The organism is Acidobacteriota bacterium, assembly GCA_016208495.1.
GTDB lineage: Bacteria > Acidobacteriota > Blastocatellia > Chloracidobacteriales > Chloracidobacteriaceae > JACQXX01.
In genome coordinates, this window is record JACQXX010000104.1 from 1 (window position 1) to 57,671 (window position 57,671).

Below are 57,671 nucleotides of genomic sequence, written 5' to 3' on the forward strand. Positions count from 1 at the left end.
CCCGCCGCCGCCGAAAACTCCAAACACTTCCGGACGAAGTGATTGCTTTTCTCACACCTGGAGTCAATTCTCAATCCAAGGCTTTGGCTTTGTAACTTTATGCAAATTTTATTACTTACAGCTTATCCTGGCGCTTATGGGGTGCTTACCGGACCGCCACTCAAAATCTTTCCAGAACCTGGTTCAAACAACAGATATTGAACTTTGAGAAAATCAGAATCGCTTACATTCACATTCCTGAACTTGAGTTCAATCCAGATAACCCAGGTTTGATCATCGGCAGAAAAAGCCAGTTCTTTGGCTTCCCAGCGTGAGACATTGTCATTTTCAATGATTTTTACACCACGAATAGATCGCAACTTACTCTGGCAGGCACCGCGCACAAGCTCTTCAAGTTCAAAAGGTTGCGAATCGTCGTGATATGAAGTCACGACGAAAAAGGTCGGTGCCGACCGCACAGCAGTATTCTTTGTTACCGGTAAGGAGCTGTTTTTTGGTTGGGAATCAGCCGGAGTCGTTGGTATTCGCTGACGCCCGGATTGTCCCCAGGCAGGTGAACTCAGAGCCAAAATGATCAGCAAAATGGGCATCCATCGCGCCCAGGACAGCCGATCATGCTGATGAGAGTGACTGGAAATCTCAGCACAGGACATAGCATGGCCTCCTTTGAGAGGAAGTTTTGAAGGCTAGGAACGGGAAAAGTCAGGATTGATTGAGGTTATTGAATTGTTTTGGGGATGAGGAATCCGCCAGCGCCTGTGATGCACAATGCCCGTCAGGGGTGGATTCTATTAAAAAATAAAGAGTTCAGGCTATCGCAAGACACATCTCCGTTGACAGGAAGACGGCTTCCGCCATACCCTACACGCTTTTTCAGAACCACACCGACATATAGCATGTTGCAAGCCCGGAACCCGGAACCCGGAACCCGGAACCCGGAACCCGGAACCCGGAACCCGGAACCCGGAACCCGGAACCCGGAACCCGGAACCCGGAACCCGGAACCCGAATCCTCAATTCACCTCAGGACACATCAAGACATTATGCACTGGCACAATCTGTTTATTCCAACTTTGCGCGAAGCTCCAGCCGACGCTGAGGCTGTGAGTCATAAGCTTCTGGTACGCGCCGGGTTTATCCGGCAATTGACGGCAGGCGCCTATTCAATTCTGCCGCTTGCGCAGCGCACAATTTTGAAAATCACTGATATTGTCCGCCACGAAATGAATGCCATCGGCGGTCAGGAATTTTATCTCCCGGCGCTCAATCCAGCTTCAATCTGGCGTGAATCAGGCCGGTGGGATGTGATGGGCGACAATATGTTTCGCCTCAAAGACCGTAAAGGCGCGGAACTGTGCCTGGGGATGACCCACGAAGAGGTCTTCACCTCGATTGCCCGTCACGAAGTGCGATCCTACAAAGAGCTTCCGCAAATCTGGTATCAGATCCAGACCAAATTCCGCGATGAACCCCGTCCAAAGTCTGGATTGCTGCGGGTGCGGCAGTTCACGATGAAAGATTCCTACTCCTTTGATATTGACCAGGCTGGGCTGGATCAATCGTTCGACCTGCACGACGCCGCTTATCGTCGGATTTACAGCCGGTGTGGGCTCAAATTTGCTGTTGTCGAAGCCAGCAGCGGTGCCATGGGCGGTAGCGCGTCGAGCGAATTTATGGTGGCTTCAGACGCAGGTGAAGACTGGATTGCCAGTTGCCCGGAATGTGGCTATGCCGCCAACGTCGAAAAAGCAACCTCTAACCTGCCCGTGATTGAAGATGGCGAAGGGTTAGCAGCACCTGAGAAATTCCCAACGCCCAATGTGCGCACAATTGACGATCTGGCCAATTTTGAAGGTGGCGCGGCGGCTGACCGGCAGATTAAGACCTATGTCTGCATCCTGGATGAAAAGAACCTGGCGCTCCTGTTATTGCGCGGGGATCACGAATTGAATGAAACCAAGGTGCTCGATGCAACGGGTGCCATCCAATTTCGCCCGGCGCATCCAGAGGAAATCTTTAACGCACTGGGCGCGCATCCGGGCAGTCTCGGGGGTGTTGGCGTTATTAAATACCCGATTTATGCCGATGAATCATTGCGTGGACGCCGTGCGATGACCACCGGTGCCAACGAAGATGATTTCCACTTGCGCGGTGTCGAAATCGAACGCGATATCAAAGTCACCAAATGGGCATCACTGCGAACCGTCAAAGCTGGTGAAGGCTGCCCGAAATGCGCCGGAACGCTCGATGTCAACAAATCCATCGAAGTCGGCCATATCTTTAAGCTTGGAACCAAGTACAGCGTCTCGATGGGCGCCAACGTGCTCAACCAGGAAGGTCACGAAGTTCCGATTGTGATGGGAAGCTACGGCATTGGCGTCGAACGGATTATGGCTGCCGCTGTCGAACTCTATCATGATAAGGACGGGATTTGCTGGCCGGTTTCAATTGCTCCTTTTGAAGTCGTAGTGACTCCGGTCAACTACGCCGACGAAGAAATCTCCCGCGTCGCCAACCAGGTGTATGACGGCTTGAAAGCACAGGGCATTGACGTGCTGCTTGATCGCCGTGACGAACGCCCCGGCGTCAAATTCAAAGATGCTGACTTGATTGGGATTCCCTATCGCGTGGTGGTCGGAGCGAAGAAGCTGAAAGACCAGAAGGTTGAATTCTTTACCCGCTCGACTCGCTCATCCGAAGACATCGCCGTGGCCGACATCATCAACCACGTGGCAGGTGCGGTACGTGCTGAGCATGAACGGCTGAAGAAAGCAGAATGAAGAATTGAGAAAGTGGTTAGTGGTTAGTGGTTAGTGGTTAGTTCTTGGAATGTATTGATTTCTAACCACTAACCACTAATCGGATGCGCCCAGCAGGACTCGAACCTGCGACCTACGGCTTCATACCACTATAGCTTTCGCTACCCCCGTTGGGTTTGTGGTCTGGACTGTATCTTCACCATTTCAGGTGCAACACGTGCAGTCTCTACGGAACCCCTGGAGTTTACTTTTTGAATTTCTGCAACCCCAAAAGCATTTACCCTGAGCAATTTAACCATTTTCAGGTTGAATGCCAGCCTTCAATGCTTCAAAAGAAGGTTTCCTCGGTATTACCAGCGATGAGTACTCATCGGGAAGGCTTCACCGATATAGTGCTGTGCATTGCTGCAATTTTGTTTCTTGCAGCAAGTCCAATTTTCGGTTAGAAGGCCGTTGCTCTATCCAACTGAGCTATGAGCGCGCAAAGAACAATTTGAACGGAGCGCGACTATAGCAAAACCTGAGCTGGCGTTTCCAGACGTTTTTTCTCCAGCGACGCTCCCCATCAACGCGAAATGTATCGTTATCATCATCTTACCATCGTTATTCCGATTCACAACGAAGCGGAACTCCTTCCCTCAGTGGTTGCTTCCTTCCCTGATTTTGTAGATCACGTGATTTTTGTGGATGACGCCAGCACCGATGACACCCCGGCGGTGCTCCGGCACATCGTTGATTCCCGATCAGGGCGGTTTACCGTTTTGAGACACCTGACCAACCAGGGTGTTGGCGCGGCAACCGTCACCGGCTATCGCCATGCGTTGACCAGTAAAGCTGATTTGATTGTGCTGATGGACGGGGACGGTCAGATGGATGGCCGGGACTTGCCGTTGATGCTTGATACTCTCATTGGCGGCCCATTTGATTTTGTCAAAGGGAATCGCTTTGCGCATTCAAGCATTCAGCGCATGCCCTGGACGCGCTATGTGGGAAATTCCATCCTGAGCTGGCTTACCAGACTCGCCCTGGGCTGTAAACATCCGATTGACGCTCAATGCGGCTTTACGGTATTTCGAGCAACTGGCCTGCGGCAACTCGATCTACATCATTTATTTCCAAGATATGGGTTCCCCAACGACCTGCTGTTTGAAGTCGCTGCCAAAGGGTTGTATTTCACCAGCGTCCCGGTGCGGACCGTTTATGGCAACGAAATTTCCGGAATCAATCCATTTGTGGTGCTGCCAACCATTTTCGGGCTGATTGCCCGTGGCTACTGGCGTCGGCTGGGACGGCAAAGCAACAAACCCCGCACCCAGTGGAGTGAAACGCGAGCGAGTCAGTAGTCAGTAGTCAGTAGTCAGTAGTCAGTAGTCAGTAGTCAGTAGTCAGTAGTCAGTAGTCAGTAGTCAGTAGTCAGTAGTCAGTAGTCAGTAGTCGAGTGTTGGGATTTTGAAGCGCCTGTCAAGTGTATTTGGTTCTATTTGAATCATTTAGAAACAATTCTTTTCAAGAATTTGACGAATTCAACGATCCGGGTTTTGTCTACTGACGACTGACGACTGACTCATCAACGACTGACGACTGACGACTGACTTACAAGCGAAATTGCAAATTCCCATCGAAACAGGTAAAACTACGGCTGTCGCCATTCCTGCAATTCCCTCATCCATAACAGGATTTTCCCTTACGTTGCACTCGTCAAATACCAATACCAGTCATTTTTTCCTGATGACCGTTCTCTGACGGCACCCGATTGACCTGTGACTTAACCCGGAACCCACTCTTTCACCGAGGATCTGAGTATGATTCAACCAGCAGCACGCACCCGAAATTACAACTACGCCATCCGCAATATCGTCGTCGAAGCCAAGAAAGTCGAAGCTTCAGGCCGTCCGGTCACCTATCTCAACATTGGTGATCCGGTGATCTATGGGTTCCAACCACCCCAATCACTGATGGACGCCATGGCCAAAGCCGTCCGTGACGGCAACAACGGCTATGCCCCGTCAAATGGAACAGTTGAAGCCCGCGAGGCCATTGCCGAAGATTCAGCGAAGTTTGGAATCCCGATTTCACCTGAAGATGTGATTGTGACGTCTGGGGCGTCTGAAGGCGCGGATTTGATTTTGAGTGCCTTGCTGGAAATGGGCGATGATGTGTTGACTCCCTGCCCAACCTATCCGCTGTATTCGGCGATTACTTCCAAGCTGGGTGCCAAAGAGAATTACTATCATCTGGACCCGAAAAACAACTGGTTGCCGAACCTGGATGAAATTCGCGGCCTGATTACTCCACGCACCCGTGCCATGGTGGTTATCAACCCCAATAATCCAACCGGAACGGTGTATTCCAAAGAACTCCTCCAGGGGCTGCTCGATATTGCCGCCGAACACAACCTGGTGGTACTGGCCGATGACGTCTATCATCGGATGACCTATGGCCCGGCGGGTGCCCGACTGGCGGAACTGGCCCAGGGCATGGAAGTTCCGGTCATCACGCTCGAAAGCCTTTCGAAATCACACCTGGTGCCAGGCTGGCGCGTCGGCTGGATGACCTTTACCAACAAACCGGCAATGGCGGACCTGATCCCAGCCATTCGGAAAATGGCGGATGCCCGCCTGTGCAGCCCGCTTCCAACGCAGTGTGTGATTCCAGCCGCGCTTTCCGACCTCTCACACCTCAAAGAGACAATGGAAGCCATGAAATTGCGGGCTGACATCACGGTTGAGTCTATCAATGCGATTCCTGGAATGAACTGCACCCGTCCAGAAGCAGCCTTTTATATTATGGCCCAAATGGAAAACCTGGCTGGTGCCACAGATGAAGAGTTTGTGCTGGCCTTGCTGCGCGAAACCGGAATCCTGTTTGTGTATGGGTCAGGGTTTGGCCTCAACCCGCAAGATGGCTATTTCCGCATCGTGTTTTTGCCTCAACCCGAAGTGCTGCGCGATGTCTATGCCCGGCTGGGTGAATTTGCCACCGCCTGGCCTCATCGTGCCCGGCAGGCAGCGCAGGGGTAGGAGTGAGTGAAGTAGTGAAGTAGTGAAGTAGTGAAGTAGCGAACTTACGAGCGAGTAGCGAACTTACGAGCGAGTAGCGAACTTACGAGCGAGTAGCGAGTAGCGAGTAGTGAGTAGTCAATCAACTTTTGGTTGAAAATATGCTTTGAGCCGGTCAAGTTTTTACACGAAGAAACAAAACCTTTCTGAACTATCTGAACTGATTCAATTCTTTCTGACTACTCGCCACTCGCTACTCACTACTCACTCGTAAGTTCGCTACTCGCTCTTAAAAAGGTCAGGCACGGGTACGGGTTTCCAGGAAAGGTCAACCTAAACCGCAGTCCTGGACGTATGGGAAAATCCCGTCGCACACAACAATGCCAAACATAACCCACGTTCACTTGTTTTTTGGAAGCAATGGTTGACCCACTGAAAACAACCATGGAACCAATTACAGGAACCAAGGCGAGTCTCCCCTCGCTTTCATAACTGACCTTTGGATAATGAGGAAGTTTCAACATGCGTGATTTTCTAAAGCAGGTATTTGCGAGTCTCACCGGGCTGGTGCTCTTTAGTCTGCTGGCTCTGGTGGTCGTGATTTTCTTGATCGGGAGTATCATCAGTAGCTCGGGCGGTAAACCCGAGCCGAAAGTGGATGACAAAGCGGTTCTGGTCTTCAATCTTTCAACCAACATTTCGGATGCCGCCCCTGATGCTGATCCTATCAAAGCATTTCAGGATGCGGCGTTTGGGAGCCGGACCAAAAGTATTTCGTTGAGTACGGTGCTCGACACTTTGGACAAGGCATCCAAAGACAAGCGCATTGTTGGACTGTACCTGTACGGCAACTTACAAGCCGAAGGATATGGCTCCGGGTTTGCCGCGCTCAAGGAAGTTCGGGAAGCCCTGGAACGCTTCCGGGCCGCCGGGAAAACCATTACCTTCTATGACATGGGAATTGGCGAGCAAGAGTATTATCTGGCCTCGGTCGCCAATACCATCGCGCTCAACCCGTTTGGCGCCGTCGAAATGAACGGGTTTGCCTCACAGCCGATGTTTCTGGCCGATGCCTTCAAAAAGTATGGAATTGGCGTTCAAGTGACCCGGGTTGGAAAATACAAATCAGCGGTCGAGCCTTATCTTTTAAATAAAATGAGCCCGGAAAATCGCGAGCAGCTTGAAAATCTGCTTGGCGATAACTGGAACGAATTCCTGACCGCCGTGGGCAAGAGCCGCAATATTCCAGTTGCCGATCTTCAGAAAATTGCGGATGAACAAGCGCTCCTGATCGGTGAACAGGCCAAACAACAAAAGCTGGTTGATAAGGTGGTGTATTTTGACGAAATCGTCACCGACCTCAAGAAACTTACCAACACGCCTGACAAAGACACAACCTTCCGCCAAATCAGCCTGCCTGCCTATTCAAAGGTTTCACGTGAATCACTGGGGATTGCCAAAGAATCAAAGAATCTGATTGCCGTGGTGTATGCCGAAGGTGAAATCGTTGATGGTACAGGCACTTCAGATCAGATTGGCGGTGACCGGCTGGCCAAACAACTGCGCGATTTGCGGCAGGATCCGGATGTCAAAGCCGTGGTGCTACGAGTCAACAGTCCCGGTGGAAGCGCCAGCGCCTCCGAAGTCATCCAGCGGGAAATCATCCTGACCAAAAAAGCCAAGCCGTTGATTGTGTCAATGGGCTCCTATGCAGCTTCCGGCGGGTACTGGATTTCGACCTATGCCGATCATATCTTTGCCGAACCCAATACCATTACCGGCTCAATTGGCGTGTTTGGGTTGTTGATTAACGTTGGCCAGCTTGCGAACGACCATGGCGTGGCCTGGGATACCGTCAAAACTGGGAAATATGCCGATCTGGGCACGATTTCACGACCGAAAACAGACGAAGAACTGGCGCTCATTCAAAAAACCGTTGACCAGATTTATGACCAGTTTCTGGCCAAAGTCTCTGAATCACGCAAATTGCCCCGCGAAAAAGTCGCTGAAATTGCCCAGGGCCGGGTCTGGTCAGGCATTGATGGCAAAGAGTTGGGCCTGGTGGATGAGCTTGGCGGCCTGCAGGACGCCATCAAGTTTGCCGCCAAGAAAGCCAACCTTGGCGACAACTGGAAAACGACTGAATATCCAAAACCAACTTCCACGGAAGAAAAAATTCGTGAGTTGCTGACTTCTGACGACCAGCCTGATCGGTTGGCGAAAACCACCGCGGTTGTGCGTGAATTTGGCCGATTACAGGAAGAATTGTCGGTTTTAAACTCAATGAATGACCCGGTGCATGTGTATGCACGATTGCCATTTTCAATTCGAATTGACTAAATATGGAGTGCGGCGGCTTGACGCCGCACTCCAAACTATTCCTCTTTGTGGAACCCCCGATGAATGAAGCTGAGCTTCTGACTGCTAAAATATTGATTGTTGATGATATACAGGCCAACGTGTTGCTGTTTGAAGCCATGTTGAAGTCGGAAGGCTACAGCAATGTCTACGGCACGACCGATTCCCGCAAAGCGGCTGATTTGTACCGCCTGTACAAACCTGACCTGGTGCTGCTGGATCTGGATATGCCCTATCTGAACGGGTTTGATGTTATGGATCAATTGAAAGAAATTGAATCCGAGTCATACCTGCCGGTCCTGGTATTGACTGGCCTCTCTGATCAGAGTGTTCGGATTCGGGCGCTTGAGTTTGGGGCTCGTGACTTTTTGTGCAAACCATTTGAACACGTCGAGGCATTAACCCGGATTCGCAACCTGGTCGAGGTGCGGCTGCTGCACAACGCCGTTCGGGAGCAAAACCGGATATTGGAGGAAAAGGTCCGCGAACGCACTCGCAAACTCCGCGAAACTCAGCTCGATATTATTCGTCGGCTCGGGCGGGCGGCTGAATACCGTGACAACGAAACCGGGTTTCATGTGATCCGCATGAGCCACTTCAGCGCCTGTCTGGCCCGAACCGTGGGATTTACCGATGCCGAATGCGAAATCCTGCTCTATGCCAGCCCAATGCATGATGTTGGAAAGATTGGAATTCCAGACCACATCTTGTTGAAAAATGCCCCACTCACCTCTGAGGAGTGGACCATTATGAAAACCCACACGGTCATTGGATCAGACCTGCTGGCTGGACACGATTCAGAGTTAATGCAACTGGCATCGGAACTCGCCTTATGTCATCACGAAAAATGGGATGGGAGCGGGTATCCGCGAGGGTTAAAAGGTGAGGAAATTCCACTGATTGCCCGCATTGTGGCTTTATGCGACGTGTTTGACGCCCTCACATCAGCCCGACCGTATAAAAAAGCCTGGTCGATTGAGGAAACCATGGCCTATATCGAAGGGGAAAGTGGAAAACACTTTGACCCCAATCTGGTTGGACTCTTTAAGCAGGTCTTGCCTGAAATCCTCGAAATCAGGGCACGCTATGCCGACCCGGTTGTTCCCAGGCTGACACACCACAGCCTGCACGAGCGCCCGACCAGAATTGAATAGGTGCAGGTGGGGGTTGGGGTACGGTGTGGTTTCTTATTCAAAAAACTGTAACGGTGATGCCAGTTATGGCTCTCACGATTTGCTCCCTTCACCACTTACACTGAGCAGTCCTTTATCCAAAAGGACATCAATCACAAAATAAATTACAAAATCACAGTACGGAACCTCGCCCTGCAGGTTGGCGATGGAAGATCCGTGTTTTATTCGCTCCCAAATGACCTGAGCTGCTTTTTCATGCATGGACTCAGTCCAGGTCAACGACGGAGTGCCTGGAATGTACTTCAAATGGGGATCTGGATGCTTCAACTTGAGCTGACGCAGTTCATCCTGCATGCGAACCGCTTCGAGCAACAGGTTAAATCCGGGTAAATGAATTGTTCCTTGAGGGGCGCCGGAATCAGGTGGGGCACCTTCCTGAAAGGTAAAGCTGCCGTGATATTCAGACTGAAAAAGCTGATAAAACGCCTCTTCCCCGTTGAGCACTCCACAGCGGGTATAGACCACCCTGCCATTCACCAGGTGAATGGTGGCGGCTGGCATTTCAATGTCATCCGATGAAGCCCACAGTCCTGAATGGGCAAAACCCACTTCAAGTGCGGTCACGCTCAAGACGCCGGTTTGACGGGATTGAATCAGCGTTTGAATGACCGTGGCCAGGTCGAAAAAGTTGAGATTTCCCTGTAACCGTTTATATGAATGGGTTTGCAGCTTTTTATAGGTGCTGTCGAGTTGGCGTGCCAGTGCCGTGCAGACAGCCAGAGCAAACTCTGGAACGGTTAAAATCAGAGTCCGGAAAACAGATTGGGTCAATTTCAACATCACGGCGCCTTCTGGAATCCGGGCGGCAGAGTGGTGGGTGGCCCCATCCAGTAAAATGGCCGAGGCACCCAAAACGTCCCCGCTTCCAAGATACGTCGCCAGATCCAGCTCGCCAGTTTCGTTGTTGTCACGCCAAACCTCGACCACACCCGATTTAATCACATACAGATATTCGCATGCCTGACCAACCCGAAACAGGTAGCTGCCTGCCGGGTAGATTTCAACCATACCGGCAGCCAGGATCATTGACAGGTGTTCGTGGCTTAAACCTCCGAAATAGCGTGAGTTTTGCAGAAAATCAATTTCTTCAGTTTCAGAAACAATGACCTGCACCCGCATCGCCGGGCCGCCAATTCCAAGTTCAATCAAATCATGGTTGGCCAGTTCGATTTGCCCATTCACGCGCTGGCCGTTGACAAAGGTGCCGTTCCGGCTGCCTAAATCATAGAGCACAAGGTGGTTTCCTTCGCGCCGGAACTCAGCGTGCTGACGGGAAGCGACCCGATCAGTGGCGGTGGCATCACCAATGCGAATGTCACTTTCCACACCACGACCAACATGGATGACTGGCAATGTATATTCTTCAACCTGACCTTCCCGACTCCCATTCAAATGGGTGAAGATGATTTTCATGCTGCCCCTCGCACAAATGATTGCCTGGTTCTTTCTTTTTGAAACTCCCCGCGCCAAAAACACTGAAGAGGCTGAAGAGGTGAGTGGAACGCCATTTCAGGGGAGGTGCTGGATGAACTGCTGTTCAAGTGTATCAAATCTAATCCAAAAACAGCCGAGATTTTTTTGCCGCTTATCACAGTACCAGGACAGAAATTATTTTACCCCTGATAAGAAAACCGCCTACTTTCTAATCACACCGGATTTCAATCAAACAACTCAGAATGAATTTTCACCACACTGTTGTAAAAAAATTTCCTGACTTTGAAAGAATTTCCCACCATATTTGAAAGAATAACTGCCTTTTCGTTGGTACAGACCATTAGGGTATCCAACCTCATCATTTCTATTTTTCTGATATAACCCCTTATGAAAGAATACTTTAGTCGAGCAGATCATTAAATATCCGTAGAACTGTCTCGATTTTTCTGGAACTGGCATATCAGTTGCACGTGTATATGACATATCTCTTCAACGCAACACCTCCAACTTCGAACTTGAAAGAATAATTATAAGGAAGGTTTTTATGGCTAACGCAATTGCATCACTGTTTTTACTGGCATTTATCGGCATTTGGGGCGTGATTGGTGTGGCATTTATCATTCGCGGCCTGTGGTTGAGTCTCGGGTTGGAATCGCCAACCTCGATTGACTGGTCACAGTTCAACATTGCGAAAAATCTCTTTGCGAATCCTCAGTATTTTGACGTCATCAGCGCGTTCAGCCGCGTCAGCGCCCGATTGATGAGTTTTTAATCTTGGGCTAAACGCTGGCAATAAAGTGGCAACTTGAAGTTCCGCACATAGTGACTAAAGGATGAAAAAACTTTTAGTTGACAGAAACCCCGGTTTCGACGTATAGTGCGCGACTTGCTCATAACTTAATAGAGTGAGTACGTATCAGGCCCTCAGGTCCTGCACGTTTGTAAGCTTGCGAACTCCGCCAGGGTCGGAAGACAGCAACGGTAGTAAGTCTTATGAAGTGTGTGGGGTAACTTGAGGGCCTGGCCCTTTTTCGGGGCACAATTTCCCTCCTTGTCATTCCTCCCGTTGCAAATTCAGTTTCAAAATATCCCCAGTTGCAGTATTTTGCGGTGTTCAACATAACTCCACCACTCATCCTCGACACATTCACGCTGAGGCGCAGAATTTATGTCCTATCAGGTCATTGCCCGCAAATGGCGGCCCCAGGCATTTGAAGAAGTTACCGGGCAGGAAGCCATCACCCGGACGCTCCGCAATGCCATCACTGGGAATCGGTTGCACCATGCTTTTTTATTTGCCGGCCCACGTGGCGTCGGCAAAACCACCACCGCCCGCCTGCTGGCCAAAGCCCTCAATTGCCAGTCTGGACCAACCGCCACCCCCTGTGGCCAGTGCCCATCCTGCCTGGAAGTCACCAACGGGAACTCGATTGACGTGCTTGAAATTGACGCCGCTTCCCACACCGGCGTTGACAATATTCGGGATGTCATTATCAGCACGGTGGCTAATCGGCCCGCCCGCGACCGATACAAGATCTTCATCATTGACGAAGTTCACATGCTGTCAATCAGTGCCTTCAATGCGCTCCTCAAGACGCTTGAAGAACCGCCATCGCACGTGATCTTCATCATGGCCACCACCGAACTGCACAAAGTGCCCGAAACGATTCTTTCACGGTGCCAGCAGTTTGAATTTCGAACCATCAGCACTGAAAAAATTGCCGAACGCCTTCGCCTGATTGGTCAGGCTGAACACATCACCATTTCCCAGGATGCCCTGTTGCGGATTGCTTCAGCGGGTCGCGGCAGCATGCGCGACGCCCAATCCGCGTTTGATCAGGTGATTGCCTTTACCGGGACGACGATTGAAGAAAAGGATGTGCTGGCTTCATTGGGGATGATTGGACCGCAGTTTGTCGGCCAGGTGATTGATGCCCTGGTGGCCCGCGACGGCAAACACATGCTCACGCTGGTGGATGAACTGGTGCGCACCGGATATGACCTGCGGCAATTCTTGCACGAAGTCATGACCTATCTGCGGCATATGCTTGTCTTTCAAGCGGCAGGTGCTGACTCGGAACTCCTCCCGGTTTCTGAAAGTGAAGGCCGTCAGATCGAGCAGCATGCCCGCACTTTTTCAAGCGAAGATCTGGTCCGGTTTTTCACGCTCCTCACCGACGTTGAGCAATCCCTGCGCACCGCCCCTGAACCACGCTTTCAGTTGGAATTTGGGCTGGTCAAATTGACCCAACTGGCACATCTCAAAAGCCTTGAAACACTCCTGGCCCAGCTTGAAAAACTGATTGGAACTGGGGGGATGCCGTCACCGGCACCATCCACGCCGCCAACACCAGCATCTCCTTCTGGAAGTGGAGGGCGCGGCCCGGCAGCACCATCCGGCAGTCGCGGGAATCCGCCGCCAGCCCCATCGCGACCATTGCCACCGCCTCGACCACAGTTTTCTGGTACTTCAGCCATACCTGTTGCCCCGCCGCAGTTTTCCGCGGGGTCAACGCCACCGCCAGCACCGCCGCGTCCAACTTTTACGCCACCATCGCTTCCGCCCGAAATTACCAACCGGATCCCGGTGGCCCAAACGGCTCGACCCGCTTTGGCGCCAACCGTAGCTCCCGCCGCAATAGCGCCCAGCCCATCAGATGAGCCCTCAACACCGAATCTGCCACCCTGGATGGATGATCTGACAGCCCCACCACCAGAACCGCCAGATGATTTTGACGAATCACCGACGTTGTTGCCCCCCCCAACACAAGCGAACTCAGGTGTCCGAGGTACTCAACCACCACCGGTGCGTCCTCCCCTTTCGCTGGTTGCCACACCTGATCAACCTGTATCCCGGCTTGATTTAAAAGCCGAAGGCGCCCTCGAAATCTTGCGTGATCGCCTGAGCGCGGAATTTGAAACATCCAAAAAACCGCTGCTGCTCATGACGCTCGATAAAATGGTGCGAGTTGAGTTGGATGGCACTGAAGTCGGTTTGATTTTGCCGCCAGATGCCGTTGAAGCCCACAAACAGCTTTCACTGCCGCCCAACCTGATGGCCCTCCAGGATGCACTCCGGCGAATTACCGGCATGCCGTATCGTCCCCGGATTAAGTTCGAGAAAACTGCTGCCAGTCGTCCAACGGCCCTCTCAGAGTCAGATGTGACCGCTTCACGGTCGCGACATCAGGCAGAAAGCGATCCGGTCGTTCAGGCATTGCTCCAAACATTTCGCGGCGAACTGACACAGGTGAAGCCGGGCTGAAAATCAGGGCTGAAGACGTCGGGCTCAGGGCAATCGAAGGGATAAGGGATGAAGGCTGAGGGATGAAATAAAACCAATTCTTCAGCCCGATGTCTTCAGCCCTCAGCCCCAAGCCCTGAGCCCTGGTTTTCTCAGCCCCGAGCTTGCGAGTCTTCAACCCCAAGCCCTGAGCCCTGGTTTTCTCAGCCCGATGTCTTCAGTTCTAACTCTTTTTGAAAGGACTTCCCCCCAATGCGAACCTGTTTGATTCGTCTCTTTCTCTTTTGTGGAGTGATGATTCTGGCATCCATACCGACAATGGCTCAGGACACACCCAAAGCTGAAATTTTTGCCGGCTACTCAGCTGCTCGATTTGCCAATCGCGGTGATTATTTGAGTGGTTTTTCGGTTTCGATCAACGGAAATTTCACAAAATCAGTTGGTGTGGTGGCTGACTTTGGCACCTATTTTAAGAATAATGACCAGATCTATAACTTTATGGCTGGGCCACGGTTTTCTTACCGCACATCCTCGCGGGTGACGCCGTTTGCACAAATCCTGGCAGGAGTGGTCGCCCCAGAGCCAGCTTTCACCATGGCAATTGGCGGGGGCATTGATATTAAACTCAATGAACACATTGCCTTTCGCGCAGTTCAGGCAGAGTACCTGTTCCTTCGCGGAGGGGAAAACGCCACCAATCACAATGCCCGCATTTCAACCGGAATTGTCTTTCGCTTTGGAAAACTCTGAAAAACTGGGTTCCGGGTTCCGGGTTCCGGGTTCCGGGTTCCGGGTTCCGGGTTCCGGGTTTTCGAAATCTAGTGCCAAAGACCAAGTCTTCTGGCCTCAGCTTACAGCCATCAGCCAGCAAGAGTACAAATCCTGATAAATCAAAGCTTTCATCTTCATAATGGCTTCACTTGCTTTACCTCAACCACAATCCGACCGCAAACAAATCACCCATCAAACCAGCCTGCTCTATGCGGCTCAATTAACTGGAACTGGTCTCAACTTTGCCACGACCTTCCTCCTTGCCCGATGGATGGGTGTTGATAATTTCAGTCTGTTTACCTTCTGTTCGGCTTCGATTCTCACCTTTGTCAGCCTGTTTTTTGAATTTGGAATGTTCTCGGCTGGCGCCCGACTCCTCGCGATCAGTAAGGACGAAACTGAAGAAAATGAAGTACTTGGCGCACTACTGATCCTTGGGTTGGGACTTGGACTGGCCATGGCGGTGTTTATCGGCGTAGCGGCCCCGTTTATTGATCAGATTTTTCGGGTACAGGTCCGGGGAATGCTCTGGGCGTGTTTGCCGCTGGTTTTGTTTATTCCGCTTCAATTTCTGCTCGAATCAGCCTGTCAGGGGAACAACCGCATTTCGTCCTTGGGGCTGTTTCGCATTGCACTCCCTGGGTTGACGTTTCTGGGAGCGGCTTTGGTGTTTGCTTTCTTTCAACTCACGCCCTTTGGAGCCCTTCTGGCAACCAATGCTGGGGCCGCCGCTGCCTGTTTGCTGGTCATTGCCTTTCTTCGCCCTTCGTTTCACAACCTGCAACCCCATTTGCATGCGATTTTGGATGAAACACGCCGGTTTGGGATTGATGTCTACCTTGGCCGGGTCACCGCAATTGCCTCACAACGAACCGACGGACTTTTAATTCCTTATTATATTGGCTATGCCCCGCTTGGGTTTTACACGATTGGCAAAAGCATTGCCGATTCGTTGATTATCAATTTTTCGCGGGCACTGGCGGTGACCAGATTTCGGAGTTTTGCCCGGTCACACGAAGTCTCCAATGCGGTACTGGTTTGGAATTTTCTGCTGTTACTTATTGCTGGAACTGGTTTGATCCTGGTTGCGCCATTTCTGCTCAATCGCTTTTTACCGCAATATATCCAAAGTGCAGATTTGCTGGTTCCGTTTGTCGTGGGGAGCATTCTCGGGGGCTTGTTGCAGCCATACAATCTCTTTCTGGCAGCCCACGGACGTGGCGGCGAACTCCGCAATATTTCCATGTTTGTCGGGGTGTTTTACCTCGTAGCCCTGGTACTCGTCATTCCGTGGTTTGGGCTGTCTGGCGCAGCCTGGGTGATTGCGGCAGTCGCTGGACTCAACTTTATTTTGCACCGCCAGCATTATCTCGATCTGCAACGCGAGCGCATCACCACTGGCGAGATTCCACTCCGGGTCGTGGTGATCAACCTGTCGGGAGATACCCGGCATGCCAGAGCCTGGGCGGAATCACTGACCCCCAACGTTGAATTGAGACTGATTGATAAAGCCAAACTCCGGGAGGATTCAAAACTCAACTGGATTCGGCGGTTGCGCCAAACGCCGTGTGACCTGTTTGCGATTTACTGTGACCGGCTTGAATGGCAAACCTTGCGCATCCCGATGCTTCTGTTTGGGTTACTGGCTGGCGCTCGAACCTGTTTGATCGTTGATTCCGCCGGAAAAGAATTGCGCCGCTCGGCCCTGGCCGTTGCCTTATGGGAAATTCCACACCTGGCACTTGAGGTGTGTGGTGGCGCCTTTCTGATTGGGATCTCGTGGGCATTGACTCGCTATCTCGAACTTGAATGCCGGATGGCCCAATCCAAAACTTCCCCCAATTCCCCATCAAATACTCCTCATTCTCCGGCCTCGATCCCCAAATCGCTGCTTTTTATCCGGACAACGCCCACAAGCGGGGCCCAAACCGGTGGCGCCACCAGCCATATTTCGGGGTTTACCCAGGGGGCAACATCGCTTGGAGTGAAAGTTCGATTCCTTTCCAATGACAGCATTTCGGGAGTGCATCCAGAGGTCACGCCGGTAAAAATTCTCTGGCCCTCTGGATTCTTTTCGGCTCATCGCGTCTTGTTTGAACTGTGGAACAACCTGGTCTTTACCATTCGGTCCATTGACGAAGTCAAAAGCGACCCGCCGGACTTTCTTTACCAACGCTATAGCCGGTTTAACTGGTCAGGGGTTGTTCTGTCACTCTCGACGGGGATTCCATTGCTACTTGAGTACAACGGATCTGAAGTCTGGATTGGCAAATATTGGGATGACGTCCAGTTGCTCTGGCTGCTCGAAGCCTTTGAAATGTTGAATTTACAGGCAGCATCCACCGTGTTTGTCGTCTCTGAAGTCGAACGCCAGAACCTGCTTGAGCGCCAAATCCCTGACAGCAAAATCCTGGTTAATCCGAATGGTGTCAATCCGGATGTTTTTCACTCAAACTGTGGAGGGTCAGCCGTTCGGCAGCAACTTGGGCTTGAGAAGCAGGTTGTGGTTGGATTTGTCGGAACCTTTGGCCCGTGGCATGGAGTCGAAGTCATTGCCAAAGCGGCAACGCTCTTGCCGTCAGATTCTCCATTGCACTTTGTGATGATTGGCGAAGGTGCCCTCAAGAGCACGGTTGAAGAACAGGTCCAGAAAACCGGGGTTTCCCATCGCTTTACATTTACCGGACGCATTGGCCACAACAAAGTGGCGGCCTATCTCGACGCCTGTGACATTCTCGTGTCGCCACAGGTTCAGCGGGAAGATGGTGGCGAGTTTTTTGGCTCCCCAACCAAACTTTTTGAATATATGGCCATGGAAAAAGGCGTGATTGCCAGTCGGGTGGGTCAAATTGGCCAGATCCTCGAACACGAGAAAACAGCCCTTCTGGTCCCTCCCGGAGATGCCCAGGCTCTGGCTGACGCCTGTGAGCGCCTGGCTCGGAACCCCCAATTTTGCCATGAGTTAGGTCGTGCCGCCCGCCAGGTGGTTTCTGGAACTTATACCTGGAAACATAATGCTCAACGGGTCCTGGATCGCGCCGCCATCATTTGCCAATACTAAAAAAAATGCGACAAAGCGAATTCCAGAGCGGAATTCATTTTGTCGCGAAACGATCCAAACAAGAAACGTTGACCAGAGAAATCAGCCTGTTTTTCAGACGCAAGGTGAGGCAATCATCGAAAGCCAGCGATCCAGCCCATCTGAACCAAAGTCAATCTCATCTCTGAATGTCAGCTCAAGCGGAGCTATCGTAACGAAAAGAAAAATGAACATGTTGGCGATTTATCCCGTCTGGTGATATAGACGTGACCTGAATTGTTTTCTTCCGTAATTCCAATCTGAAATTCAGCATTGTTTGCTTACGCCAGTCAGTCGTCAGTCGTTTACTCCGATTATTTGATTGAATTACTTGACTGTTTTCGAAGACACGCGTTTCATTCCAAATTGATATTCTTTGCTTTTTCGGCAACCAAACCCCAGTCATCCAACCAGACCATATTCTACCCATCCAGCCACCTTGTTGTCGGCGGGACCAATTTTTCCAGCAGGAGGTTAAGCGATGCGCCGGAATAGAATTTTGTCCCACTTATGTCTTCAATATCTGCCAGTGGTTGGCAGTCTCCTGGTCATCGCGACACTGTTCTCAACGGTTCAGGCTCAAAATCGCGCGGCACGCCATGGCCAGATCCATATCGAATGGAAGGATCAGCACACCAAACAACCAATTGAAAAAGGGAGGGTTGAAATTTGTCCGCTGTCAGAAGGGCCGGGGATTATCCTCGAAACTGACTCCAAAGGTCGGGCATCGCATATCAGACTGCCGGAAGGTGGGTATGTCGTGTTTCTGTTTCGGGATGGATATGCGCCGGTTGAGATAACGGATGTCGTGGTTGAAGATCATTATCCGGTCCGGGTCTATGTGAAATCACTGAATGCCGAAGAAGCTCCCTACAAGCGAAAACTCATCCGCTATCAACGCTCTCAAGTCCAAACCGACAGCAGCGAAATCCGAACTATTATGCGCAGCCAGTGAAGAATGAAGAATGAAGAATAAAGAATTGAGAATAAAGAATTGAGAGTAAAGAAGTTTCAGCCGCTCAAATTCTTCATTTTTCATTCTCAATTTCTCATCCCTCAGCCCCAAATCATCACCGGTTCAGTGCATTCTTGAGCCGGGTATTGACAGCAAATCGAACTGATTTCCGCTCTGGGAGTTGCATTGGCCGTTTGGTTTGGGGATTAATTGTCCGGCGTGGTTTGTAGGTAATCAACTTGAAACTGCCCAGTGCCGGCAGCGTCACATCTTTTCCAGTGCGTAACCCCTCAGCAATACCACTTAAAATAGCATTGAGTGCCTTCTCGGCTGATGCCTTTGAAATTTCAGCATCTTTTGCAATTAATTCAACCAGTTCAGCTTTATTCATGGAATGACCAGTTTCCTTTCTGCGTGCTCACTTTTGGCACGGGTTTTGAGCTATTCGGATGACAAATTTTTGCCCTAAATGTGGAACTCAGCAAGCCCCAACGAACCTGCTCTGTTTTAAGTGTGGGGCCTTGCTTCCAACGTCCCGACCACAGCAGCCACACTCGCCGCCCCAGGCAGGTCTCAATCCATACATCGTTCCACCACCAGACCAGTTAACACCTGGGTATCCACCGCCATTCCCACAGACCGTCAACAAATCACGGGCGATGACTTCCATGATTTTTGGCTTGTTGTCGGTTCCGCTTCTCGTTTTGTGGGGACTGGGTGTTCCGTTTGCTATTATCGCGGTAATCCTTGGAAGAATGGAATTAAACGCCATTCGACGTGGCGAACTTCCACAGGAAACAAAATCCATTGCGATGGTTGGCTTTGTGAGCGGATTGGTAACCCTGATTCTGCTTGGAATTATCATCCTGCTGGTTATGACCTGCTTTGGGTTACTGATTTTTTCCTATTAGTCAGAAGTCGGGCTGAGAAAACCAGGGCTCAGGGCTTGGGGCTGAGGGCAATCGAAGGGATGAGGGATGAAGGATGAGGGATGAAATAAGACCAGTTCTTCAACCCAATGTCTTCAGCCCCAAGCCCTGGTCTTTTCAGCCCTAAATCATATACCCCAGATCCACCAGTTGCTGTTTCAGAATGTCGAGTTCTTCCTTGCTGAGGGAACTCGACGACCGTTGGTTGATCCGAACACCAGGATCAACCTGGGCCAGTTCCGCCACCAGGTGGTTTACAACTTCGGGATTGGCTTCGGCAACGTTAGTTTGTTCAAACGGGTCCCGCCGCAAGTCATAGAGTTCGACAAATGATTCCCGTTTGAGAATGTCGCGCATGCCTTCGAGTCGCACTTCATCTTTGAGCGGCCATTGCATTTTGGTTCGAATGCGCTCGGCAAAGCGGTTGATCTCGCTTTCGGTGCAGTCATTGAGAATCAACTTCCACTCACGGGTTCTGACACCGCGCAAAAAGGGCCGGTCGGCTTCAAAATCATAGGTAAAGCAACAAAAACAGGCTGGTTTTTCGGCCAGAACCTCTCCTCGCATCAGTGGCCAAAGACTGCGGCCATCCACCATTTCAAAACCTGGGTCATAGGGTTCGGTGATTCCGAGCAAATTGAGGATTGTCGGCACGATGTCTATCGTTCGAACCGGGGCCTCAACCGTGACTTCCCCTTTGAGCGACCGGGGATGGTGAAAAATCAAGGGAACGCGAATCACTTCGTCCAGCCCACCATTCACGGCACCGTGCATGGGAACTCGCCGGTTGAGTCCTTCACCGTGATCGGCGGTCAAAACAATCAAGGTGTCTTCACGCTGACCGGTCTGGTCGAGCATGGCCAGCAAATCCCCAATCTGGGTGTCAACGCGATTGGCATTTTCAATGTAGGTTCGCCTGACCTGGGTCCAGTCATCTGAATCCCAGGCACTGGCCAGTTGCGTGTCAAAGGCTTCAGGGGTAATGCCATAGGGCCAGTGGACGTTGAACGTGTGAAAAAACAGATACCACGGGGCTTTTTGTCTGGTGATGAACTTGATGGTTTGGTGTTGGAGGTCAGCCGCAAACACTGATTTTTCATACCCGCGTCGCAGGCCAGTGTGTTTGCTTTCAAACATTGCCCCTTCGCCAAGGGCCCGACCCGAATTTTGAAGCGTGAAAAATTTGTGTTTTTTGAGCCGTTCGGCCAGCGGGAGCGCCCGCGCACTCATCGGCGTTTCAAACTGATGAAAGACGCGGTGCTTCGGCCAGTACATTCCGGTAAACATGGCGGCGTGCGATGGGGTCGTCAACGGACAGGAAGAAACACAATTTGAGAACCGCACACCTTCTGCGGCCAGCCGATCAATGTTGGGCGTGTGGACCAGCGGTGCCAGCTCGCCCAAAAACGAGCGGTTTGATTCGGCACTGATACAGTCGTGCCGGAGCGTGTCGAGACTGATTAAAATGACATTGCGTGGAAAAAGGTTAGCCATGAAACAACTTTGAAATGAATAGGGCTTGTCAGTACCACCCGCGTCAGCAGGTGGGGTTAGAATTAACCAGACCCACCCACTGACGCGGGTGGTACTGACTTATCGGTTCCTCTGATTCGTCTCCAACACAAAATCCAGTGGAAGCAGGATTATTCGGTTATGAGAAATGGTGGTTGAGACGCGCTAAACTCAACTCCTTGATACAGTTCAGATACATCAAGCGGGCAGTTCACTGATTTCAAGTCAACCGTGGCTGACAAGTCATTCACTTCGTGAAACATCCAGAAGGCTGAATTTGCTTGCTTTACATACTGCGACACGTGTGGTCGGTGTTGGGCAATCAGCAGATATTCACAAAAACTCGGAATTGATTTGTACAGTGTGAATTTATCTCCCCGGTCAAAGGCTTCGGTTGAAGGGGAAAGAATTTCGACAATTAATGCCGGGTTAACCAGCGTTTTGACACCACCAATTTCCACAAATTCAGGGGTTTCACATAACGCCGTGAGATCAGGATAGCGATAGGGAGGTAACTCAGGGACTTTCACGCGTAGATTTGAACTATACACAACACAGGAACGACCACGGAGCCTCTGCTTTAACTCGGCAATCAAGTTTCCTAAGATCAATTCATGTTCAGGTGAAACGCCAGCCATGGCATACACTTCACCGTTCCAAAACTCATAGCGCTCTTCTGAATTTCGCTCCAATGCATAATATTCTTCCAGCGTGTACCGACGGTTTTTGACTTCAGTTGACATCCCTTCCCCCTCCTCAATCCGTGGCTACAGTGAAGGATGCTGAATGAAATACCGGGCCGTATAGCGCCCGGCCCGAAGCTCTTCCAGGAATTCGATTTCATCGCGGATTGGTTGTTCAAACTCGGTCACACACCGCCCAATCTGGCCTAAATTCAAAGCATCACTGCCACCAATCACTTTCAGCCGCATCATGTCGGCAAACCGGCAGGCTTGCTGGTTATTCAAGTCCGGCGTACGTCCGTTCAGACCTTCAATGGCAAAGACTCCCGGCAACGTGGTCAATTTTTCACCAATGCTTGGGCGGTCAGGGTCAAACGGATGGGCCGGAATACAAATTCCACCGTGAAACCGCACATATTCGACGGCTTCCATGGCAATCCACTTCCCAGGCCGCTCAAAAACCTGAGCATCCAGTTCCGTCAATCCATAAATGAGCATCTCGCCCAGATCGGTATTGATCTCCAATCCTCGAAGGATCAGCAGGGGCAAGCCTTCGGCAAATTCGACGCAGACTTCGGAGGCAGCATAAGAATTTCGCTCGGTGACCCCAATGCCGGCCAGTCCAAGATCAAGCGCATAATCAATCAAATCTTCCGGTGCAACCAGTGAGTTGCCCGACATGACAGTGGAAACGTGTAAATCGAAGAGCATCATAATCATTGAGGGTTCAAGGTTCAGAGTTCAGGGTTCAGGGTTCAGGGTTTTCAGATTTATGTCCTTTTCTGAACAAGAACCGCGCTCATTTCCTGGTGAATCAAGCCGTTACTGGCCAAAACTTCGGGGACGTACCAGTCAAAAGTGCCGTGATCAAAGCGGGTTACGGTGCCTCCGGCTTCAGTCACAATCAAACCACCAGCGGCCATATCCCACGGCGCCAGGTTCAATTCCCAAAATCCATCAAACCGGCCCGCCGCAACATAACACAAATCCAGCGCGGCTGAACCATCGCGCCTGACGGCCTGGGCCGCACCCAGAAACTGACTGAAGTGGTCCAGGTTGATTTTGGGCGACGTGCGCACATTGTAGGGAAAGCCGGTGCAGAGCAATGCCTGATCAAGACGCGCAACGGTTGATACCCGGATGGCGCGTTCATTGAGCGTTGCTCCCTGACCGCGTTCCGCTGCAAAGAGTTCATCACGGACTGGATCATAAACCACGCCCAGCAACACGTGGCTTTCATGCTGGAGCGCAATCGAAACACTATAAAACGGGTACCCGTGGGCATAATTCGTCGTGCCGTCCAACGGATCAATGATCCACCGATAGGGTGAAGTCTGCTCAAATAAACCACTTTCCTCGGCCAGTACCTGATGTTTTGGATAGTGATTGGCAATCTGGTCACGAATAAACTTTTCCGAAAGCAGATCAACCTCAGTCACCAGGTCAATCTGTCCTTTATGGCGGACTTCAAAATCACGTCCGACGTGTTCGCGCAGTATTTTTCCGGCATCTTTGGCCAGTTGTTTTGCAAATGAAAGCATGGAGAAATCCTTTGTTGGGGCTTGGGGCTTGGGGCTTGGAAGGTATTGATTCCTAAATACAAGTCCCCATCAAAAAGGGATGAACCAAAATTCCATCCCCCATTTAAGGACTTGTACCAAGCACCAGTCACTAATCGCCTGCCAGAAAATCCAATGTATTGGCCGGCAAGCCCTTTTCTTTGAGATATTTCTGCTCCATTTCCTCGATTCGGAAACGGTCCAGTCCGCTGTTTTCCAGAAAGTCGTCTCGCAACTGACGGTCTCGGGATTCGATGATGCGTGGGAGCAACTCCTGAAGGTATAACCCTTCTTCACGCAAAGCAATCAACACTGACGCAAACAATTCATCCGGAATGGGCTCTTGAATCAAACCATCCTGTTCTAATTGACGATTGACGGTATTGCGCAAAAAAGCCTGTTCGTTTTTATCGAGCGGTGCCTTATGGATTGAGCGCACAATCTGTCGCACATGGGCTTCAATGGCCCGCCGCAGCCGAAAATGATGATTGATGGCCCCAACACTATCAATCACGGCTTTGGGGGTGGTTTCTCCGTTCACCAGTTCATTTACACCGTGCTGGATAGCCAGTAACCGCTGCCGGCCATAGGTATTGAGATAGCGATTGCGCATCAGAGGCTCAAAAAACAACTGGTGGAATAACCCTTTCTGGATGTTCTCAAAAATCAGGCAGTTCCGGGCAAGGGTAAACAATCGCTCTTCGGTCAGGTCATAGTCGTCAATAAACGCCACGCTATTGAGAACCGCGCTCACCAAATCAAACCGGTCAAAGTGGCCAATGATGGTATGAAACGCCTCGATGGCAGCTTCATTTCCGCTCTGCTTCTGCCAGGATTCAAGGTCCTGGTTGAGTTCGTCAAGCGCCTTTTCAAAGAGCAAGGATCGGTTTTCGACAGCTTGCTGCTTAAACTCCATCAGCTTGACATAGAGTTCGGTAACCGGCTCAGGAGCCCCGTCAATAAACAGGCTTTGCAAGAGGCGACGAACTTCCGCCACATAACCCGGTTCGGCAGCGGCTGGTTCTTCCCGTCGTTGAAGACTCTTATCCAGACGATCAAAAATCTGGGTTGGAAGATGACGGCGCGTTGCCAATGCCCGTAACCGGTTAAGTCGCGGTAACGCGCTCTTTTCAGAGATGTTATGCGTGTAATAGGTCACCAGGGTCTCTTCGTATTGGCTGATGATGTCCTGATTTTCCGCCATATCGCTGAGCACACAAATTTCCAGGCGCTCCTGCTGTTCCCAACTGATTCCGTTTTCCTGAGCGAGCTGATCGAGGCGACTCCGGTCCAGCGTCTTGATTGGTTTGCCGGTTCGCTGCATATCGCGAAAGACCTGAGCATAGTGTTCGGCCCGCCGGTCCGTCAGACGCATTAAAAAAAGCGTCCATTTGGGAATTCCAAGTTCCTGATAAAGTTCACGGGCCAGTTTGGCACCAGTTTTATCTTGTGACAGATCATAGCGTTTCAGGAATTTCCCAACCAACCGCAGGATCACTTCCTGTGCGCTTCGCACACCGCCCTGAATATCACCAGCAATAAAGAAAAAATAATTGGTGAGGGCATGGCCTTCGCGAAAGAGCCGTTCATAGGTCTCGGTCGCATCGGTTTCAGTGGTAAAAGACAGGTGCTCCTCCGTATCGCCATAGCGAACGCCGTAAATCACCAGGCGATTGCGAACATCACGCTTCAAAATGTCCTTCACCGGGCGATCAATTGCATACATATAAGGACACATTGATCCGCCTGTCCCAAAATGAAGGAGTCGGTCGCCATAAAGCCGAATTTCATTCCCACCTGAAAAAAAGCGGTCAAACGACTCGGCTGAATCGGTTTTTTCCTCATAAAAAAACCTGACGCTGAGATTGCTTCCGACAATCGTCGTGTAGAACTCGTAGTGCTCGCCCACTTGTCCATGCAGACAGATATCTTGAATCACGACCGCACCCCTTAAGACGAATGAAGAATGAAGAATGAAGAATTGAGAATGCAGAATGTAGAATGAAAAAGGCAGAATTGGAATGAAGAAAGTGGCTGGTGGTTAGTGATTAGTGGCTAGTGGTTAGTGATTAGTGGTTAGTGATGCCAGTTAAGGGTTGAAGCCGTTTTGGTTCTCAGCCCACGAAGTAGGCGCCGGCTTGTAGCCCAGGGCGAGTCTTCGAGCCCTGGGAATGACCCGCATCCGGTGGTGGCGCGTCCAAAGCGACGCTGACCACCGGCTCACCTTACTCCATCCCAACGGGGATGAAAACTAAAAAACTTCAACCCTTAACTGGCATCACTAACCACTTTCTTCATTCTTTTGGCTTCTCCGGTTCAGTTTTTTCTGGCTTGTCTTTGCTGACGAGGGTCAGGGCAATATTGCGGCGCTCGTTCTTTTGCACGTCAATGTCTTTGGAGGTCGGGCGGTACCCGTCAGCCGAAGCCGTCACCCGGTACAGGGCATTGCGGCCCGGTAACCGGAAAGAAAATTCACCGGCGGTGTTGGTCATATATTCACCGACCTTGCCGGCGGTTGATTTTCCATCGGCCCCAATGCGCTCGATGACAACTTTGGCCAGCGCCAGTGAAAGCCCCTGTTTAGTAAAGACAGCGCCGCGAATTACCGACACGGCCCGTTCGGCTAATAACGAAATCGGATCTTTGATCGTGATCGGTTCGGCTTCCGCCAGGACAATCATCGTGTTCAGGCGGCGTGATTCAAACCCCGCCGCCTGGACCGCAATCAGGTAGGTACCAGAACGCAGCCCGGTAAACCGAAATTTTCCGTCTGCTCCCGTGGATACTTCGACCTCTTTGCCCGTCCCATTGTTTCGGGCCACAACTGTCGCGTCTGCAATCGGCTTATCTGTCTCTTTGGAAATCACTTTGCCGGAAATTTCGCCTTTGGCCTGACGTGCCAGCAGCGATGGGGAAGATACATACAACGTGACCAGGGACATCCCGGCACTGGATAAAAACTGTCTTCGGTTCATAAAATTTTTGGGTGGGTGAGTGTTTTCGCTGTTTCCAGCGGATCAGTATGTTGCGGCGATGGTTCACCAGTATTCAACTGGCGAGTGACGCTACCGGTTAAGGGCACAATCGAAGCAATTGTTTCAGTTTCCACCTCAACCAGATCAGCTTCGCCGGCTTCACTCGTCAGCATCATGGTTGCCTGGGACGGCGGCGCCGCTGCTTTGAGATCCACAGCCTCCGCCAGTTCACGAGCCAGATCTTCAGCGGTTGGACGGGCCTGCGGATCTTTTGCCAGAGCTGAAAAGACTAATGTCTCAACGGCTTCTGGGATTTCAGGAAGTGCCCGTCTTAGCGAAGCCGGCATTTCACGAAGATGGGCCAGGATAATCGAGATGACTTCCCCGCCGGTTGTCCGAAAAGGAACATCACCGGAAAGCATCTGGTAGGCGACCACGCCCACATTATAGACATCCGTTTTTCCATCATAGGGTTTATCGGCAAAGCGTTCCGGCGCCATATAAGTCGGCGTTCCAATGATTTTTCCAGCTTCAGTCAGACTGTGCATCTCGACTTGATCAGTGGCCTCTCCCATCAATTTGGCAATTCCGAAATCAACCACTTTGACCACTTCGCCATGATCAGTCTGGTTTGAACCTCCCCGCTCTACCGCTACGCGGTTGAGGACGGGGATTCTTCCTGTTCCGGACAACCGCTTCCGTTCCTGCTCGAAGCAGACGGCTCTAAGTTGCCTTTTCCAGGTCTCGCGCGAGACGCTCTTCCGGTCGGTGGCGGACCGGTTTGGAAACCCAGTTCCCGCTGTCGCGTCTGTGACACGTCCACCAGTTCTGGGCCGACCGCGCCTGGTCTTGAATTTGGTTTCAAGCCGGACGCCAAGGTTCGATGGCGATGGATACCGGATCGTGCCTCATTCAGATTCACGACCCATTTTCCGTCGGTCCAGAAGGTATAAAGTGCGAGATAGGCCGAAAATTGATCTCTCGGAGCAGTGAACCCGCAGGTGTCGCACCAGTGGGTTCGCTCCGAGAGGGTCTTTTTCTTTCGATTCCCGCACAAACAGGTTTGAGAGAGCGCAGTTTGGGCCGTGTTGATCAGCCGTGTGCCACCCCCGAGCGTTTCGGCTGTGCGGGTTAAAATGCCTTCGAAGGCTGATGGCGCGTGATGCTGGATTGATCGTCCAAACTGCTTTTGCCAGCCACGGTAGCTGACTTTTTCGGTGTGAATTTGATTGCCGAGCCGGACAATTCGGTTTGCCAACCGTCCGTGGAGACTCTTTCGCTGGGCAGTTTTGCGGCGTTCCAGATCCTTGAGTTGCTGTTTCGTCCGCCGATATCTGGAGGATTGTTTCCACTGCTTCCGGCCCTTTTTGACCGTCCCGTTTGGCTGGTAGTTGTGTGGATTGGTCGCCCTCTGACTTCGGTCCAGTCGTCGCTGGAGTCTCCGAATTTCAGCCTGTCGGCGGTCGAGTTCCTGGCTGAGTGGGATTTGAAAGCTGTCGGTGGTGGTCGAAACCGCAATCAGTGACGGTCCAAAATCAAGTCCCACTCGCTCTCCATTCTGAGTGGTGTGTTTTTCAGGATCACGGTAGGGTTTGCCTTCCAGAATCATCTGTACAAACCATCGTGACCGCCCATTGATCACTCGCTTGACAATCCGGGCGTATTTGACCCGGTGTTTGAGAGCGTGGACGTGGTACGGATTGGTCTCATCCGCCTTGAACTCAAATGTCAGTTTTCCAACACACACCGTTCCGGTCCCCATCACCACCCGGATTCCAGTGTCGTTGGCGTTGGTCTCAAACGACTGGAAGTCATCCCGCCGCTTGAACCGCACCCGCTTCGCTTTTCCAACCATCACTTTTTCAATCGCTCTCCAGGCCCGTTTCGCCACTTGCTGCACAATTCGCGAATTCGTCAACCTGACAAAATGTCCTTCAACCAATCGTTGCGCCACCTTTTGCGCCTCGCCGACCGACAGTCCATATTTCTTCCGCACTTCGGCAAAGGCGGCTTTGCGTTCCTCAGACCCTTTCGGCAGTTTCCGCGCCGCTTCCCATTCCGGAGATTTCCGCGCCCGCTTCAACCGCCTCACTAACTCCCCCAACGTCGCGTTATACACTTGCCGATAGGCATTCAACATCTTCTCCAATTGGCCGAAGCCCGCCGAATTTGTCTCCACTTCAAACGTGGCGACAAAGGATGGAGTTGAGGGTTGATGGAGTTTATCCGCTTTTTTTCTCATAGTTTAACTATACTGCAAATCTACCGTTTTCGGCAAGATTTATTACTTTGTTCAGGGTCGCTCAAGCTGATTTTTTCAGCGGTTGCGATTCATCCCCGCCCTACCGCTTCGCGGTTGAGGACAGGGCTTTCTCGCATTTTTTCTGGTAAAAAAATATTGTCCGGCTTGATATCACGGTGAATGAAACCTGAGACATGGGCTTTGGCTAGTGCCTGGCATACCGGCACCAAAATTTGGGCACATCGGAGCAGCGAACAGCGGCCAAAAAGCTTGAGTTCCTGGGTCAACGAGCGTCCAACCAGTAATTCCATCGCCAGATAGGCGATCCCGGTTTCAGAAATTCCAGAATCCAGCACTGTGACTGCATTGGGATGATTGACCCGGCAACTGGAAATACCTTCGCGAAAGAATTGGTTGAGACTTTCAGTACGGCGTCCGGGTGCCATTTTCAAAGCGAACCAATCTCCCGCGAGTCCGGACCCAAAAGTCATGTGATTGATTGTGAATGGTTTCAAGCAAGCTCAACACCACATTGTTGGGCAACCCGGCACGATCAATGTCAAAAACCGTCCAGGTATTTTTTTCAAATCGCGCCACGCCTCCGCCATAAGTGCCAACCCAGACCGCTGGAGTTCCATCCTGGCTCACGGTTTCAGTCAAACTCAGCACAATGTTGTTTGGCAGTCCCGATGAGGTATTCCAGCCGGTCCACTGGCCATTTTCAAACCGGGAAAGTCCTCCGCCATACGTTCCAGCCCAAAGTGCTTTGGTTCCGTCAGCGGCTCTGGTTTCAAGCAGGCAAAACACAACGTCGTGGATCAAGCCCGTGCTGGTGTCAAATCGGGTCCACACACCGTTTTCCAATCGAAACAGGCCCTTCCCTTGCGTGCCAACCCACAGCGTTGAACTTCCAGTCGAATTTTTTGATTCGAGCAGACACAAGGTTCCGCGCCCGGCCAGATCCTTGTCAGGTGTGTCAAAAGGGTTCCACCGACCATTTTCAAAAACCGACACCCCACCACGGGTTGCCACCAGGATGGTTCGTTGACTCCCAGGTAAAGTCGCTTCGATCAAGCATTTCACCTGGTTGTGCGGCAATCCGGCTGGCTTGCCGTAGGTCGTCCAGACGCCATCCTTGAGTTGCAGCACACCACCACCATCGGTGCCAAACCAGACACTGCCATCACTGGCTGTCAGCAATGCCCGCACAAAATTTGATTCCAGCCGGTTGGGCATATTGAAGACCGTCCACACCCGGCCATTAAAAACAGCGGCACCATCCTGTGTCCCAATCCAGAGATAGCCTTTCTGGTCAAAGGCCATGCATTGGACGGAATTTTGCGGAAGTCCGGTTTTATCAGTGCAGGTATGGAAAAAAGGTCGGCCACCTGGAAGTGGAAAGGTGGGATTCACCAGGTCAGCAGTACACACTCTGACGGCACTTGCCAGAGCAAGACACAAAATTCCGAGCCGGATGCCAGACAGTGCGAACGAGTGCATGGCCTGAAAGAAAGAAAAAGTCAGGATTTTCGGGAAAAGATAGGCAAACTTTGGGGACAACTCGGATGAACTGTACCCAACAGATCACAGAAACTTCGAGGCGCTTTTGAAGGTTGATCCAAGGAAGTCGCTCACGGAATGGGTCATCGCTCCGATCCACAAACCAGCCACCGTCAATACCAGAATGCGTTTATCAAACGATTGAATCAGTTTCAGCATGCGGAACAATGATTCCTGCACCACTTTCACTCCCTGATCGGTGGTTGGAGGCATTCCAAGTAACCAGATATTTTGGATAAACAGGGCGATAGCCAGAATGGCGGTCATCACGGCCAGGAAATAGAAGATTCGAAAGAACGTCGAAAATAAAATTCCGTGCGACAGCCGCGACCGGTGACCACACATCCGCTGGTAAGGAATCCAGATCCAGCGAAAAATCCCCCACCGAAAATACTGGACGCTTCGCGTATCAAGGTCCGGCCCAAACATCAAGCCGCTAAATAACATCGTTCCGGTTCCAAGCAGCGTCAGTCCCGGATTTCGGGTCAACAGGAAAAAAGCCACCGCCGTGGGAATGGCCAAAATGTAGGTGATTAAATCGTGCGTTTTTCCAGAAGGCATAAGGAATTATGAATTATGAATTATGAATTATGAGCCAGGAAATGAAATAGCATCATTCCATCATTTTGTCACCCTGTCATCATTTCGGGTTCAGGGTTCAGGGTTCAGGGTTCAGGGTTCAGGGTTCAGGGTTCAGGGTTCAGGGTTTTCAAATTTATGTCCCTTCGGTCCTTTTCGTCCTGTTTGTCTTTTGTGCCCCTGGTTGTCTTCCTAAACCCGGAACCCGGAACCCTCAAGATATGAAATCACCGCCTGTTGAATTTCAGGTTCGGCGCCAAAACCGTGAAACCAGATGGCACCTGGCTCGCGCCGCCACCAGGTTATCTGGCGTTTGGCATAGTGACGGGTATCGGTTTTCATCTGTTCAATGGCTGACTCATAGGTGCGCTCTCCGCGTAGAAATTCAATTACCCGCCGGTATCCATGGGCACCAAAAGCTTTGGCATCGTGTGGTACACCGACCGCCAGCAGATTTTTGATTTCTGCCAGTAAGCCGCTTTGTTCCATCACATCCACCCGCCGATTGATTTTGTCATAGAGCACTTCACGTGGCGGATCGAGCACAATAATTCGCATTCGAGCCGCAAATTCAGGTGGTTCTGGGAGATTTGGCTGTTGCTCGGAAAGACGCTTCCCGTTTTGAAAGAAAAATTCGAGTGCTCTGGTGACCCGCGACCAGTCGCGCGGTGCCAGCCGGCTGGCGGAAACCGGATCGAGCCGCCTTAACATCCGGTGCAGATGCTCTGGCCCGCGTCGAGTCAGAATGGATTTGAGACGCTCACGCAGGGTCAAGTCAGTGGCTGCTTCCTCGGAAAATAACCTTCCGCGCAACGCATTGAGGTAAAACCCGGTGCCGCCGACAAAGATTGGCAGTTGATGGCGAGCTTCGATTTCAGCCAGACACCTGGCGGCATCCACGGCATAGCGGCCTGCAGTGTAGTTTTCCGTCGGCTCAACAATATCAATGAGATGGTGCGGGATGCCCTGTTGTTCTTCGAGTGGGACTTTGGCTGTGGCGACATACAGCCCACGGTAGACCTGAACTGAATCCAGGTTGATGATTTCACCGCCAAAATGCCGGGCAATCGCAATTCCAAGGTCACTTTTCCCGGAACAGGTTGGCCCAACAATCACAGGAATGAGTTGATGTTGAGAAGGTTTAGTTGAATCCATGGTGGTGGAGCAAAGTAAGAGCGAGTAGTGAGTAGCGAGTAGTCAGAATAAGTAGCCAGCGGTCCGAGATGCTTTACTATTCAGAAAGTTTCCTGAGTCATTTTAGAGGAGTCAAAAGGTTAAAACGGGATTTCAAACTGTGAAGGATTCACTACTCGCTACTTGCTACTCGCTACTCGCTTTTCCTTCGCTTCTTTTTGCGCGCAATTGAAAGTTCTTGTATGATGCCGCTCCCATCTCTCGCCAATTTGACTCCGAACTTTAGCGAAAAAGGAACTGAAATCAATTGGATAAATATTTTTTCTTCTTTGTCCTGGTCGGATTTGTCGCCCAGATGATTGATGGTGCCCTTGGAATGGGGTACGGCGTCATTTCGACGATTTCCCTCCTTGGGTTTGGTGTTTCACCTGCCGCTGCCAGCGCAGGGGTTCACGCCGCCAAAATCTTCACGGGCGCGGCATCGGGCGTTGCTCATTTAAAAATGGGCAATGTGGACCGGGTTTTGTTGCGCCGATTGATGATTCCAGGCGCCATTGGTGGCATCATCGGAGCACTGGTTTTGACTCAAACGCCGGAAAAATACGTCAAGCCGTTTGTTTCCATTTATTTGGCTATCCTGGGAATTGTAATTTTCTACAAAGCATTTCACAAAGTAACCGAACGTGAAGTTACAACCCACATCGCACCGCTGGCATTAACTGGCGGCTTTCTGGATTCGGCAGGTGGCGGATGGGGACCGATTGTCACATCAACCCTGATGGCACGCGGCCATAACCCACGTGTCACCATCGGGTCGGTCAATCTGGCCGAGTTTTTTGTCTGTATCGCCCAATTGCTGGCGATTCTCATTTTTATGGGTCAGGGAGACTGGCATAAAGTCAGCGCCACGGTCTCGATTGTGGCCGGCTTGATCGTCGGCGGCGTGCTGGCGGCGCCGCTAGCGGCCTATGTGTGCCGACATATTCCAGCCCACGCCCTTCGAATTATGGTCGGGGCGCTGATTATCCTGCTCAGCGCCCGCACGATTTATCTTTCACTATAACCACACCCTATGAGTGAACACGAAAACGAACTGATTGCCCAACGGCAAAAGAACTTAACCGAACTGGTCGAGCTTGGGATTGAAGCTTATCCGCACCGGTTTGACCGAACCCACACTGTTTCAGAAGCCGTGACTGAATTTGGCTCGCAAACGGCTGAAGAACTGGTTGCCGCACGTCCAATCGTAAAACTGGCCGGACGCATCCACGCCATCAATCGGATGGGAAAAGCCGCCTTTGTGCGCTTTACCGATGGGAAATCAATGATTCAGGCGTATTTGCGCCGCAATGAAATTGGTGAATCGCTGTGGGAACTCTTTCTCCGACTTGATCTTGGTGACGTGATTGGGGTCTCCGGATTTGTCTTTCGCACCAAAACCGGCGAACTCTCGGTTCACGCCGAAGACTTGAAATTCCTGGTCAAAGCGCTGACGCCGCCGCCTGACAAATTCCACGGCTTGCAAAACAAAGAGCTTCGCTACCGGCAACGGTATGCCGATTTGATCGCTAACCACGACGTGCGAACCGTGTTTGAAAAACGGGCACAGATTGTCCGTGAAACCCGCGCTTATTTTGACCAGCACGGATATATCGAAGTCGAAACACCGATGCTCAGTCCGCTGGCCACCGGGGCCGCCGCCCGGCCATTTGTCACCCATCACAACGCGCTCGACATCCCACTCTTTGCCCGGATTGCGCCGGAACTCTATCTCAAGCGATTAACCGTGGGCGGATTTGAAAAGGTGTATGAACTGAATCGGAACTTCCGGAACGAAGGACTTTCGATCAAGCACAACCCGGAATTCACCATGCTTGAGTTTTATCAGGCATATAGCAGTTATGAGGACCTGATCGAATTGACCGAAGAGTTGATTACCGGACTGGTTGAGAAAGTATGTGGAATACTGACAATTCCCTATGGTGACTACGAGTTGAATTTCAGCCGCCCCTGGGCACGTTTCACGATGGCCGAAGCTATCCAACAGCATTTGCCAGAGACTGTTGCCGGGCACGCGCTCGATACACTCGATGACCTTATCGAAGTCGCCAAAGCCGTTCACTGTGAACTCAAACTGGCAGAAGGCTATGGGAAATGCCTGGGGATTTTGTTTGAACACGTGGCCGAGCCGCATTTGATCCAGCCGACCTTTATCACACGGTTCCCAACGGATCTGAGTCCGCTCTCCAAGCAATCACCTGACAACAAAGAGTTTGTGGATCGCTTTGAACTCTTTATTGCCCGGATGGAATGCGCCAATGGCTTTTCGGAACTCAATGACCCGGCTGAACAACGGCGGCGGTTTGAAGATCAGGTCAAAGCTCGCGAACGTGGCGATGACGAGGCCATGGTGCTTGATGAAGATTACATCCGGGCGCTGAGCTACGGTCTGCCTCCAACGGCGGGCGAAGGCATTGGAATTGACCGAATCGTGATGATTTTGACCAATCAACGATCAATTCGGGACGTCATCCTCTTTCCACATATGCGACCCGAAGCCAAACATCTGCATGAAGATAGCGAATAAAGAATGAAGAATTGAGAATGAAGAATGAAGAAACCAAAGAGTGATTAGTACCTGATGCTTAGGGAGCGTTAAAAAACAACTTCCCGGTTTTCATTTGGGTCGCAGCCATTTTCTTTTGAGTTCGGTGGCACTTTCCCTGACAAAAGCTCAGACCCCATTGAAGTCTTTGGATTTCTTTTTCGTGTTTTTCGTGTATTTCGTGGTTTCCTGTTCTGAAATTGGATCTCTCCGGGTGACTTTCGAGAAAAACGGGAAGTTGTATTTTTACAGTCTCTTAGTGCTTGGGGATCAATACCTACCAGGAACCAAGGACCAAAAATTTCTTCATTCTCAATTCTTCATTCTCAATTCTTCATTCTTACCGGTAGATCAGTACATCACTGGCTATGGTGACGAACAAAATCACGCTCACCATGGCGTTGGTTGTAAAAAAGGCAGCGTTCATCCGCGAGAGGTCGGTTGGTTTGACCAGATTGTGCTGGTAGATCAACAAACAGGCCGTCAGGACGAGGCCGATCACGCCCAACCAGTGCAAATGAGCCAGCAAAAATACAGAAATTAAGACACCAAACATTGCGGTATGCAGGATCCGGGCAAACAGTAAGGCACCAGCCACTCCAAGCCGTTTGGGAATTGAAAACAGTGCTGGATGCTCGCGGTCAAATTCATAATCCTGGCAGGCATACATCACATCAAATCCAGCCGTCCAGAGCAGCACCGCCAGCGAAAGCAGGACCGGCAACACATCAAAATGGCCGGTAACGGCAATCCAGGCGCCGGTTGGAGCAATTGAAAGCCCCCATCCTAAAACCAAATGGGACAACGAAGTAAACCGCTTCGTGTAGGAATAAACCAGCACTGACCCCAATGCCACTGGTGAGAGCAACAAGGTCAGGCGATTGAGCGAAGCGGCAGCCAGAAAAAAAACCAGGGATGCCACCACCGTAAACAACAGCACAAAATTTGGAGTCACCAACCCTGCCGGAAGCGCCCGCATGGCAGTTCGCGGATTGTCAGCATCAAATTTCTGGTCCACGAACCGATTGAATGCCATTGCCGCACTTCGGGCGCCAACCATAGCAACGGTAATCCAGAAAATTTTGTTGAACGAAGGAACACCATGTGCCGCCAGAAATGCCCCCAAAAAGGCAAACGGCAAGGCAAACAGGGTGTGTTCGATCTTGATCATCTCGCAGGTAATCTTCAGATTACGCCAGAGCACAGCAACCATAAAAAATCCTCGGGGTTCAGGGTTCAGGGTTCAGGGTTTACAGAATTCTTTCGAACCTAAAAACAGATCACTAAAACAGAAGAAGAATGTAAAGTAATTTAGAGAAATACACTTAGTGGACTACTGACTACTGACTACTGACTACTGACTACTGACTGGTATCACTAAATTGATCGGAACATCTATTCTTTCAAAATGCAGAAGAAATCGGCAATAGCAAACACCATCACAACCACCAGTTCCAACAAAGAGTTTGACTTTAAACAGGAAGCCATCAAGCAATGGACCCACGATCCATGCGGGCTGCTTGGGGCCAAAGGCTTTGAGATTGGGACCGGTGAATTTTATGAACGGGTTGACCACAATCGCTATGTTGAATATGCCCCGTGGATGAAATCAGTGATGCCGTTTGCTGACTTCCAGGGCCGAAAGGTCCTTGAAATCGGATTTGGGATGGGAACGGACCTGTTTCAATTTGCCAGGGGTGGTGCCGAGGTTTACGGCGTGGACCTCTCTCCAGAACATCTGCGAATTGCGAGCGAACGTTTTGCGTTTTTTGGACTTCCAGCCAATTTGCAACTGGCGGATGCCGAAAATCTTCCGTTTCCAGATGCTTCATTTGACGCAGTGTACTCATTTGGTGTCATCCACCACATTCCCAACATTGAGCAGGCGGTGCGTGAAATTTATCGGGTGCTGCGGCCTGGAGGACAGGCCATCATTTCGGTCTATCACAAAAACTCAGCTTTTTATTATTTCTGCGTCTTAGGCGGCTATCTGGTGCATTTTCGATTTCTGAACGAATCGTTTCAGGCAAACCTCTCGCGCATCGAATACCGCGAACACAGCGATGCTTGCCCGCTGGTCAAACTTCTCTCCAGAAACGAGTTGCGGAATTTGTTCAGTCAATTCCCCGAAGTCGGTATTGAATGCCATCATCTGGCCGCCACTCATTTTGGGTCATTGCAACGGCTGGTCCCGGAAAGCCTGGTGCGACGTGTTGAAAACAAACTTGGCTGGTATCTGGTGGCGAAGGCGACCCGGTAGAACGAGACGGGGCGGACACGTTGGTTCGCCCCTACTTCTTTTCTTCTTCAGGTAACAGGAGTCGTGCCGCCAGCGTTCCACGTTCGCTGGGAATGACCAGCACCTCTCCGGTGATCTGAATACCTGCCAGAATGTGGTTTTCATTCAAAAACAGGCGGGCCGTCACATCGCCGCTTTTGGGTTCCAGCAGGGTTACTTCGTTGCTATCAAAGGCCGCAATGGCAACGATATCTTCTCCCAATGCAATTGGTTCAAAGATTAACCTTCCATCCATCAACTGCCGCCAGGTCATTGATCCATTTTTGGTCTGCAATGAATACAGGTAGTTATCAAATGACGGCACAAGCAACTGGTTGCCTTTGACCAGCGGCGCCGCCAGCACCGACGCCCCCGCCCGACGTTCCCAAATCAGAGTGCCTGTCGTTCGCAGCACCGCCCGAACCCGCCCATCGGCGGAACCGAAATACACCTGACGTTCATCACACGCCGGTTTGCCGATTTTTCCTTTTCCTTGAAATTTCCAGAGTTGTTCACCGGTTTCGAGTTTTAAGGCATAGAGCGTATTGTCATCGCCACCCAACAAAAGCTGGTCATGATCAATCAGAAACCGTCCTTGAGCGGCAAACTCCCATTTGGAACTACCATCCGTCCGTTGAAGAGCGTGAAGCTTTCCATCGCTCATCGTTGTGTAGAGCGTGTCCCCAGCTTCAATCAAGGCAGATCGAAACGTATGCGGAAAGGTTTTGGTCCAGCGCGTTAACCCGGTGGTCGTATCAAGCGCCCGGAGCACGCCTTCCTTTCCAGTTTCAGTCTGGCGTTCGGTCGCGATATAAAGCTCTGATTTTCCGGCACTTAACGGTGCCGTAAATTCCCCGCCCTGCGGTGTTTCCCACAGCAAACTGCCATTTTCCAAACTGAGCGCCACCACGCGCCCGCCCTGGAGCGGCATACACACCAGCCGATTGACTACCAGAACTGGCAGCCGGGTGACATCAGGTGAGAAGTATTCCCAGGCTTTGGACAGTTCACGGACCTCAACATCATCCCGGTTGATCAACAGATTCTGGGTGCGGCGCGAACGAGCAAACTGCTCATCGGTTTCACGGTCTTTATTGCGTCCACGGCCTTTTCCTTGTTTTTGGGCTTCAACCGATACAGCCGCCGCCAACGTCAGGAGGAACACACATACCAGCACCAGGAAACGGAGCGAAAGACCGGAAGACAAGGAGACAAGGGGACAAGGGGAAGAAAGAAGGGGTTCGGGGTTGTGATTCATTCCAATTAGGTGATTTTAAACGCCAGTGTGAGAGCAGTCGGAAAACCCTGGCTCTGCTTTGGTTTTGAGATAGGGACTTCAAGGCAATGCGGTTACTGAATGCTTCCAAAAAGAGTTGGAATATCCCGCATCCCGTGCACTATGCGGACAATTTCAATGCCATTGTCAATCGCACGATAGAAAATCAGGTAATTTCCTACTGGGAACCGACGCAATCCAGGGGCAAGCTCCTGACAGGATTGCCCAATGTTTGCATTAGCTGCCAGCATATCGAATTTCTCGGTGAGGGTGTCAATCAGCCCGTCTGCGGCGACAAGATTGCTACTTGCAATAAACAACCAGATCTCATCGAGGTCCGCAAGGGCAAGCGGTTTCAGAGTGATGGTTGCCATCCTTATGATACCTTGCCTTCTGGTTGAGCCAGCCGTTCGCGACCTCGCCGCTTGATGTCTTCAGCGTCAAATGGTACGGATGGTCCGCTCTCCAGTCCTTTTTGAATCTCGCGGCGGAGTTCCTCCATCCGCATTTCGCGCAGGCGGTCCTGTTCTTCCAGAAGCCGCAAGGCTTCGCGCATCACTTCGCTGGCGGAATTGTACAGGCCAGACTCCACTTTGCGTTTAACCAACTCTTCAAGTTGTGGTGTCAAAGAGATGTTCATAACGTCCTCAAAATACGTTCCTTGATTTGTGTGTTGTTCGTGAAAGAGGTTTTACACTAACACAAAATAACAAAGATTGTCCTTCTGTAAATTCTTCCGTGATGGGTTTCTTTGGAACAAGCTGGAAATTCAGGTTCAGCCTGCGAAGCCTAGATTTTGTGCAAACAGCCCCCTCTCTCAAAATCCTGTTTGTAAAATTGTTTTTCCAGTTTTCCGCCCTTTTGGGTCCTTCACAAACCTCGGTTCAGGTTCAGTGGTCGAAATTCAGGTTCTGAATTTGAACCAGGTGGTTGAAGTTGTTGAGCCTCAAGAGACAAAACCGGAAAAATAACTTAAATGGCTGGATTTTAATGAGCAAGCCAGGCTTCATTCTGTCATCTTGGTGACCCATCCTGTTTGCACAAAATCTAGGCTTCGCAGGCTGAACCCCTGGAGTTCCAACCCATTTCGAAAGAATCCATCACGGAAAATTTACAGCAGGAAAAATTTCGGGACCGCGCAAAAAACGCGCGGTCAAGAGTGCATAAATCAAAGTGCATCAAGGATTGAGAGTTCTCACCGCAACCACCCGAAAACCGCTGTTCCTGCCGACGAACTCTGGGTTGTTCCTGTAGCGGAACGCCGACCGGCAGAAGTCGGCACCGTCGAACCAAGAACCGCCACGCATCACGCGGAATCGTTGATCGGACCCCGATTCCCGTGCACTCCCATCGTCCGGTACTCCAGCATAAGTGTCCTGATACCAATCCTGACACCATTCCCAGACATTTCCGTGCATGTCGTGAAGCCCCCAGGCATTCGCTGGAAAACTTCCGACCGGTGTGGTTTTTTGACGATACTCACCTTTCGGCGCATTCCCATAAGGGTAATGCCCATCATAGTTTACCTGATCGGTTGTGATGGGTTCCCCAAACGAAAACGGGGTCGTTGTCCCAGCCCGGCAGGCATATTCCCATTCCGCCTCGCTCGGCAACCGATAGATGTAATTATCTTTTTTGGCATTCAGCTTTTTCAGGAATTCCTGGCAGTCATTCCAGGATACTTGCTCGACCGGCAAAGTGTCGCCTTTAAAAGATGAAGGATTATTTCCCATCACCTCCTGCCATTGTGCCTGAGTTACCTGAAATTTCCCTAAATAAAAAGGTTGGCTGAAAGTAACTCGATGCTGGGGTTGTTCACGAGTAAACCATTCCCGTTCTGCTTTTGGGTTGTATCGCTTTGCATCGGCAAAGGCAGCTTCAACATCGGCATTGGTCGAGCCCATCAAAAAACTCCCGGTTGGAATCAGCACAAATTCCATATCAATGCTGTTTGTAAAAGTTGGATTGAGAAGTAACTGAGGTGGTGAAGGCAAAACCACAGGCACTGGTGACGGAGATTGAATCAGGTCAGGCGTTTTATTCTGTGAATTCCCTGCCAGTTTGGCCTCGATACGTTCATATTCGTTTTCGTAGCCCTCGATAAGTTCTTTGATGTCTTTGATTTTTGTCCGCAGTTCAAATTTTCTGTCTGTATCCGCCGTAATTCCAAGCTCCCGCTCATAGTCGTGCAACTTTTGAACCTGTACCGTCAGCAGGTTCTCCAAATCTTTCAATCGTTGTTGAAGATGGGGAGCTGGCATAGGAAGTTGATTCTATTGACTCTGGTTGAGGATGAAATACAAGACGGAACTGACTGATGAAGGGCAAGCAACAGGCGAATGTTGGTAAACGAGCCTCACTATAAAACACCTTGGGAATGATGACAACTACTGTGAAAATTTAGATTTAACAGAACCGCCTAAAGGCGGGACTCTGAACTGAGACCAAACAACCGTTTAAAATTGGCGGTGGTGATGCGGCCAATTTCTTCAATGGTTGTCTGGTGGAGTTCGGCCAGTTGGCGGGCGACTTCGATCACGTAGGATGGTTCGTTGCGCTTCCCGCGATATGGAACCGGCGCCAGATACGGGCAGTCGGTTTCAATCAGGATGGACTCAAGTGGGAGCGATGTGGCGATGTCGCGCAACGGTTGGGCATTTTTAAAGGTCAGGTTCCCGGAAAACGAAATCAGAAACCCCAGTTCCAACCCGGCTTTGGCAAGTTCAGGTGAACCACTGAAGCAATGGAAAATCCCAGCCCGGTTATCTCGATCACTCCAATGCTCGCGAAGTAGCTCTATCGTGTCCTCATCCGCATCGCGGATGTGCAACAAAATCGGGAGGTTCCGCTCGCGGGCGCGTTCCATTTGCCGGACAAACACGGCTCGCTGCACGTCGCGTGGCGAATGGTCATAGTAGTAATCCAGCCCGATTTCGCCCCACGCCAGCACTTTGGGATGCTCGCACATCTGGCGGAGGCGGGCTTCGAGTTCATCATCGTAGAGCCGGGCATCGTGCGGATGCACCCCAACCGCAGCGTAAATGTGCGGATGGGCATCAGCCAGCGCCAGCCCTTTTTCGAGCGATCCTTGCTCTAAATCGCCGTTGCAGATTTCAAGGATCAACTCAATCCCAACCTCAGCCGCACGAGCCAGGATGGCGGTGCGGTCTTCATCATAGATTTGCCCGTCAATGTGGGCGTGTGAGTCAATAAACATAAACACTTGAGGGTTCGGGGTTCGGGGTTCGGGGTTCGGGGTTCAGGGTTCAGGGTTCGGGGTTCAGGGTTCAGGGAAAACAACGAAAAAGATGAAAAGGACAAAAAGGACAAAAAGGACAAAAGAGACTTACATTCGAAAACCCGGAACCCGGAACCCGGAACCCGGAACCCGGAACCCGGAACCCGGAACCCGGAACCCGGAACCCGGAACCCGGAACCCGGAACCCGGAACCCTCTGACCGATTGAGCGGTACCAGTTTCACAAGCTTTTGCAGGTGCTGGCCGCGTCGTTCGTCACAAATCCAACCTGTGATGCCAATGTGTAAATCGAGGTCCAGGTAAGCTTTTAATTCTGCTTCCGTGCCCGTAAAGCAGTGAACCACTCCGGCGGTGAACTGGTCACGATACGGCTTCAGAATGTGGACGAAGGCGGCATGGGCGTCGCGTTCGTGCAAAAACAAAGGTTTTTTGACTTCGGAGGCAAGCTGAATCTGGGCTTCAAACCAGCGGTTCTGGTCCGGGCGTGGTGAAAAGTCACGGTTGTAATCCAGACCGCATTCCCCAATCGCCACGACCTCAGGTGATTCGGCCATTTTTCGCAACGTCTCAATCGTTTCCTCGGTGCAGTGGCGAGCATCGTGTGGATGAACTCCTGCCGTGGAAAATAAGATATGCGGGTGATGCTGTACTAGACGAAGCGCCTCACGGCTGCCCTTAACGCTGGTTCCGGTCAAGATCAGAGTCGTTACACCAGCTTCCTGGGCGCGTTTTAAAACCAGTTCCCGATCAGACTCAAATGAGCGATGGGTTAAATTGATTCCAATATCAATCAGTTTCATTGCAAATCTTCCTTTTTTCAGGAGTTGACCTCAGAAATGTGCTCAACGTCAAGCCGCTGAATTCCAAAGCGATGTCAAGCCATCGCACTCCAAAGGGTTAAGCTTTTGCCTTGCACTCGCAGGTCCAGTGCTTATATCTTTGCACCCCCAAAAATTCGAGAAGAGACGAGATTCAGACTGATTCCCTGCAACCAAACGCTGAAAAACCTGCCGCGATATGATAAACACCGCAAACAATCATTCCTCTTGTCATTTTTCTTTCTGGAATCGCTGAATTTGCTTAGAAGGAGCAGTATGACCGATATACAAACCAAAAAAAGTAGCCAGGCTGTGAATATTCCCGCCGCAACGGGGAAGCTTGGCGTGTTGCTGGTTGGATTGGGCGCCGTGAGTACGACGTTCATCGCTGGCGTTGAAGCCATCCGACGTGGGACGGCCCAGCCAATTGGATCACTGACCCAAATGGCATCTATCCGCCTTGGAAAACGAACCGAAGGGCGCAACCCTCGCATTAAAGACTTTGTTCCCCTGGCCGAACTTGATGATCTGGTGTTTGGGGCCTGGGATATTTTTGAAGACTCCGCCTATGATGCCGCTGTTCATGCCGGCGTTTTGGAACGGACCCAACTTGATCAATTGAAACCGGCTCTGGAAGCCATCAACCCTATGCCAGCCGTGTTTGACCAGCATTATGTGAAACGGCTGAACGGAACCAACATCAAACAGGGCGCCAACAAGCTTGACCTGGCCCAGCAGTTGATCGCCGATATCGAAGACTTTCGCCAGAAAAACGATTGTTCCCGTCTGGTTCTGGTCTGGTGTGCCTCAACCGAGGTGTTCCTCCAACCGGACCCGGTCCACGACACAATTGCCAGTTTTGAACAGGCAATGAAAGACAATCACCCGGCAATTGCCCCGTCAATGATCTATGCCTATGCCGCACTCAAGTGCAAAGTGCCATTTGCCAACGGGGCGCCAAACCTGACGGTTGACCTGCCAGCGATTCAGCAACTTGCGGCTGAAAACCTGGTGCCGATTTGCGGCAAGGACTTCAAAACCGGTCAGACCTTTATGAAGACCCTGCTGGCACCGGGCCTGAAATCACGGATGCTGGGCCTGCACGGCTGGTATTCGACCAACATCCTGGGCAACCGCGACGGCGAAGTTCTCGATGATCCGGAATCATTCAAAACCAAGGAAGAATCCAAACTGTCGGTGCTGGAATATATTCTGCAGCCGGAACTCTATCCGGAATTGTACAAGGATTTTTCACACGTGGTGCGGATTAACTATTACCCGCCTCGCGGTGATAACAAAGAAGGCTGGGATAACATTGATATCTTCGGCTGGCTCGGCTACCCGATGCAGATCAAAATCAATTTTCTGTGCCGGGATTCGATTCTGGCGGCACCGATTGTTCTGGATCTGGCTTTGTTCCTTGACCTTGCCCAACGTGTTGGAATGAAAGGAATTCAGGAATGGCTGAGTTTCTATTTCAAGAGCCCGATGACAGCACCGGGTCTCTATCCTGAGCATGATATTTTCATTCAATTGATGAAGCTCAAGAACACCCTCCGTGACCTGCGCGGTGAAGAACTCATCACGCACTTAGGGAAAGAATACTACGATTAGGGCTTAGGGCTTGGGGCTTGGGGTAACAACAACAGATTTGGTCGGTTGTTGTTACCCCTTGCGCCTCTCTGATTCTTTTCCTTCTCCCTCACTCCACTTTGAAATCATCCTTTTGGATTCAGAAAAGACGACGTGATTGATAGGACTGTCTTTCCCTGAACCCTGAACCCTGAACCCTGAACCTTAAAGTCCCACCCCTAAAGATGAGAACTCCAGTCGAAATCAACCAGCTCAAACGCGACGGCCACACGTTGTCTTCGGACGACATCCTCAATCTTATCAATGCTTACACCCGCGATGAGGTGCCCGATTATCAACTCGCGGCGTTTCTGATGGCAGTGTGTTGCCGTGGGATGGTCACCGAGGAAATCCAGGCGCTGACCAATGCCATGCTTCATTCAGGTGTGGTGCTTGATTTTTCGGATATTCCGGGAATCAAAGTTGATAAACACAGCACTGGTGGTGTGGGGGATAAAACGTCACTGGTACTGGCACCGCTTGTGGCTGCGGCTGGAATTCCCGTTCCAATGATTAGCGGTCGTGGACTTGGCCATAGCGGCGGGACACTGGACAAACTGGAATCCATCCCAGGTTTTCAAACCGGGCTGTCGTTGACTGAATTCCGCCGCCTGCTCTCAACCATCGGCGTTGGGTTGATTGGACAAACGCTGGAAATCGCCCCGGCTGATCGCAAGCTCTACGCGTTACGTGGCGCCACCGGGACGGTTGAATCCATCCCGCTCATTACCGGCAGCATTATGAGCAAAAAGCTCGCCGAAGGAATTGATGCCCTGGTGCTAGACGTCAAATGCGGCAACGGTGCCTTTATGAAAACAACCGAACGGGCGCTGGAACTGGCCCGCTCGCTGATTGCCACTGGCGAAGGAATGGGAAAACGGGTGACAGCGCTGGTGACTGATATGAATCAACCACTCGGTTGGTCGGTCGGCAATGCCCTCGAAGTCATCGAAGCCCAGGAAATGCTGCGTGGTAACCTCGTTGGACGGTTTGCCCAACTGACCCTGGAACTGGCGGCTCATATGATTCAACTGGGGAGTGATACCCCCTACTTGAAACAGGCCCGCGACCAGGCAGTTGAACTCATTACCTCCGGCAAAGCCATGGAAAAATGGCAGCAGATTATTGAAGCCCAGGGCGGTGATCCGCGCGTGACCGAAGACGAAACACGATTGCCCCAGGCAGCCCATCAAAAAATTATTCGAGCTGAAAAAAGCGGCATCCTCACTGCAATTGAAACCGAAGCTGTCGGGTGGGCCTCACTTCTGCTCGGAGCTGGGCGGTTACAACTCAGTTCACCGATTGACCCGGCAGTCGGTATTCGCATTCACGTCGAACGTGGCGCTGAAATGAAAGCCGGTGATCCACTCTGCACGCTGTATTACAATGACAGCACCAAACTGGCGCTGGCGGAAGAACGCCTCAAAACAGTCTTTACCATTGTTCCTGGCGCTGATGAATTTCATCGTACAACCCTGGCTCCAGAATGGTTTGTCGTTCAGTAAGGGGGCGAGTGCACTGATTTAGGTGCAGCACTCACCACGAACAAGGTGACAGGTGACAAACTGGCATAAATGACAAGGTGACAGGGTAACAAGGTGACAAAAAGGCAAAAAGACAACTTCGGCTGGAGACATTCGAGTTTTGTGCGTTGGCGATGGCGGGTAGTCTTACTGCTGATGGTCACTTTGACAGGGTTGAGTTCGGTAGGATGTGGAATTCAAGAGCGGATAAATCAAGATCGGGCTGAAACCATTCTCAAAAAGGGAAAGGTCTATCAAGTTTTAGCTCAGCAGGAGCCAGAGACGTACCAGAAGATTGTTACTGAAGCCACCGACTCAATTTCCAAGGATGAACCTGAAGAAGCCCTGGCCAGCCGTCTGAGACCGCTGGTGATGTCCGTTCTCCCCAAGTACTTTTCCCGTTGCTCTGATAAAGCTCTGGTCAATTACCTGCAAATCACCATCAAAGAGCTGGAGCACGTCTTAGCCAAAGACCCGGATGCCGCCTTTGCCTTGATGTTCCCTACCCCAGAGAACACAACCGTCAATCTCACTCGAAACATTGACCGCACGATTCTTGAGTCTGAACAGGAAGCCCTGGCTCAGGTCATTCAAAGCGGAAACCAATCAGACGCAATTCCAATCAACCGGGAACGGGCCCAAGAGAATCTCATCCCGATTGTCCGTCGGCTCCAGGAAAAACATGGACCGGATACAGTTGACCTGCTTGAAAATCCAACCGCACCTGGAGTTGATAAAGCTCGCGTCTGCCGAATATTGATTGACCTGTACCGTGAAATTCTTTCGCTTCCGCAGGAAAACTCGGCTGAAATCTCCCGCATGATGTTGTCTGAAGCCTTTGTAAGCGAGTAGCGAACCGAGTAGCGAGTAGCGAGTAGTGAATCCAAATTTACTGGTATTCAGTTTATCCCGTACTCATTGAAGCTGTTATAAAATTAACAGACCAACCTTTGGTGTGGTTGGTTTTACTACTCGCTACTCGCTACTCGCTCCAGTTCGCTCCAATTCGCTACTTGCTACTCGCTACTCGCTCTTCAATCTATTTCTTCTCCGGTGCCAGGTAAGCTGTCCACCGCCATTGATTGTCTTCCCCAAATTCAAAAACCGCCCACAGTTCATATTTGCACGGTTTTTTTCCGCCGCAGGGGTTGAGATTCTTGATAATTCGGCTGGGACGCTTGCTTGTGGGATGGGTATAGGGTTTGTCTTCAAGCGCCACCGTTTTTTGAAGCTCGCCCCAATCTTCATCATCTTCAAAATCTTCCAGAAATTCATCAGGCGCGATGGTGCCGCCCACATATTCAAATGACTTGACCATCATATTTTTGAGGGTGGTGACATTCTGTTTTTTGACCGCAGCTCGGAAAGAAGCCAAAAAGGGTTTCCAGGCTTTCTCCGGATCAGTTGCCGCTTTTTGATCATCAGTCACGATACCAGGTGAGGCCGGAGCGTCCGGAGCTTTCACCTCGGCCACTGGTTTCACCGGTGGAATATCTTTCGCAGGCTCAGTCGCACTCTGGCTGGCACGACAGGCCGCGCTTGAAATCAAAATCACACAGAAAAAACTCACAATCGCAGATCGAACAATCACAGTAAAAAATCCTTTCTTTTCATAGTTTTATAGTAGTCCTGCCATTTTGCGATGAAATTCCTCTTTTCGTACTACGGCGAGGTTTGGGGTTTTTAGCCTGCCGTTCAGTTTCTGGGTTCAAAACCACCTGGATAACGGGTAAGGCACGCCGCAATCTCAGCCCAGCGTTGATACGGTCGGAATCCAAGCCCCTCTTTTGTCAATGTTTCGGCCAGCCAGCCACGGGCAAACCGCAGATTGGCGGGAACACATTTTGCCGGTGATAGATCAGGTGGTCCATTGCCAGCAAATGCCACAATGTCATAGCGAGCAAGCGCATCTTGAACAACAGCCGTTTTATCAATCCCATCAGCGGTGGAGAGAAAGGGCGAATCCGTCGGAAGCTCAAGCACGAGCCCCCGCCCTGGTTCAAAAAAGCCGGGATTGGCATGCACTGTCAGCGATACTCCGGCTCGATCCAATAAATACTTGATGTACCAGAGACATCCGGCTGAGGCAACAACAATGTCCCACCCGGCCTGTCGAAGCTGGGCAACCGCTTCAGCCAGATCGGGGTCAGGCTTCATGGCACAGGCAATCTCGTGGAGTCGGGCTTCGTCGCAGGTAATGTGTGCGAAAAAACCACGCATGGCTTCAAAGTGAGTAATCTGGCCGGCAAAATATTGCTCCCAGTAGTTCGGTGTATCGCTACTCACGCAGGCCGGATAGATCAGTTCATAAAAGTCATGGTCAGTGATGGTTCCGTCAAAATCAGTTACCAGGACACGACTGGGTTGAGGATAGGGCATAAGGGTTCAGGGTTCAGGGTCATGATTGATTTCAATGAAAACTGTCTTCAAGCTGTTGATGAATGAAACTTGATTCCCACAACACAAAAGTGGGCGAACATTCCCTCTGTTCGCCCAAGCATACTGCCTGTTTTTTGGTGAAGAGTGCCTTGAGACTACTTTGAAAGTCGGGCTGAAGAAGTCGGGCTGAAGAAGACGGGTTGCAGAATTGGTTTTATTTCATCCCTCATCCCTTCGATTGCCCCGAGCTGGCGAGTCTTTCTGCCCCAAGCTCTCAGCCCTGGATTTTTCAGCCCCGGTTTTACGTCGTCGGGATTGGCCGATTCATTTGCTTGTAAATCGCTTCAATCTGGCCTTTGTTTTCTTCAGCTTCCTTGTTGGTTGGGTCGAGTGCCAGCACTTCACGATACATCTTCAATGCTGCCCGATATTTGACCCTGGCTGGCAATGGGCTCTTAAACATTAATTCGTTGCCATACTCCAGTTTGGCTTTTACCAACTCGGCTTTGAGTTTGGCATCACCGGGTTTGGCTTCATACTGTTTTTCCAGTTTCTGGATACTGTCCGGCATGGGAGGAAGCTCGGGCAGGGGTTCGTTGGCCTGCGCCGAAGGTGCTGACGTCGCGGGTTGGCCAGATTGTGGTTGTGAACCATATCCGCCAGAAGCTGGTTGTGGCGGCGCCGAAGCACCGGAAACTGGTTTGGGGGCTTCGGCACAAGCTCCAACAAGGAGCACCCCAGCCAGCAGACCAGTGGCAAGACCGGTTTTGAGAATCGTTTCTTTGGTGGATGAATTTCGTGGTGTAACAAATAACATACTGCTTCAAAATTCCTTTGATAAATGATGTGGGGCTGAAGACAGCGGGCTAAGGGTTGAGGGCTGAGGGCTGAAGACATTGGGTTGAAGAACTGGTTTTATTTCATCCCTCATCCTTCATCCTTCATCCCTCATCCCTTCGGTTGCCCTCAGCCCTGTTTTTTTCAGCCCGATGTCTTCAGCCCTCAGTTCTAAGATTTAAACAGTTTATTCAGGAAGCCGCCTTCATTCTTGTTCGATCTAATCTGATCGAGTCCGCGAATGGCGGTTTGTTGAGTTGAGTCAAGTTTGAGGGCTTCTTCAAATTCACGTTCGGCCTGCTTTGGCATGCCTGCCCGCATGTACAACTGGCCTAAACTTGCCCGACAGACGGCATTAAACGGGTCGAGTTCAACTGCTTTGCGCAAAATGGGTTCGGCTTCTTTTAATGTCTTTTGCTGGGTGGACAAACAATTTCCAAGCAACAGGTAATACCGCCCCTGGCTTGGTTCAAGCCGAATCGCCTCCCGCATCAAGTGAGCCGCGACCACATATTCTTTGGAAATGTACCGGTTCCGGGCTTCCAGGTACATATTTTCCGCCCGTTGCGCGCGTTGCGTCGAAGTTTCTTCTGTCGGCTTGACTGCCGCTGGTGGCGAGTAGGGAGTATCAACTAAAGCACCGACTCCGCCTGGGGTTGCCAACGGCGGAACCGCCGGGTTTTCAGGTGTGTGGTTGCGCAGCGATTCATAACAGGTGGTGATGCGCGAGAAAATTTGCTCGATATCTTGCAGAACTTCTCGCGACAGCGTTCGATGACGATCTGGATGAAACTCTTTGGCAAACCGATGGTAGGCATCCCGAATGTCGTCCCGCGTGGATTGACGTGTAACCCCAAGCGCCTCATAGGGATCATTGCTTTTCAAACGCTCTCTCAACTTATTGAGCATTTCAACGACGGCGCCTTCATTGGCGGCTGGAGCCGCCGGCTTCGGCACTGGTGAACTCACCGGCGTTTCTACTGGGCGAGACTCGGCCCTTGGAGGAGCGCTCTCAAAAGACGGCAATGGCGTCAAAACCGGTGGAGTTGGAATGGACGCTGGTGGTCTTGGCAACGTCGCCGATACCGCCGCTGGTGGCGACACAAACGGTGACGACGCTTGCTGGCCAGATGGTGGTACTAAAAATTGCGGCAACGGGGCTGAAGCCTGGGGTGGCGGGAGCGGTGCCGAGTACTGAGGCATGGGAGGCGGAGGTGGTAATGGCGCTGACTTGGACGACGTCGGCGTTTTGAGCATTTCGTAACAACTCGTGATGCGAGTAAATAGAAATTCCACTTCCTGGCGAACCTCGCGCGGCGCGCCCTGGAACCGATCCGGATGCAGATCTTTGGCCAGCCGATAGTAGGCATCCCGAAGTTCATCCTGGGTCGAATGCCACGTGACTCCCAAAATGATATAGGGATCATTGGTCACCAGGCGATCCCGCAACTTCGCAATCTGTTCCAGAACGGCAGGATCATTGCTGGCGCTGGGTGCTTCGGCTTCGGTAACGACTGGCTGCGCCTGGGCTGCCTGGGCATAGAGCGATTTGGGGATTGAAATTCGACCGGTTTTCTTATTGATTTTGGGGGCTCCAAGACGTTCCAACACCCCAGATGAGAGCAACCCATAGGTGGCCCGCAAGACAGCATCGGGTGGCGCCCCAGCCACGAGCAAAAGCTGCAGCACGTTCATGGGCTCTTTGACGGCATCAATAATCTGACGCTCAATTGGTTTGAGCGAAAGCGTTTGTAACCGTAACAACGGACTGGTACTTGGCCCAATTAACCGGTTTAAATCGCCAAGTCCGCGCTGAACCAACTGAAAGTCTTTGATTCGCCGGACGCCCTCCAAAATAATGCTGGCGGTTGACAAATCAAGCCGTAAATCAGCCGGGACAACATTGTCTTGAGGTGTAAATTCATAGGTGCCCGCCGGCCACTCAAACACGGAATAGACAATGTCCAGGATTTGAAATGTGACATTCATCAGTAAGTCACGATCTGAGAGAATGCCCAACTCAACCAGTATTTGACCAAAGCGTTTCCCAGGACGCATCACAGCCGAAGCTCGATCAAAATCGGCCTGAGAAAGCGTTCCATGGCGCATCATGGTCTCGCCGATGCGATCTTCCTTGGCATCGCTTGAAGCAAAAATGATGGCGCCAAGCTCAAAATAAATAGCCTTTTGCCGCCCACGATAACTGAGTTTCAGTTCTCCACTCTCGCGGTTGACATATAGCCGGCGCAGCACATCCGGGAGACAATCTTGTGCTAACTCACCTGTACTCATTTGGGTATATTCCTCTCCACTCTAAAAGTCTTTGCGCTCAGTAACTTAAAAACAACTGACCTGCCCCCGCTGCAAGTCAGATACATCCCCAGACCTTCGCTTCTGGTCAGAGATGGTTGTCCCAAAGACTGAATGAACACTCAGGATTGAAGGCACCATTCATGGTGATGCACAACCCTCTGCCGGTGAAAACAACTGAGTGGCAACCAGTCACTGGAACGGCACGATGGGTTTATATTGAAAGAGTGACGACTGAGGCAATTGAAGTGATCTGCAAGAGAGTCTGACGAGAAAGATAGCAGGAACTGGACAGGGAAAAAAGGACCAACTGCTGACTTTTTTCACCAGGAGTCCTCCCTTTCGAAATTCATTTCCTTCACGGGTAACTCCTTCGATCTAAAAGCGAAACAGCCGTCTGGAACCGGGTTCCAGCGGCTGTTTGAGGTAAGATCACCCAAGGCATGGCTCATTGATGAACCCGCATCTGGGGTTGTGGGCGGGCCGGGCTGTTATTGATGTTTTCAATCGTATTGAGCGTGGTCATAATCGGGTTGGTTTCTTCAAGAATCTGCTTGGTGGTTTCGATATTGGCCAGCAGGGTTTCAAAGGTCGAATCCAGGGTGGTGATGCTTTCCATCGTGTTCATGGTGACCACCTGATCGTTGACCAGTGAGAAGAAATTTTCGATTGATTTTAGTTGTTCTTCAACATGCCTGACGCTTCGCTCAATATCATCAAAGGTGGCCAGGCGACGATTGAGCAATTCCAGATTTTTTTCCATCAGCATCCGGGTTGGACCATCGGCCCGGGCCATATCGCGCTGGGTTTGCATAATCTGGTTCAGAATGGATTGTCGGTTGACGGAACGCAGGTGATATTTGCGGCGACGATACATGTCCAGAAAATCCACAAACGATTCCCACATCGAATCGAGGCAGTTAATTGAGAGGGGGATTTCCTTGAGACCAGTGAATTTTTTGTAGTTGTCGTAAATCTTTGATTTCATCCAGCGGAGGTATTCAACCGCTTCACGTTCGCGTGGATCAAACGACTTGATGCGTTCTTCACGTTCCCGGCGCCGCAACTCCAAATTGCGGTGGGCTTCGCGTCGTTCGACCAGTCGGCGGTAGAAATTGCTGGTTGGCACCAACGCCAGATATGCGACCTCGGCTGAAAGACCCGCCGCCAGTGGCAGCCAGCTTTCCCCTTGTGAAGCGGCGGTAAAGGCCGCCGCTGCGGCAAAACCCACCATGGCCCAGATATTTAAAGGCTCAGTTACGGCTTCTTTTAAATAATGCATTTTTGAAATCATAGCCCAACGCCAGCCGTACGGGGTGAGACAACTTACAATGTTAAGTTATCTGATACGTGATCAAGACTTTTTCGAAATTGAACGGCAAGTGTTAATCTAACGCACCCTCTGATGAACGACAAGGGCCGAGACCCTGAAAAATCAGTCCAATTTCAAACAAACACCCCCCTACTTGTGTTCCAGCGCCGGGAATCCTCCTTTGGATGGTTGGTCAGGTGGCTTGTACAGCCTTGAAAATCAGCCGCGCTCTACGCGTAATGGCTTTTTCCGGTTGCAATTAACTCAGGTTTTCAACTGATGTGAATCAAGCGCCGCCGCCACTTGTCTTTTCTTTCGGAAACTATTTGACACCAGACCGCCTGGCAGCCAGTATGGGCACCAACTCCCCAGACGCTGAGTCGAGCACTTGTCCCCCACTGTAACGTCCATTCCTGCTTCGTGGAGTCGTCAACCGTGAAAAAATATGACTTAATCGTGATCGGATCCGGACCAGCAGGTGAAAAAGCTGCGGCCCGGGCAGCGTATTTCGGTTTTCAGGTCGCAGTAATTGAAAAAGCGCCCCGTGTTGGCGGAGCTGGTATTTTAACCGGCACCCTCCCGTCCAAAACACTCAAGGAAACCGCGCTCTATTTTTCCGGAAAACTTGATAAGGGTCTCTATGGTGTTGACCGCCAGTTCTCACGTGAAACCTCAATCGGAGATTTCATGTTCCGCAAAGACTTTGTCACCACCAGTGAAAGCAACCAGATGCACAACAATTTGCTCCGGCATAAAATTGATGTGTATTTTGGTCTCGGTCAGTTTCACGATTCCAAGACGGTCGGGGTCCAGAAACCTGATGGCGACGAAGAAGTTCTCACGGCTGACTATATTCTGGTTTCGACTGGTTCATATCCGTATCATCCTCCAAACATTCCCTTTGACGGCAAGCGCGTACACGACTCAGACACGATTTTGAACCTGGACCGATTTCCCCACACGCTGGCTGTGATCGGGGCCGGAGTGATTGGTTGTGAATACGCCACCATTTTCTCAACCATTGGGACCAAGGTTTTCCTGGTCAACTCAACCGATGCGATTCTTCCGTTCCTGGACAAGGCAATTTCCCAGGCGCTGGTTGATAAAATGAACAAAGATGGGGTGGAAATCCTCTTCAACACCTCATTTGACCAGATTGAAGTTTCGGCTGATGAATCCCAACCCATCCGCATCCCGCTCAAATCAGGTCGCACGCTTGAGGTAGATATGTTCCTGTATGCGGCTGGCCGGTGCGGCAACATTCGCGGACTCCACTGTGATCGAGCTGGAATTACCCTTGGCCCGCGTGAAACTATCCTGGTTGACACCGACTATCGAACCAATGTTCCCCATATTTTTGCGGTTGGGGATGTGATCGGGTTTCCGGCGCTGGCCAGCATCAGCATGGACCAGGGCCGCATTGCCGTCAGCAATATGTTCAATGTCGGCGACGTCAAACAATTTGCCAAAGTCTACCCCTTTGCCATCTATACCGTCCCTGAAGTCTCAATGGTCGGACTCACCGAGGAAGCCGCCCAGAAAGAAGGGCTCGATTTCTGCACCGGACAGGCACGTTATGGCGATATGCCGCGCGGCAAGATTATGGGCACCGAAGACGGCTTGCTGAAAATCCTGTTCACTCGCGAAGACCTGATTGTCCGCGGGGTGCATATTATGGGCAATATTGCCTCAGAACTTATTCACTATGGACTGACGCTGGTACAGGATCAAAAAACGCTCCATGACGTGATTGCAACCATCTTTAACTTCCCGACACTCCACGACTTATACAAATATGCCTGCTATGATGGGTTGGGAAATCTGGCTGGTCGCAAATTGAAGGATTAAGTTTGGGTTCCGGGTCCTTTAAGGGATGAGGGATGAAGGATGAGGGATGAAAAAAATCACCCTGTCATCTTGTCAGAGTTCCGGGTTTTCGAAATTTATGTCCTTTTTGTCTCTTTTGTCTTTTTCCCAAACCCCAAACCCCAAACCCCAAACCCCGAACCCCGAACCCTGAACCCGAGATTTCCCATGGCTTCCCGAAAACGCTTTCCACCGCGTCATACTAAAAAACAACCAGCATCGGCTGCCGGCTCAACCACCATACCTCAGTTGACCCGAATCGAACTCGTCACTATTGAAAAACTGATCTATGGCGGCGATGGACTGGCCCGGCTGGCTGATGGACGAACCCTGTTTGTCCCTGGAGTAGTTGGCGGTGAGAAAGTCGAAGTCGAAATCACGGAATTGCGCCGCACATTTGCGCGAGGACGGCTCATTCGGGTCATTGAACCCTCTCCAGACCGCATCGAGCCCCTTTGCCCACACTATGGCCACTGCGGAGGATGTCATCTCCAGCATCTTTCATATCCAGCACAAATCGCAGCCAAATCAGAATTTATTCGTGAAGCCCTTCAACGAATCGGCGGATTTTCCTGGCCGCAGCCAATCCCAATACAGACTGGCCCCGAATGGCATTACCGCAACCGGACCCAGTTCAAACTTCACTTCAACCCACACACCAAACAGTCCGAGGCTGGCTTTTTTGCCGCCCATTCCCACCGCATTGAGCCGATCACCGAATGCCGTGTCCTGGATCCGTCGTTAAATCAGGCGTTACGACGTCTGACGAATCTTCCTTCGACTCATATCTCAGCAACGCCAGTCGTGACATTAGATCTGGCAACTGATGCAGTGGGGCAAGACCCACCCGAGTCACCTTCAATCTCAGCCTCATTGCCATTTGTCGGGCTCTCCACCAGACCCATTGTGCGCCAGGTAGCCGGTTTTCAGTATCGGTTTGACACCGAATGTTTTTTTCAGGTCAATTCATTTTTGCTCGACACACTGGTGAAGGAAGTTCTTTCGAACCTCACTGATTCGTCTGGCACTGAGGCGATTGCCGTGGACCTGTATGCCGGGGTGGGTTTGCTGACGTTGCCGCTGGCTCACCAATTTCGAACTGTTTTCGCGGCTGAAGCAGCAGCGCATACAGCCCACTTTGCCGAAATCAACCTCGGTGCCAATCAGATTTCCAACGTGACTTTCCAGCGCCTATCAACTGAAGAATGGCTAATCGAACACCTTGATCTGGTTGATCAGGTGGCCTTTGCCGTGGTGGACCCACCCCGCGCCGGACTGAGCCCCGAAGTTGTAGACGGCTTGATCAATCTGCGCCCGCACCGTCTGGTCTATGTTTCCTGTGATCCCTCCACTTTAGCCCGTGATGTGCGTCGGTTGCGCACGGGTGGATTTGTGGTCGAAACCATCACGGGAATCGATTTTTTCCCCCAAACCTACCATATTGAAACCGTTGTCCAGATGCGCTGGGAAGGCTTCAACTAAAACTTCAAATAGAAATCCATAAAACTAACTAAATAAATAAGTTATCAAGATGAATTTAAACTGTATCTTGTGACTTTTTTCCAGCCTTTGCGCTTGACACAGTGTTTTTCAGTAACGTAATATTCGATTTGGTGGAAAAAAGTGGCCAAAAGTCGCTTTTTTTAGCGTTTTGCCTATCAAAACCTCAAGTTACACGTTAAGCCCTTCACATTCGATATCCCGAACATTTGCCGTGACCAGTGACACCACTCTCTATCGGCGCAAGTCCTTTTGTTACTATAAATTGGGCTGTTTTCAGAAGTAGCATGATTTGGACCGGCACTGGAGACCAGAAGTGAATGAGGATTGGCAGGTATAACCATCGCCACAGCAACGATGTTTTACGGTGGGCATAGCGAGGGACGGACATGCTGCGAGGGAATCATACAGCCCGCATTGATGACAAAGGGCGGTTAAAGATCCCAACTCCCTTCCGGCGACTGCTTGAAGACCGGTATGGTCTGCTCCTCTATATCACCAGCCTGACTGGTGAATGTGCCCGCATTTATCCGATGCCTGAATGGGTGGCGATTGAAACCCGACTCCTGGCGCTTCCGGTGATGGATCCGGCACGCCGCAAGTTTCTGGATCGAACCAACTATTATGGCCAGGAAGCAGAAATGGACACCCAGGGACGTGTTCTGATTCCGTACCAGTTGCGGTCCAAAGCCGAAATGCTCGGTGACGTCGCGGTTCTGGGGTATCTGAATTACCTTGAGGTCTGGAGTCTTGAACGATTTGAAGCCCGACTGGCAGCCGATCCATTTACCGATGATGACGCCGCCGCTCTGGCCAGACTCGGAATTTAGCCAACATGTTGAACGGCAATGATATTTGAGAAATCAGCTCCTTTGATACAACACCTGCCTGTTATGGTGGATGAGATCCTGACGTTGCTGGAGCCTGAACGCGGCGGGTGGATCGTGGATGGAACGCTTGGTTTGGGCGGCCACACCGAAGCCGTTCTCAAGCATTCGGAAACAACTCGCGTTCTGGCAATTGATCGTGATACCGAAGCACTGGCACTGGCCCACGAACGGCTTGCCCCGTTTGCTGACCGCGTCGTCTTCGTTCACGGGGACTTTCGCGATCTGCGCCACATCCTGGCGCACCACCATCTCACGCAGGTTTTTGCCATTTTGGTTGACCTTGGGGTTTCATCCTGGCAACTCGGCCAGGCCCATCGAGGGTTTAGTTTTCAACTCAATGGCCCGCTTGATATGCGTATGGACCAAACCCGATCTGTCACAGCAGCGGAGCTGGTCAATACTCTTTCGGCTGAGGAACTTGCCAACCTGATCTTTGAATATGGTGAAGAGCCGGCTTCGCGGCGGATTGCCCGCCGCATCGTCAATGAACGGGTTAAACACCCGATTGAAACCACCGAGCAACTGGCTGAACTGGTCCGACGGGCGGTTCCCTTTTCACCCAAACAGTTTCGAATTGACCCAGCCACTCGCACGTTTCAAGCCTTGCGGATTGCGGTGAACCGTGAACTGGAACACCTGGACCAGTTTGTTACCGATGCGATTGATCATTTGCTCCCAGACGGCAAACTGGCAGTCATCACATTTCATTCGCTGGAAGACCGCTTAATTAAGCACGCCTTCCGGATTGAAGCTGGGATGGAAAATCCGATCACTGACCGACGCGCCATCTGGTTAACCCCACACCACGAACGAACCGTTCCCCCAAAACGTGTTTCGCTGGTGACCAAAAAACCAGTTGTGGCGTCAGAAGCTGAAATTGACCGGAACCCACGTGCCCGGAGCGCCAAATTACGAATATGCCAGCGGGTTGCTCCGTCTGATCCCGATGCCTTGAGCCCAACCTGATGTCATCCTCCTTATCCCAGGCTCGGGGACGACAAGGATCACATTCGTTTGGCCGAATCTTGTTTAGAATCAAGCAGGGACACTTCATTGACCATGAAAGGAACCTGAAACCGCGTATGCAACGCTATCGCCTGCAGTCTTCAATCCAAAACACCTGCCCCAAACGTGCGCTTGACCGCACCTGGTTCCGACAGTGGGGACTCACCATCATCCTCGGGACCTCGGTTGCCTGTGGGTTTGTCTATGTGTCGTGGCA

49 protein-coding genes and 1 other RNA gene (1 of these 50 running past the window's edge) are annotated in these 57,671 nt (G+C 51.2%); 23 read left to right on the plus strand and 27 right to left on the minus strand.

The features are described from left to right. Positions 1-134: 134 nt before the first annotated feature. Positions 135-653, minus strand: coding sequence for a hypothetical protein (locus HY774_21080; protein MBI4750982.1), 519 nt, complete (start codon positions 651-653; stop codon positions 135-137). Positions 654-1,043: 390 nt separating this feature from the next. Between HY774_21080 and HY774_21085 the strand changes: the two genes are divergently transcribed. The 5 genes from HY774_21085 to HY774_21105 all read left to right on the plus strand — a co-directional run bounded on the left by HY774_21085 (position 1,044) and on the right by HY774_21105 (position 9,270). After that, positions 1,044-2,780, plus strand: coding sequence for a proline--tRNA ligase (locus HY774_21085; GenBank protein MBI4750983.1), 1,737 nt, complete (start codon positions 1,044-1,046; stop codon positions 2,778-2,780). 554 nt (positions 2,781-3,334) lie between these two features. Next, positions 3,335-4,102 carry a glycosyltransferase family 2 protein gene (locus HY774_21090; protein ID MBI4750984.1) on the plus strand — a complete coding sequence of 256 codons (768 nt, stop codon included), beginning with the start codon at positions 3,335-3,337 and terminating at the stop codon, positions 4,100-4,102. A 459-nt stretch (positions 4,103-4,561) separates the two neighbouring features. Next, the gene (locus tag HY774_21095) at positions 4,562-5,779 is read left to right on the plus strand and encodes an aminotransferase class I/II-fold pyridoxal phosphate-dependent enzyme (GenBank protein ID MBI4750985.1); all 1,218 of its coding nucleotides are present in this window, start codon (positions 4,562-4,564) and stop codon (positions 5,777-5,779) included. 501 nt (positions 5,780-6,280) lie between these two features. Continuing rightward, entirely contained in the window at positions 6,281-8,098 is a 1,818-nt protein-coding gene (sppA, locus tag HY774_21100) for a signal peptide peptidase SppA (GenBank protein ID MBI4750986.1), read from the plus strand. Positions 8,099-8,157: 59 nt separating this feature from the next. Beyond that, complete coding sequence (locus tag HY774_21105) at positions 8,158-9,270, plus strand: response regulator (GenBank protein ID MBI4750987.1); 1,113 nt, start codon at positions 8,158-8,160, stop codon at positions 9,268-9,270. A 72-nt stretch (positions 9,271-9,342) separates the two neighbouring features. Here the strand turns inward: HY774_21105 and HY774_21110 are convergent, their stop codons facing one another. Further along, positions 9,343-10,722 carry an FHA domain-containing protein gene (locus HY774_21110; protein MBI4750988.1) on the minus strand — a complete coding sequence of 460 codons (1,380 nt, stop codon included), beginning with the start codon at positions 10,720-10,722 and terminating at the stop codon, positions 9,343-9,345. Between the two features lie 565 nt (positions 10,723-11,287). Between HY774_21110 and HY774_21115 the strand changes: the two genes are divergently transcribed. From HY774_21115 to HY774_21140, 6 genes are all read left to right on the plus strand, one after another. Then, positions 11,288-11,515: a hypothetical protein gene (locus HY774_21115; GenBank protein MBI4750989.1), complete on the plus strand. Its 228-nt coding sequence runs from the start codon at positions 11,288-11,290 to the stop codon at positions 11,513-11,515. 150 nt (positions 11,516-11,665) lie between these two features. Then, an RNA gene (gene ffs / locus HY774_21120) (signal recognition particle sRNA small type) lies at positions 11,666-11,764 on the plus strand. Between the two features lie 147 nt (positions 11,765-11,911). Beyond that, entirely contained in the window at positions 11,912-14,008 is a 2,097-nt protein-coding gene (gene dnaX, locus HY774_21125; protein ID MBI4750990.1) for a DNA polymerase III subunit gamma/tau, read from the plus strand. A 231-nt stretch (positions 14,009-14,239) separates the two neighbouring features. After that, on the plus strand, positions 14,240-14,737 hold the full coding sequence (locus HY774_21130) for a hypothetical protein (protein MBI4750991.1): 498 nt from the start codon (positions 14,240-14,242) through the stop codon (positions 14,735-14,737). Positions 14,738-14,897: 160 nt separating this feature from the next. Then, positions 14,898-17,819: a glycosyltransferase gene (locus tag HY774_21135; GenBank protein ID MBI4750992.1), complete on the plus strand. Its 2,922-nt coding sequence runs from the start codon at positions 14,898-14,900 to the stop codon at positions 17,817-17,819. Between the two features lie 499 nt (positions 17,820-18,318). Further along, positions 18,319-18,792 (plus strand): carboxypeptidase regulatory-like domain-containing protein, encoded by a 474-nt coding sequence (locus tag HY774_21140; GenBank protein MBI4750993.1) that lies wholly within the window; start codon positions 18,319-18,321, stop codon positions 18,790-18,792. A 115-nt stretch (positions 18,793-18,907) separates the two neighbouring features. Here the strand turns inward: HY774_21140 and HY774_21145 are convergent, their stop codons facing one another. After that, the gene (locus HY774_21145; protein MBI4750994.1) at positions 18,908-19,183 is read right to left on the minus strand and encodes an HU family DNA-binding protein; all 276 of its coding nucleotides are present in this window, start codon (positions 19,181-19,183) and stop codon (positions 18,908-18,910) included. A gap of 58 nt (positions 19,184-19,241) precedes the next feature. Between HY774_21145 and HY774_21150 the strand changes: the two genes are divergently transcribed. Next, entirely contained in the window at positions 19,242-19,703 is a 462-nt protein-coding gene (locus HY774_21150; GenBank protein MBI4750995.1) for a hypothetical protein, read from the plus strand. A 141-nt stretch (positions 19,704-19,844) separates the two neighbouring features. Here the strand turns inward: HY774_21150 and HY774_21155 are convergent, their stop codons facing one another. From HY774_21155 to miaA, 12 genes are all read right to left on the minus strand, one after another. Then, on the minus strand, positions 19,845-21,215 hold the full coding sequence (locus HY774_21155) for a sulfatase (GenBank protein ID MBI4750996.1): 1,371 nt from the start codon (positions 21,213-21,215) through the stop codon (positions 19,845-19,847). 149 nt (positions 21,216-21,364) lie between these two features. After that, complete coding sequence (locus HY774_21160) at positions 21,365-21,976, minus strand: Uma2 family endonuclease (GenBank protein MBI4750997.1); 612 nt, start codon at positions 21,974-21,976, stop codon at positions 21,365-21,367. 24 nt (positions 21,977-22,000) lie between these two features. Continuing rightward, positions 22,001-22,630, minus strand: coding sequence for a PHP domain-containing protein (locus tag HY774_21165; protein MBI4750998.1), 630 nt, complete (start codon positions 22,628-22,630; stop codon positions 22,001-22,003). Between the two features lie 56 nt (positions 22,631-22,686). Then, positions 22,687-23,457, minus strand: a complete 771-nt coding sequence (locus HY774_21170; GenBank protein ID MBI4750999.1) for an inositol monophosphatase — start codon at positions 23,455-23,457, stop codon at positions 22,687-22,689. 130 nt (positions 23,458-23,587) lie between these two features. Further along, positions 23,588-25,414 (minus strand): TIGR04442 family protein, encoded by a 1,827-nt coding sequence (locus HY774_21175; protein MBI4751000.1) that lies wholly within the window; start codon positions 25,412-25,414, stop codon positions 23,588-23,590. Between the two features lie 355 nt (positions 25,415-25,769). Beyond that, positions 25,770-26,450 (minus strand): carboxypeptidase regulatory-like domain-containing protein, encoded by a 681-nt coding sequence (locus HY774_21180; GenBank protein MBI4751001.1) that lies wholly within the window; start codon positions 26,448-26,450, stop codon positions 25,770-25,772. Beyond that, the gene (locus HY774_21185; GenBank protein MBI4751002.1) at positions 26,447-27,142 is read right to left on the minus strand and encodes a protein kinase; all 696 of its coding nucleotides are present in this window, start codon (positions 27,140-27,142) and stop codon (positions 26,447-26,449) included. The genes HY774_21180 and HY774_21185 overlap by 4 nt, the downstream gene beginning before the upstream one ends. Next, positions 27,103-28,692, minus strand: coding sequence for a transposase (locus HY774_21190; protein ID MBI4751003.1), 1,590 nt, complete (start codon positions 28,690-28,692; stop codon positions 27,103-27,105). Before HY774_21190 ends, HY774_21185 begins: the two co-directional genes overlap by 40 nt. Positions 28,693-28,781: 89 nt before the next feature. Next, positions 28,782-29,144 (minus strand): protein kinase, encoded by a 363-nt coding sequence (locus HY774_21195; GenBank protein MBI4751004.1) that lies wholly within the window; start codon positions 29,142-29,144, stop codon positions 28,782-28,784. Then, positions 29,116-30,192: a hypothetical protein gene (locus tag HY774_21200; protein ID MBI4751005.1), complete on the minus strand. Its 1,077-nt coding sequence runs from the start codon at positions 30,190-30,192 to the stop codon at positions 29,116-29,118. Before HY774_21200 ends, HY774_21195 begins: the two co-directional genes overlap by 29 nt. A gap of 84 nt (positions 30,193-30,276) precedes the next feature. Then, on the minus strand, positions 30,277-30,813 hold the full coding sequence (locus HY774_21205) for a metal-binding protein (protein MBI4751006.1): 537 nt from the start codon (positions 30,811-30,813) through the stop codon (positions 30,277-30,279). Positions 30,814-31,023: 210 nt separating this feature from the next. Then, positions 31,024-31,986 (minus strand): tRNA (adenosine(37)-N6)-dimethylallyltransferase MiaA, encoded by a 963-nt coding sequence (gene miaA, locus HY774_21210; GenBank protein ID MBI4751007.1) that lies wholly within the window; start codon positions 31,984-31,986, stop codon positions 31,024-31,026. A 334-nt stretch (positions 31,987-32,320) separates the two neighbouring features. Here miaA and HY774_21215 point away from each other — a divergent pair, with 334 nt between their 5' ends. Both HY774_21215 and lysS read left to right on the plus strand, forming a co-directional pair. Next, the gene (locus tag HY774_21215; protein MBI4751008.1) at positions 32,321-33,028 is read left to right on the plus strand and encodes a sulfite exporter TauE/SafE family protein; all 708 of its coding nucleotides are present in this window, start codon (positions 32,321-32,323) and stop codon (positions 33,026-33,028) included. Positions 33,029-33,037: 9 nt separating this feature from the next. Beyond that, the gene (gene lysS, locus HY774_21220; protein ID MBI4751009.1) at positions 33,038-34,552 is read left to right on the plus strand and encodes a lysine--tRNA ligase; all 1,515 of its coding nucleotides are present in this window, start codon (positions 33,038-33,040) and stop codon (positions 34,550-34,552) included. A 358-nt stretch (positions 34,553-34,910) separates the two neighbouring features. Here the strand turns inward: lysS and HY774_21225 are convergent, their stop codons facing one another. After that, a complete protein-coding gene (locus tag HY774_21225; protein ID MBI4751010.1) occupies positions 34,911-35,783 on the minus strand; it encodes a UbiA family prenyltransferase in 873 nt (290 codons plus the stop codon). Between the two features lie 195 nt (positions 35,784-35,978). On the opposite strand from HY774_21225, the gene HY774_21230 reads away from it, so the two are divergent. Next, positions 35,979-36,830, plus strand: coding sequence for a class I SAM-dependent methyltransferase (locus HY774_21230; GenBank protein ID MBI4751011.1), 852 nt, complete (start codon positions 35,979-35,981; stop codon positions 36,828-36,830). Between the two features lie 31 nt (positions 36,831-36,861). Here HY774_21230 and HY774_21235 read toward each other — a convergent pair whose 3' ends face one another. From HY774_21235 to HY774_21260, 6 genes are all read right to left on the minus strand, one after another. Continuing rightward, positions 36,862-38,013 (minus strand): PQQ-binding-like beta-propeller repeat protein, encoded by a 1,152-nt coding sequence (locus tag HY774_21235; protein ID MBI4751012.1) that lies wholly within the window; start codon positions 38,011-38,013, stop codon positions 36,862-36,864. Between the two features lie 185 nt (positions 38,014-38,198). After that, entirely contained in the window at positions 38,199-38,498 is a 300-nt protein-coding gene (locus HY774_21240; protein ID MBI4751013.1) for a type II toxin-antitoxin system RelE/ParE family toxin, read from the minus strand. A gap of 2 nt (positions 38,499-38,500) precedes the next feature. Beyond that, complete coding sequence (locus HY774_21245) at positions 38,501-38,764, minus strand: type II toxin-antitoxin system ParD family antitoxin (protein MBI4751014.1); 264 nt, start codon at positions 38,762-38,764, stop codon at positions 38,501-38,503. Positions 38,765-39,302: 538 nt separating this feature from the next. Beyond that, positions 39,303-40,385 (minus strand): SUMF1/EgtB/PvdO family nonheme iron enzyme, encoded by a 1,083-nt coding sequence (locus HY774_21250; protein MBI4751015.1) that lies wholly within the window; start codon positions 40,383-40,385, stop codon positions 39,303-39,305. A 158-nt stretch (positions 40,386-40,543) separates the two neighbouring features. Beyond that, entirely contained in the window at positions 40,544-41,341 is a 798-nt protein-coding gene (locus HY774_21255) for a TatD family hydrolase (GenBank protein ID MBI4751016.1), read from the minus strand. Between the two features lie 70 nt (positions 41,342-41,411). Further along, entirely contained in the window at positions 41,412-42,182 is a 771-nt protein-coding gene (locus HY774_21260; protein MBI4751017.1) for a TatD family hydrolase, read from the minus strand. Between the two features lie 294 nt (positions 42,183-42,476). On the opposite strand from HY774_21260, the gene HY774_21265 reads away from it, so the two are divergent. The 3 genes from HY774_21265 (at position 42,477) to HY774_21275 (ending at position 46,207) form a co-directional block, all read left to right on the plus strand. Next, the gene (locus HY774_21265) at positions 42,477-43,814 is read left to right on the plus strand and encodes an inositol-3-phosphate synthase (GenBank protein ID MBI4751018.1); all 1,338 of its coding nucleotides are present in this window, start codon (positions 42,477-42,479) and stop codon (positions 43,812-43,814) included. A 203-nt stretch (positions 43,815-44,017) separates the two neighbouring features. After that, on the plus strand, positions 44,018-45,337 hold the full coding sequence (locus HY774_21270) for a thymidine phosphorylase (GenBank protein ID MBI4751019.1): 1,320 nt from the start codon (positions 44,018-44,020) through the stop codon (positions 45,335-45,337). 141 nt (positions 45,338-45,478) lie between these two features. Then, the gene (locus HY774_21275; protein ID MBI4751020.1) at positions 45,479-46,207 is read left to right on the plus strand and encodes a hypothetical protein; all 729 of its coding nucleotides are present in this window, start codon (positions 45,479-45,481) and stop codon (positions 46,205-46,207) included. Positions 46,208-46,394: 187 nt separating this feature from the next. On the opposite strand, the gene HY774_21280 is transcribed toward HY774_21275, so the two are convergent. The 5 genes from HY774_21280 to HY774_21300 all read right to left on the minus strand — a co-directional run bounded on the left by HY774_21280 (position 46,395) and on the right by HY774_21300 (position 52,163). Further along, positions 46,395-46,946 carry a hypothetical protein gene (locus tag HY774_21280; protein ID MBI4751021.1) on the minus strand — a complete coding sequence of 184 codons (552 nt, stop codon included), beginning with the start codon at positions 46,944-46,946 and terminating at the stop codon, positions 46,395-46,397. A gap of 104 nt (positions 46,947-47,050) precedes the next feature. Then, positions 47,051-47,734, minus strand: coding sequence for a haloacid dehalogenase-like hydrolase (locus HY774_21285; GenBank protein ID MBI4751022.1), 684 nt, complete (start codon positions 47,732-47,734; stop codon positions 47,051-47,053). Positions 47,735-48,035: 301 nt separating this feature from the next. Further along, positions 48,036-48,551: a hypothetical protein gene (locus HY774_21290; protein ID MBI4751023.1), complete on the minus strand. Its 516-nt coding sequence runs from the start codon at positions 48,549-48,551 to the stop codon at positions 48,036-48,038. 191 nt (positions 48,552-48,742) lie between these two features. After that, on the minus strand, positions 48,743-50,863 hold the full coding sequence (locus HY774_21295; protein ID MBI4751024.1) for a DnaJ domain-containing protein: 2,121 nt from the start codon (positions 50,861-50,863) through the stop codon (positions 48,743-48,745). A gap of 466 nt (positions 50,864-51,329) precedes the next feature. Then, on the minus strand, positions 51,330-52,163 hold the full coding sequence (locus HY774_21300) for a hypothetical protein (protein MBI4751025.1): 834 nt from the start codon (positions 52,161-52,163) through the stop codon (positions 51,330-51,332). A 465-nt stretch (positions 52,164-52,628) separates the two neighbouring features. Between HY774_21300 and sthA the strand changes: the two genes are divergently transcribed. From sthA to ftsL, 5 genes are all read left to right on the plus strand, one after another. Continuing rightward, a complete protein-coding gene (gene sthA, locus HY774_21305; GenBank protein MBI4751026.1) occupies positions 52,629-54,041 on the plus strand; it encodes a Si-specific NAD(P)(+) transhydrogenase in 1,413 nt (470 codons plus the stop codon). 186 nt (positions 54,042-54,227) lie between these two features. Further along, on the plus strand, positions 54,228-55,541 hold the full coding sequence (locus HY774_21310; GenBank protein MBI4751027.1) for a class I SAM-dependent RNA methyltransferase: 1,314 nt from the start codon (positions 54,228-54,230) through the stop codon (positions 55,539-55,541). 407 nt (positions 55,542-55,948) lie between these two features. Continuing rightward, complete coding sequence (locus HY774_21315; protein MBI4751028.1) at positions 55,949-56,389, plus strand: division/cell wall cluster transcriptional repressor MraZ; 441 nt, start codon at positions 55,949-55,951, stop codon at positions 56,387-56,389. A gap of 18 nt (positions 56,390-56,407) precedes the next feature. Continuing rightward, positions 56,408-57,415 (plus strand): 16S rRNA (cytosine(1402)-N(4))-methyltransferase RsmH, encoded by a 1,008-nt coding sequence (rsmH, locus tag HY774_21320; GenBank protein ID MBI4751029.1) that lies wholly within the window; start codon positions 56,408-56,410, stop codon positions 57,413-57,415. A 116-nt stretch (positions 57,416-57,531) separates the two neighbouring features. After that, positions 57,532-57,671 carry the start of a cell division protein FtsL gene (ftsL, locus tag HY774_21325; protein ID MBI4751030.1) on the plus strand. The gene runs 196 nt beyond the window's last position, so 140 of the gene's 336 nt are visible here — the first part of the coding sequence; its start codon is at positions 57,532-57,534; its stop codon lies off the right edge, out of view.

Bases quoted from the DNA above. Each gene is read 5' to 3' on its own strand.
- HY774_21245 (MBI4751014.1), bottom strand. From the start codon at position 38,764: ATGAACATCTCTTTGACACCACAACTTGAAGAGTTGGTTAAACGCAAA.
- HY774_21145 (MBI4750994.1), bottom strand. From the start codon at position 19,183: ATGAATAAAGCTGAACTGGTTGAATTAATTGCAAAAGATGCTGAAATT.
- rsmH (MBI4751029.1), top strand. From the start codon at position 56,408: ATGATATTTGAGAAATCAGCTCCTTTGATACAACACCTGCCTGTTATG.
- HY774_21225 (MBI4751010.1), bottom strand. From the start codon at position 35,783: ATGGTTGCTGTGCTCTGGCGTAATCTGAAGATTACCTGCGAGATGATC.
- HY774_21155 (MBI4750996.1), bottom strand. From the start codon at position 21,215: ATGGCTAACCTTTTTCCACGCAATGTCATTTTAATCAGTCTCGACACG.
- HY774_21105 (MBI4750987.1), top strand. From the start codon at position 8,158: ATGAATGAAGCTGAGCTTCTGACTGCTAAAATATTGATTGTTGATGAT.
- lysS (MBI4751009.1), top strand. From the start codon at position 33,038: ATGAGTGAACACGAAAACGAACTGATTGCCCAACGGCAAAAGAACTTA.
- HY774_21310 (MBI4751027.1), top strand. From the start codon at position 54,228: ATGGCTTCCCGAAAACGCTTTCCACCGCGTCATACTAAAAAACAACCA.
- HY774_21115 (MBI4750989.1), top strand. From the start codon at position 11,288: ATGGCTAACGCAATTGCATCACTGTTTTTACTGGCATTTATCGGCATT.
- HY774_21165 (MBI4750998.1), bottom strand. From the start codon at position 22,630: ATGATGCTCTTCGATTTACACGTTTCCACTGTCATGTCGGGCAACTCA.
- HY774_21130 (MBI4750991.1), top strand. From the start codon at position 14,240: ATGCGAACCTGTTTGATTCGTCTCTTTCTCTTTTGTGGAGTGATGATT.
- HY774_21170 (MBI4750999.1), bottom strand. From the start codon at position 23,457: ATGCTTTCATTTGCAAAACAACTGGCCAAAGATGCCGGAAAAATACTG.
- HY774_21180 (MBI4751001.1), bottom strand. From the start codon at position 26,450: ATGAACCGAAGACAGTTTTTATCCAGTGCCGGGATGTCCCTGGTCACG.
- HY774_21270 (MBI4751019.1), top strand. From the start codon at position 44,018: ATGAGAACTCCAGTCGAAATCAACCAGCTCAAACGCGACGGCCACACG.
- miaA (MBI4751007.1), bottom strand. From the start codon at position 31,986: ATGGATTCAACTAAACCTTCTCAACATCAACTCATTCCTGTGATTGTT.
- HY774_21260 (MBI4751017.1), bottom strand. From the start codon at position 42,182: ATGAAACTGATTGATATTGGAATCAATTTAACCCATCGCTCATTTGAG.
- HY774_21255 (MBI4751016.1), bottom strand. From the start codon at position 41,341: ATGTTTATTGACTCACACGCCCACATTGACGGGCAAATCTATGATGAA.
- HY774_21080 (MBI4750982.1), bottom strand. From the start codon at position 653: ATGTCCTGTGCTGAGATTTCCAGTCACTCTCATCAGCATGATCGGCTG.
- HY774_21190 (MBI4751003.1), bottom strand. From the start codon at position 28,692: ATGAGAAAAAAAGCGGATAAACTCCATCAACCCTCAACTCCATCCTTT.
- HY774_21160 (MBI4750997.1), bottom strand. From the start codon at position 21,976: ATGTCAACTGAAGTCAAAAACCGTCGGTACACGCTGGAAGAATATTAT.
- HY774_21090 (MBI4750984.1), top strand. From the start codon at position 3,335: ATGTATCGTTATCATCATCTTACCATCGTTATTCCGATTCACAACGAA.
- HY774_21150 (MBI4750995.1), top strand. From the start codon at position 19,242: ATGACAAATTTTTGCCCTAAATGTGGAACTCAGCAAGCCCCAACGAAC.
- HY774_21240 (MBI4751013.1), bottom strand. From the start codon at position 38,498: ATGGCAACCATCACTCTGAAACCGCTTGCCCTTGCGGACCTCGATGAG.
- HY774_21300 (MBI4751025.1), bottom strand. From the start codon at position 52,163: ATGCATTATTTAAAAGAAGCCGTAACTGAGCCTTTAAATATCTGGGCC.
- HY774_21315 (MBI4751028.1), top strand. From the start codon at position 55,949: ATGCTGCGAGGGAATCATACAGCCCGCATTGATGACAAAGGGCGGTTA.
- HY774_21295 (MBI4751024.1), bottom strand. From the start codon at position 50,863: ATGAGTACAGGTGAGTTAGCACAAGATTGTCTCCCGGATGTGCTGCGC.
- HY774_21215 (MBI4751008.1), top strand. From the start codon at position 32,321: ATGATTGATGGTGCCCTTGGAATGGGGTACGGCGTCATTTCGACGATT.
- HY774_21205 (MBI4751006.1), bottom strand. From the start codon at position 30,813: ATGCCTTCTGGAAAAACGCACGATTTAATCACCTACATTTTGGCCATT.
- sppA (MBI4750986.1), top strand. From the start codon at position 6,281: ATGCGTGATTTTCTAAAGCAGGTATTTGCGAGTCTCACCGGGCTGGTG.
- HY774_21285 (MBI4751022.1), bottom strand. From the start codon at position 47,734: ATGCCCTATCCTCAACCCAGTCGTGTCCTGGTAACTGATTTTGACGGA.
- HY774_21140 (MBI4750993.1), top strand. From the start codon at position 18,319: ATGCGCCGGAATAGAATTTTGTCCCACTTATGTCTTCAATATCTGCCA.
- HY774_21200 (MBI4751005.1), bottom strand. From the start codon at position 30,192: ATGCACTCGTTCGCACTGTCTGGCATCCGGCTCGGAATTTTGTGTCTT.
- HY774_21230 (MBI4751011.1), top strand. From the start codon at position 35,979: ATGCAGAAGAAATCGGCAATAGCAAACACCATCACAACCACCAGTTCC.
- dnaX (MBI4750990.1), top strand. From the start codon at position 11,912: ATGTCCTATCAGGTCATTGCCCGCAAATGGCGGCCCCAGGCATTTGAA.
- HY774_21135 (MBI4750992.1), top strand. From the start codon at position 14,898: ATGGCTTCACTTGCTTTACCTCAACCACAATCCGACCGCAAACAAATC.
- HY774_21095 (MBI4750985.1), top strand. From the start codon at position 4,562: ATGATTCAACCAGCAGCACGCACCCGAAATTACAACTACGCCATCCGC.
- HY774_21250 (MBI4751015.1), bottom strand. From the start codon at position 40,385: ATGCCAGCTCCCCATCTTCAACAACGATTGAAAGATTTGGAGAACCTG.
- HY774_21110 (MBI4750988.1), bottom strand. From the start codon at position 10,722: ATGAAAATCATCTTCACCCATTTGAATGGGAGTCGGGAAGGTCAGGTT.
- HY774_21085 (MBI4750983.1), top strand. From the start codon at position 1,044: ATGCACTGGCACAATCTGTTTATTCCAACTTTGCGCGAAGCTCCAGCC.
- HY774_21290 (MBI4751023.1), bottom strand. From the start codon at position 48,551: ATGTTATTTGTTACACCACGAAATTCATCCACCAAAGAAACGATTCTC.
- HY774_21265 (MBI4751018.1), top strand. From the start codon at position 42,477: ATGACCGATATACAAACCAAAAAAAGTAGCCAGGCTGTGAATATTCCC.